The sequence below is a fragment of the Micromonospora sp. CNB394 genome (assembly GCF_000374985.1).
Taxonomy (GTDB): Bacteria; Actinomycetota; Actinomycetes; order Mycobacteriales; family Micromonosporaceae; genus Micromonospora; species Micromonospora marina.
Window position 1 is genome coordinate 1 of record NZ_KB895857.1, and the last position, 56,226, is coordinate 56,226.

General features: G+C 71.2%; 48 protein-coding genes, 2 tRNA genes and 1 pseudogene. 31 read left to right on the forward strand and 20 right to left on the reverse strand.

Annotated elements, in window-relative coordinates; all coding sequences use genetic code 11:
- Positions 1-972 (forward strand): annotated as a pseudogene (locus C569_RS0125105) (hypothetical protein); the annotation flags it as partial.
- A gap of 66 nt (positions 973-1,038) precedes the next feature.
- Here C569_RS0125105 and rplI read toward each other — a convergent pair.
- The 4 genes from rplI to rpsF form a co-directional block, all read right to left on the reverse strand.
- On the reverse strand, positions 1,039-1,485 hold the full coding sequence (gene rplI / locus C569_RS0125110; protein ID WP_018788496.1) for a 50S ribosomal protein L9: 447 nt from the start codon (positions 1,483-1,485) through the stop codon (positions 1,039-1,041).
- A gap of 14 nt (positions 1,486-1,499) precedes the next feature.
- Positions 1,500-1,739 (reverse strand): 30S ribosomal protein S18, encoded by a 240-nt coding sequence (gene rpsR, locus C569_RS0125115; protein WP_013289355.1) that lies wholly within the window; start codon positions 1,737-1,739, stop codon positions 1,500-1,502.
- 41 nt (positions 1,740-1,780) lie between these two features.
- Complete coding sequence (locus C569_RS0125120) at positions 1,781-2,308, reverse strand: single-stranded DNA-binding protein (RefSeq protein WP_018788497.1); 528 nt, start codon at positions 2,306-2,308, stop codon at positions 1,781-1,783.
- An 82-nt stretch (positions 2,309-2,390) separates the two neighbouring features.
- The gene (gene rpsF / locus C569_RS0125125) at positions 2,391-2,681 is read right to left on the reverse strand and encodes a 30S ribosomal protein S6 (RefSeq protein ID WP_013289357.1); all 291 of its coding nucleotides are present in this window, start codon (positions 2,679-2,681) and stop codon (positions 2,391-2,393) included.
- Positions 2,682-3,316: 635 nt separating this feature from the next.
- On the opposite strand from rpsF, the gene C569_RS0125130 reads away from it, so the two are divergent.
- Both C569_RS0125130 and C569_RS0125135 read left to right on the forward strand, forming a co-directional pair.
- Positions 3,317-4,099: a deoxyribonuclease IV gene (locus tag C569_RS0125130; RefSeq protein ID WP_018788499.1), complete on the forward strand. Its 783-nt coding sequence runs from the start codon at positions 3,317-3,319 to the stop codon at positions 4,097-4,099.
- Entirely contained in the window at positions 4,096-6,096 is a 2,001-nt protein-coding gene (locus C569_RS0125135; protein WP_018788500.1) for a hypothetical protein, read from the forward strand. Before C569_RS0125130 ends, C569_RS0125135 begins: the two co-directional genes overlap by 4 nt.
- A gap of 22 nt (positions 6,097-6,118) precedes the next feature.
- On the opposite strand, the gene C569_RS0125140 is transcribed toward C569_RS0125135, so the two are convergent.
- The 3 genes from C569_RS0125140 to C569_RS0125150 form a co-directional block, all read right to left on the reverse strand.
- A complete protein-coding gene (locus C569_RS0125140) occupies positions 6,119-7,675 on the reverse strand; it encodes a glycosyltransferase family 87 protein (RefSeq protein WP_018788501.1) in 1,557 nt (518 codons plus the stop codon).
- Between the two features lie 117 nt (positions 7,676-7,792).
- Positions 7,793-10,588: a transglycosylase domain-containing protein gene (locus tag C569_RS0125145; protein WP_026268620.1), complete on the reverse strand. Its 2,796-nt coding sequence runs from the start codon at positions 10,586-10,588 to the stop codon at positions 7,793-7,795.
- A gap of 194 nt (positions 10,589-10,782) precedes the next feature.
- Positions 10,783-11,229 carry a DUF5318 domain-containing protein gene (locus C569_RS0125150; RefSeq protein ID WP_026268621.1) on the reverse strand — a complete coding sequence of 149 codons (447 nt, stop codon included), beginning with the start codon at positions 11,227-11,229 and terminating at the stop codon, positions 10,783-10,785.
- A gap of 174 nt (positions 11,230-11,403) precedes the next feature.
- On the opposite strand from C569_RS0125150, the gene C569_RS0125155 reads away from it, so the two are divergent.
- Positions 11,404-12,042, forward strand: a complete 639-nt coding sequence (locus C569_RS0125155; protein WP_018788504.1) for a PadR family transcriptional regulator — start codon at positions 11,404-11,406, stop codon at positions 12,040-12,042.
- 23 nt (positions 12,043-12,065) lie between these two features.
- Positions 12,066-13,145 (forward strand): inositol-3-phosphate synthase, encoded by a 1,080-nt coding sequence (locus tag C569_RS0125160; protein ID WP_018788505.1) that lies wholly within the window; start codon positions 12,066-12,068, stop codon positions 13,143-13,145.
- 66 nt (positions 13,146-13,211) lie between these two features.
- Here the strand turns inward: C569_RS0125160 and C569_RS0125165 are convergent, their stop codons facing one another.
- Positions 13,212-13,691: a methylated-DNA--[protein]-cysteine S-methyltransferase gene (locus C569_RS0125165; protein WP_026268622.1), complete on the reverse strand. Its 480-nt coding sequence runs from the start codon at positions 13,689-13,691 to the stop codon at positions 13,212-13,214.
- A 68-nt stretch (positions 13,692-13,759) separates the two neighbouring features.
- Here C569_RS0125165 and C569_RS0125170 point away from each other — a divergent pair, with 68 nt between their 5' ends.
- From C569_RS0125170 to C569_RS0125185, 4 genes are read left to right on the forward strand one after another with little or no spacing between them, the layout of a single operon-like run.
- The gene (locus C569_RS0125170) at positions 13,760-14,269 is read left to right on the forward strand and encodes a SigE family RNA polymerase sigma factor (RefSeq protein ID WP_026268623.1); all 510 of its coding nucleotides are present in this window, start codon (positions 13,760-13,762) and stop codon (positions 14,267-14,269) included.
- Positions 14,266-15,363, forward strand: a complete 1,098-nt coding sequence (locus C569_RS0125175) for a PD40 domain-containing protein (protein ID WP_026268624.1) — start codon at positions 14,266-14,268, stop codon at positions 15,361-15,363. The genes C569_RS0125170 and C569_RS0125175 overlap by 4 nt, the downstream gene beginning before the upstream one ends.
- 48 nt (positions 15,364-15,411) lie before the next feature.
- Positions 15,412-15,954 carry an NfeD family protein gene (locus C569_RS0125180; protein ID WP_018788509.1) on the forward strand — a complete coding sequence of 181 codons (543 nt, stop codon included), beginning with the start codon at positions 15,412-15,414 and terminating at the stop codon, positions 15,952-15,954.
- A 27-nt stretch (positions 15,955-15,981) separates the two neighbouring features.
- A complete protein-coding gene (locus tag C569_RS0125185; protein ID WP_018788510.1) occupies positions 15,982-17,490 on the forward strand; it encodes a flotillin family protein in 1,509 nt (502 codons plus the stop codon).
- Between the two features lie 172 nt (positions 17,491-17,662).
- On the opposite strand, the gene C569_RS0125190 is transcribed toward C569_RS0125185, so the two are convergent.
- Positions 17,663-19,123 (reverse strand): CCA tRNA nucleotidyltransferase, encoded by a 1,461-nt coding sequence (locus C569_RS0125190; protein ID WP_018788511.1) that lies wholly within the window; start codon positions 19,121-19,123, stop codon positions 17,663-17,665.
- A gap of 130 nt (positions 19,124-19,253) precedes the next feature.
- On the opposite strand from C569_RS0125190, the gene murJ reads away from it, so the two are divergent.
- The 7 genes from murJ to C569_RS0125225 all read left to right on the forward strand — a co-directional run bounded on the left by murJ (position 19,254) and on the right by C569_RS0125225 (position 27,516).
- Positions 19,254-20,996, forward strand: a complete 1,743-nt coding sequence (gene murJ / locus C569_RS0125195) for a murein biosynthesis integral membrane protein MurJ (protein ID WP_018788512.1) — start codon at positions 19,254-19,256, stop codon at positions 20,994-20,996.
- Positions 20,997-21,403: 407 nt separating this feature from the next.
- On the forward strand, positions 21,404-23,014 hold the full coding sequence (locus tag C569_RS0125200) for a protein kinase family protein (RefSeq protein WP_026268625.1): 1,611 nt from the start codon (positions 21,404-21,406) through the stop codon (positions 23,012-23,014).
- Between the two features lie 43 nt (positions 23,015-23,057).
- Entirely contained in the window at positions 23,058-23,762 is a 705-nt protein-coding gene (gene sigM / locus C569_RS0125205; RefSeq protein WP_018788514.1) for an RNA polymerase sigma factor SigM, read from the forward strand.
- A complete protein-coding gene (locus C569_RS0125210) occupies positions 23,759-24,703 on the forward strand; it encodes a hypothetical protein (RefSeq protein ID WP_018788515.1) in 945 nt (314 codons plus the stop codon). Before sigM ends, C569_RS0125210 begins: the two co-directional genes overlap by 4 nt.
- A 176-nt stretch (positions 24,704-24,879) precedes the next feature.
- Positions 24,880-25,833, forward strand: coding sequence for a thioredoxin-disulfide reductase (trxB, locus tag C569_RS0125215; protein WP_026268626.1), 954 nt, complete (start codon positions 24,880-24,882; stop codon positions 25,831-25,833).
- Positions 25,834-25,871: 38 nt separating this feature from the next.
- On the forward strand, positions 25,872-26,195 hold the full coding sequence (gene trxA / locus C569_RS0125220) for a thioredoxin (RefSeq protein ID WP_018788517.1): 324 nt from the start codon (positions 25,872-25,874) through the stop codon (positions 26,193-26,195).
- Between the two features lie 160 nt (positions 26,196-26,355).
- Positions 26,356-27,516, forward strand: a complete 1,161-nt coding sequence (locus C569_RS0125225) for an N-acetylmuramoyl-L-alanine amidase (protein ID WP_026268627.1) — start codon at positions 26,356-26,358, stop codon at positions 27,514-27,516.
- An 8-nt stretch (positions 27,517-27,524) separates the two neighbouring features.
- Here the strand turns inward: C569_RS0125225 and C569_RS0125230 are convergent, their stop codons facing one another.
- Positions 27,525-28,190, reverse strand: coding sequence for a hypothetical protein (locus tag C569_RS0125230; protein ID WP_018788519.1), 666 nt, complete (start codon positions 28,188-28,190; stop codon positions 27,525-27,527).
- 281 nt (positions 28,191-28,471) lie between these two features.
- Between C569_RS0125230 and C569_RS0125235 the strand changes: the two genes are divergently transcribed.
- Complete coding sequence (locus tag C569_RS0125235) at positions 28,472-29,785, forward strand: PLP-dependent aminotransferase family protein (protein WP_026268628.1); 1,314 nt, start codon at positions 28,472-28,474, stop codon at positions 29,783-29,785.
- A 7-nt stretch (positions 29,786-29,792) separates the two neighbouring features.
- Positions 29,793-30,788 carry a D-alanine--D-alanine ligase gene (locus C569_RS0125240; RefSeq protein ID WP_018788521.1) on the forward strand — a complete coding sequence of 332 codons (996 nt, stop codon included), beginning with the start codon at positions 29,793-29,795 and terminating at the stop codon, positions 30,786-30,788.
- A 1-nt stretch (position 30,789) separates the two neighbouring features.
- Here C569_RS0125240 and C569_RS0125245 read toward each other — a convergent pair whose 3' ends face one another.
- The 9 genes from C569_RS0125245 to rpmH form a co-directional block, all read right to left on the reverse strand.
- On the reverse strand, positions 30,790-31,671 hold the full coding sequence (locus tag C569_RS0125245; protein WP_018788522.1) for a hypothetical protein: 882 nt from the start codon (positions 31,669-31,671) through the stop codon (positions 30,790-30,792).
- A 1,445-nt stretch (positions 31,672-33,116) separates the two neighbouring features.
- A complete protein-coding gene (locus C569_RS0125250) occupies positions 33,117-34,157 on the reverse strand; it encodes a ParB/RepB/Spo0J family partition protein (protein WP_018788523.1) in 1,041 nt (346 codons plus the stop codon).
- A gap of 27 nt (positions 34,158-34,184) precedes the next feature.
- Positions 34,185-35,519: a ParA family protein gene (locus tag C569_RS34905; RefSeq protein WP_081636020.1), complete on the reverse strand. Its 1,335-nt coding sequence runs from the start codon at positions 35,517-35,519 to the stop codon at positions 34,185-34,187.
- 248 nt (positions 35,520-35,767) lie between these two features.
- Positions 35,768-36,520, reverse strand: a complete 753-nt coding sequence (gene rsmG, locus C569_RS31000; protein ID WP_369754078.1) for a 16S rRNA (guanine(527)-N(7))-methyltransferase RsmG — start codon at positions 36,518-36,520, stop codon at positions 35,768-35,770.
- 341 nt (positions 36,521-36,861) lie between these two features.
- The gene (locus tag C569_RS0125270) at positions 36,862-37,452 is read right to left on the reverse strand and encodes a R3H domain-containing nucleic acid-binding protein (protein ID WP_036346880.1); all 591 of its coding nucleotides are present in this window, start codon (positions 37,450-37,452) and stop codon (positions 36,862-36,864) included.
- Positions 37,453-37,660: 208 nt separating this feature from the next.
- Positions 37,661-38,653 carry a membrane protein insertase YidC gene (gene yidC, locus C569_RS0125275; RefSeq protein WP_018788528.1) on the reverse strand — a complete coding sequence of 331 codons (993 nt, stop codon included), beginning with the start codon at positions 38,651-38,653 and terminating at the stop codon, positions 37,661-37,663.
- Positions 38,654-38,893: a membrane protein insertion efficiency factor YidD gene (gene yidD / locus C569_RS32635; RefSeq protein ID WP_013477538.1), complete on the reverse strand. Its 240-nt coding sequence runs from the start codon at positions 38,891-38,893 to the stop codon at positions 38,654-38,656.
- A 44-nt stretch (positions 38,894-38,937) separates the two neighbouring features.
- A complete protein-coding gene (gene rnpA, locus C569_RS0125280; protein WP_018788529.1) occupies positions 38,938-39,351 on the reverse strand; it encodes a ribonuclease P protein component in 414 nt (137 codons plus the stop codon).
- 34 nt (positions 39,352-39,385) lie between these two features.
- Positions 39,386-39,523, reverse strand: a complete 138-nt coding sequence (gene rpmH, locus C569_RS0125285; protein ID WP_018788530.1) for a 50S ribosomal protein L34 — start codon at positions 39,521-39,523, stop codon at positions 39,386-39,388.
- Positions 39,524-40,099: 576 nt separating this feature from the next.
- Here rpmH and dnaA point away from each other — a divergent pair.
- From dnaA to C569_RS0125310, 5 genes are all read left to right on the forward strand, one after another.
- On the forward strand, positions 40,100-41,944 hold the full coding sequence (gene dnaA / locus C569_RS0125290) for a chromosomal replication initiator protein DnaA (protein ID WP_018788531.1): 1,845 nt from the start codon (positions 40,100-40,102) through the stop codon (positions 41,942-41,944).
- 925 nt (positions 41,945-42,869) lie between these two features.
- Entirely contained in the window at positions 42,870-44,003 is a 1,134-nt protein-coding gene (dnaN, locus tag C569_RS0125295) for a DNA polymerase III subunit beta (protein WP_026268632.1), read from the forward strand.
- Between the two features lie 40 nt (positions 44,004-44,043).
- Positions 44,044-44,916, forward strand: coding sequence for a phosphogluconate dehydrogenase (NAD(+)-dependent, decarboxylating) (gnd, locus tag C569_RS0125300; protein ID WP_018788533.1), 873 nt, complete (start codon positions 44,044-44,046; stop codon positions 44,914-44,916).
- Between the two features lie 16 nt (positions 44,917-44,932).
- Positions 44,933-46,066, forward strand: a complete 1,134-nt coding sequence (recF, locus tag C569_RS0125305; RefSeq protein ID WP_018788534.1) for a DNA replication/repair protein RecF — start codon at positions 44,933-44,935, stop codon at positions 46,064-46,066.
- Entirely contained in the window at positions 46,056-46,661 is a 606-nt protein-coding gene (locus tag C569_RS0125310) for a DUF721 domain-containing protein (RefSeq protein WP_018788535.1), read from the forward strand. The genes recF and C569_RS0125310 overlap by 11 nt, the downstream gene beginning before the upstream one ends.
- A gap of 38 nt (positions 46,662-46,699) precedes the next feature.
- Here C569_RS0125310 and C569_RS0125315 read toward each other — a convergent pair whose 3' ends face one another.
- The gene (locus C569_RS0125315; RefSeq protein WP_018788536.1) at positions 46,700-47,254 is read right to left on the reverse strand and encodes a hypothetical protein; all 555 of its coding nucleotides are present in this window, start codon (positions 47,252-47,254) and stop codon (positions 46,700-46,702) included.
- Between the two features lie 544 nt (positions 47,255-47,798).
- Here C569_RS0125315 and gyrB point away from each other — a divergent pair.
- The 8 genes from gyrB to C569_RS0125355 all read left to right on the forward strand — a co-directional run bounded on the left by gyrB (position 47,799) and on the right by C569_RS0125355 (position 55,818).
- Positions 47,799-49,745, forward strand: a complete 1,947-nt coding sequence (gyrB, locus tag C569_RS0125320; protein WP_018788537.1) for a DNA topoisomerase (ATP-hydrolyzing) subunit B — start codon at positions 47,799-47,801, stop codon at positions 49,743-49,745.
- A gap of 262 nt (positions 49,746-50,007) precedes the next feature.
- Positions 50,008-53,652 (forward strand): intein-containing DNA gyrase subunit A, encoded by a 3,645-nt coding sequence (gene gyrA / locus C569_RS0125325; protein ID WP_369754080.1) that lies wholly within the window; start codon positions 50,008-50,010, stop codon positions 53,650-53,652.
- Positions 53,653-53,655: 3 nt separating this feature from the next.
- A complete protein-coding gene (locus C569_RS0125330) occupies positions 53,656-54,582 on the forward strand; it encodes a DUF3566 domain-containing protein (protein WP_018788539.1) in 927 nt (308 codons plus the stop codon).
- 142 nt (positions 54,583-54,724) lie between these two features.
- Positions 54,725-54,798, forward strand: a tRNA-Ile gene (locus C569_RS0125335).
- Positions 54,799-54,842: 44 nt separating this feature from the next.
- Positions 54,843-54,971 carry a DLW-39 family protein gene (locus C569_RS34540; protein WP_013283222.1) on the forward strand — a complete coding sequence of 43 codons (129 nt, stop codon included), beginning with the start codon at positions 54,843-54,845 and terminating at the stop codon, positions 54,969-54,971.
- A gap of 10 nt (positions 54,972-54,981) precedes the next feature.
- A tRNA-Ala gene (locus C569_RS0125345) sits at positions 54,982-55,054 on the forward strand.
- A gap of 111 nt (positions 55,055-55,165) precedes the next feature.
- The gene (locus tag C569_RS0125350; protein ID WP_018788540.1) at positions 55,166-55,420 is read left to right on the forward strand and encodes a hypothetical protein; all 255 of its coding nucleotides are present in this window, start codon (positions 55,166-55,168) and stop codon (positions 55,418-55,420) included.
- Positions 55,402-55,818 carry a type II toxin-antitoxin system VapC family toxin gene (locus C569_RS0125355; protein WP_018788541.1) on the forward strand — a complete coding sequence of 139 codons (417 nt, stop codon included), beginning with the start codon at positions 55,402-55,404 and terminating at the stop codon, positions 55,816-55,818. The genes C569_RS0125350 and C569_RS0125355 overlap by 19 nt, the downstream gene beginning before the upstream one ends.
- The last annotated feature ends 408 nt before the right edge of the window (positions 55,819-56,226 follow it).

Here is a 56,226-nt window from a genome sequence, read left to right on the forward strand (position 1 = left end):
CCGACCTGGGGACGGACGACGCCAACCGAGGCAGAGCCGACCTGGGGACGGACGACGCCAACCGAGGCAGAGCCGACCTGGGGACGGACGACGCCGTCGGACTCGGCGCGGTCGCGGGCGGCGGCGGATCCGTGGCAGCGCCGCCGGGGCGCCGAGCGTGAGCCGGTGGAGCCGCCCGCTGTCGATCCGTGGGAGGCGTCGGGCGTGCACGCCTGGGAGCGGCCGGTGCCCGCGAGCCGCTGGGACCGTACGGAGCACACGGGTGAGTGGGACCGGTTCACCGACACCGGTTTCCTGGAGCCGGTGCGGCACGCCGACGGCCGGTACGCGGAGCCAGATCCGTGGGGCCGTTCGGCGCCGCCGGTGCGGGAGGGCTGGGCGTCACCGGCGCGGGCCGAGGCGTTCTGGTCGGGTACCCGGCTGTCCGGTGACGACCCCCGGTGGATGGAGTCGCCGTCGACGGCTCCGCGTTCGCCTGCGGTGGCTTACTCGGCGCCGCGTGCGCGTACGGTGCCGCACCGTCGCCCGGTGGAGCCGGCGGCGTCGACGTTGCGGCGGCGGGTGGAGACGATAGGCGGCGGCTCGTGGGGCCGGCGGCTGGAGGACGACCTGCTGGACCCGGATCCGGGTGGTCCATTGCGGCCGCTGTTCTACACGGCGGCCTGCTATCTGGTTCCGGCGGTGCTGCTCGTGGTCGGTCTGTTGTTCCTGAGCGGTCAGCCTCCGGCGGGGTGTGTCACCGACATCACCGGTGGTGGGTGTGAGCCGCCGCGTGCGCATGCGCTGGATTCGTTGGTGTCGGCGGCGCCGCGGTTCGGGTTGGCGATGGTGAGCAGTCTGGTGGTGGCGGTGTTGCTGCGGCAGGTCGGGACGACGTGGCGGTCGGCGACCGTGGCGCTGGCGGCGGCGGTGGTGGGTGGTGGCCTGTCCACCGTGGTGATCAGCGCGGTGACGGGTAATCCGCTCGGTTGAGCGGCGAGGATGCGGAAAGGCCCGCACCGGCGACCGGTGCGGGCCTTTCGCGTCGTGCTTCGGGTGTCAGCCCTTGACCACGTTCAGGTCGAACTTGGCGGTCACCTCGGGGTGCAGCCGGATGCTCACCGGGTAGGAGCCGAGCGCCTTGATGTGGCCGGGCAGCTCCAGCCGGCGGCGGTCCAGGGTCGGGCCGCCGGCGGCCTTGACGGCGTCGACGATCTCGGCCGGGGTGACCGAGCCGAAGAGCCGCCCGCCGTCGCCGGCGCGGGCCTTCAGGTTGACCTTCAGACCCTCGACCTGGGTCTTGACCTCGGTGGCGTGGCCGAGGTCGCGGATCTCGCGGGCCGAGCGGGCCCGCTTGATGACCGTGACCTGCTTCTCCGCGCCCTTGGTCCAGGCGATCGCGAAGCCCTGCGGCAGCAGGTAGTTACGGCCGAAGCCGTCCTTGACCTCGACGATGTCGCCCGGAGAGCCGAGGCCGGACACCTCCTGAGTCAGGATGATCTTCATGTCCGTGCCTCCTCTCAGCGGGTCGTGGCCGTGTACGGCAGGAGCGCCATCTCGCGGGCGTTCTTGACCGCACGGGCGATCTGCCGCTGCTGCTGCGACGTGACGCCGGTCACCCGCCGAGCGCGGATCTTGCCGCGGTCGGAGATGAACTTGCGCAGCAGCGCGGTGTCCTTGTAATCGATGTAGGTGATCCCGTCCTTGTCGAGCGGGTTCACCTTCTTCTTCGGCTTGCGCAGTGCCGCAGCCTTAGCCATTGCTCGTGCTCCTGGTTTGCGATCGCGGGCGCTCGGCGCCATCAGAACGGAGGCTCCTCGTCGAAGTTTCCGCCCGAACCACCGCGGGAGGGGGCCGGGGCAGCAGAGGCCCAGGGGTCGTCGAAGTTGCCTCCGCCGCCGCCCTGGCCGCCACCACCACCGAAGCCGCCGCCACCGCCACCGGAGCGGGACATCTTCTGCACCTTCGCCGTGGCGTAGCGCAGCGACGGGCCGATCTCGTCGACCTCCAGCTCGATGACGGTGCGCTTCTCACCCTCGCGGGTCTCGTACGACCGCTGGCGCAGTCGGCCGGACACGATCACGCGAGCGCCGCGCTGCAGCGACTCGGCGACGTTCTCGGCGGCCTGGCGCCAGACCGTGCACGAGAGGAACAGCGGCTCGCCGTCCTTCCACTCGCCGGAGGCCTTGTCCATGAAGCGGGGCGTCGAAGCGACCCGGAACTTGGCGACCGCCGCACCGGAGGGGGTGAATCGCAACTCGGGGTCATCGGTCAGGTTGCCGATGACCGTGATGGTGGTGTCTCCTGCCATGACCATCTCCTCGCGCACTCATCTTTGTGCCGTTGAGGCTCTCAGAGCCGTACGACAGCGTGGATGAGGCTTGTGATCCGGACGTGCCGGGTCTAGATGCTCAGCGCATCTCCGGGCGGATGACCTTGGTGCGCAGCACCGACTCGTTGAGTCGGAGCTGACGGTCCAGCTCGCCAACGGCCTCCGGCGTCGCCTGGAGGTCGATGACGGCGTAGATGCCCTCGGCCTTCTTGTTGATCTCGTACGCGAGGCGCCGGCGGCCCCACACGTCGGTCTTCTCCACCGAGCCACCCGCGGTCCGGATCACGTTCAGGTACGTGTCGAGCGACGGGGCGACGGTGCGCTCCTCGAGGCTGGGGTCGAGGATCACCATGACTTCGTAATGACGCAAGACGTGCTCACCTCCTGTGGGCTAAGCGGCCACGGTCCTTCCGTGGCAGGAGGTCGTGCGTCGTTGCCCGCGGCCGGGTGCCGGGGGAACCCGATCGGACACACGGACAACCGGACCAGGATAGCCGGTCCGGACGATCATGGCCGGGCGGGCGGCCCCGGTGAGCCGGGTGTGGCGACAGGGGCCCACCTCCGGCGAGCCGGCAGGTGGACCCCTGTCCACGGGACCGCGGGGCGTCCCGTCCGCATTCCTTGGGTGGGACCTGGGGAGGAACGACCACACCGATGAGGTTGGATCGAAGACGCCCCGCGGAGCTTTATCGTGTTGTCACCTGGTCTGACCATACAATGGCTCTCGTCACCACTTGGGGTAAATGGAGGAATTGGTCCTACTGCCGGTCTCCCGTACCGGGTGACGAGTGGATCCCGCCCCGCAGTGCCGGGCCGCACGGCGGGGCGTCCCGTTTCCGGGGGTCCACCCTCGCCCGTCCGTGCTGTGGACCACGTGCGGGCGGAGCGTCGACCATCGATCCCACCTCGGACAACGACCGCCGGGCCGGGTGGTGACGCGTCCGACCCGCCGGGCGCCTCCCGCGAGCGCGCCGACCGTCGCAGGCGCGACGTAGGCTGCCCTGCATGCGAATCGGAGCCCACGTCGATCCGACCGACCCGCTGGCCGAGGCGACCGCCCGGCAGGCCGAGGCGGTCCAGTTCTTCCTGGCCGACCCGCAGGGCTGGAAGGCCCCGAAGCCGCGCGAGGACGCCGAGCGCCTTCGTTCCGCCGACGTCGACCTCTACGTGCACGCGCCGTACGTGATCAACGTAGCCACGCTGAACAACCGGATCCGCATCCCCAGCCGCAAGCTGCTGCTCGCCCACGCCACCGCCGCGGCCGACGTCGGGGCCAGGGGGCTGATCGTGCACGGCGGCCACGTCAACGCCGGCCACGACGTCGCCGTCGGCTTCGACAACTGGCGCAAGACCTTCGCGTACGCGGCTGACTCCGGCGGCTTCCCGCTGCCGGTGCTGATCGAGAACACCGCCGGTGGCGACAACGCCTGCGCCCGGCACCTCGACTCCCTGGCCCGGCTCTGGGACGCGCTCGGCGACCACGAGGTCGGCTTCTGCCTGGACACCTGCCACGCGTACGCGGGCGGCGAGGAACTGCTGGGCCTGGTCGACCGGGTGAAGGCGATCACCGGCCGGATCGACCTGGTCCACGCGAACAACTCCAAGGGCGCGTTCAACTCCGGTCAGGACCGGCACGACAACCTCACCGGCGGCACCATCGACCCGGAGCTGCTGGTGGCGGTGATCCGCGCGGCCGGCGCGCCGGTGATCGTGGAGACCCCCGGCGGCGTCGAGGGCCAGGCGGCCGACATCGCGTTCCTGCGCGGGCAGTTGGGCGCGACGGCGTGACGACCGACCAGTCCGGCAAGGCAGGCGACGGCAAGGCAGGCCACGGCAAGGCCGAGTCGACCGGCACGGCGGACACCGGCAAGGCGGACGCCGGTCCCGAGGCCGGCACCGCGGACGAGTCCGCCGACAAGGGTGACGCCCCGACGAAGGGCGGCGACGGCGCAGACGCCGCCGCCGAGAAGGCCGCGAGCGCAGACGAGAACACCACGGGTACGGCCGGCGACGAGCCCGCCGATCCCTGGTCCGCGTTCGGGCCCGCGCCGGAGCCGGTGCTCGGCCGGGCCCGCCGCTCCGTCCGCGCGGTCGGCCGGTTCCTGGTGCACGAGTGGACGCTCGCCGCCCTCGCCGCGCTGGCGCTGGCTGCGGCGATGACCTGGCCCACGCTGCGCTATCCGCGGCACACGCTGCCGCAGGACTACTGGGATCCGAGCCTGCAGGCGTGGCAGATGGCGTGGTCCGGGCACATCCTGCGGACCGACCCGGCGATGCTGTGGCACGCGAACTCGTTCTATCCGGAGAACTGGAGCTTCGCCTTCTCCGACACGCTCCTCGGGTACGCCCCGGCCGGCCTGATCGGGGTCGGCCCGGAGCACGCCGTGCTGCGCTACAACATCATGTTCGTGTTGGCGCACGCGCTGGCCGCGTTCGGCGCGTACGTGCTGGCCCGGCAGCTCGGCGCGGGCCGCATCGGCGGCGCGGTGGCGGGGGCGAGCTTCGCCTACGCGCCGTGGCTGCTGGCCCAGGCCGGGCACCTGCACATCCTCTCAAACGGCGGCATCCCGCTGGCGCTGGCCATGCTGGCCCGAGGTCACGGCTGGTCGTTGCGGTACGGCTACCGGCCGCGCCGCCGGCACGCGGGCTGGGCGTTCGCCGGGTGGCTGGTGGCCGCGTGGCAGCTCAGCCTGGGGTTCGGCATCGGGCTGCCGTTCGCGTACATGCTGGCCGGGACCGGCCTGGTCGCGGTGGTGCTGTGGTTCGTGCGGCGGCGCCGGGTGAAGCGACCGTTCGGCCGGCGGCTGTTCCTGGCCGACCTGTTCGGTGGGCTCGTCTTCGCCGCGGTGGGCGCGGCGCTGGCCGTGCCGTACTTCACGGTTGCCGAGCTGCACCCGAACGCGGAGCGGACGCTCGGGGACATCGGTCTCTACTCGCCGCCGGCGAGCGGGTTCTTCACCGCGCCCGCCGAGTCGCGGGTCTGGGGCGGGCTGCACGAGGGCGCCCGCGCCGTGTTGCCCTGGCACCCGGAGATGACGCTGCTGCCGGGTTTCGTGCTCTACGCGCTCGCCGCCGGTGGCCTGTTCTTCTCGGTCTGGCGGATCCGGCACCGGATCTTCCTGCTCGCCGGCGTGCTCGTGACGATGGCGCTGGCGATGGGGACGCGGTTCTTCGGCGGCCGGTTCACCTACGCACCGCTCTTCGACTACCTGCCGGGGTGGAGCGGGCTGCGCACGCCGGGCCGGATGATGCTGTGGACCACGCTGCTGCTGGGTCTGCTCGCGGCCGGCGCGGTCACCGCGTTCTGCATGCGGGTACGCGAGCTGGCCGCCGAGCGGGTGCCGCCGTGGCCGGGCCCGTGGCTGCGCCTGGCCACCCTGCTGCCGCTGGCGCTGGTCCTCGTGGAAGGGCTGAATGCCACACCGCAGCCGGTGGTGCCGCGGCAGCCGGCGGCGATGCGGACCGTGGACGGCCCGATGCTGGTGCTGCCGAGCAGCCAGAACCTCGACCAGCCGGTGATGCTCTGGTCCACCGACCGGTTCCAGCCGATGGTAAACGGCGGCAGCGGTTTCACGCCGCGTTCGCAGGCCCAAATCCGCGAGGCGACAGTCAGCTTTCCGGACTACGCGAGCGTCGACTACCTGCGGCAGATCGGCGTGAAGAACGTGGTGGTGTTGCGCGACGAGCTGGCGGGCACCCCGTGGGAGGGGATGCTCGACCGGCCGGTCGACACGCCGGGCGTGACCCGGGAGCAGGTCGGCGAGGCGGTCGTGTTCCGGCTGTAGACCGGGGAGACGACCGCCCCGGTCACACCGGGACGGGTTCGGCGGGCCGTTCGGCGGCGCGCGCCCGCCAGCGCTGGTGCCAGGGCGCGTCGGGCGCGCCGTCGAGCACGCCGCCGTCCGGGTCGTCGGCGTAGGTGTGCCGGACCGCGTCCAGTTCGGGCCGCATGATGTCCCGGATCACGAACCCGCAGAGCACCGCCACGGTGATCAGGCGCAGGCTCGACGCCAGCACGAAGACGCCCTCGGGGAAGACCGGCCGGGACATGGCCGTGCCGAGCAGTTCGCCGTAGAACGCGGCGAAGTAGCCGACCTCGGCGACCTGCCAGGCCAGGAACGCGCCCCAGCGCGGCCGGGCGAGCACCGCGAGCGGCAGCAGCCAGAGCACGAACTGCTGGGACCACACCTTGCTGAAGATGAGGAACGCGGCGACCACCAGGAAGGCGAGCTGGGCCAGCCGGGGGCGGCGCGGCGCGAGCAGCGCCAGCCCGGCCACGCCGAGGCAGGCCAGGCCGAACAGCAGGTACGACAGCCAGTTGAGGGTGGGGATGTTCGCGTTGAGCCACTCGAAGGGCCCGAGTTCACCGGGTGCGGACGGGCTGATCCGGCCGTCCAGGTAGCGGCCGATGTACCAGAGCGTGCCCCAGTCGATCGGGCGTGTGGTGTTCAGGTCGAAGAAGCGTTCCCAGTTCTCCCGGTACGGGATCGCCACCGGCAGGTTCACCGCCACGAGCGTCACCAGTGCGGTCGCCGTGGCGACGAGCCCGGCGAGCAGCTTGCCGGCGCGCAGCGCGAGGACCAGGATCGGGCCGAGGAGGAACAGCGGCCACATCTTGGCCGCGCCGCCCAGGCCGATGAGGACGCCTGCCACGCCGGGCAGCAGCAGCGCGTACCGGTCGGGCCGGGCGCGCGCCCAGGCCAGCAGGCCGAACGCGGCCAGGCTGATGGCGAGCAGGTCCCAGTTGACGGTGGCGGTGAGCACGAGCGCCGGGGACAGCGCGAACAACGCGGCGTCCCAGGGTCGTCGTCGGCGCAGGCTGAGGATCACCGCGACGGTGGCGACCGCGAGCGCGCCGAGCACCAGCGCGTTGAGGTTGTAGAACCACTGGCCCTGGTTGATGCCGGGGTTGTCGGCGCCGAGGGCGTGCACGGGCAGGCCGAGCGCGCCCATGAAGTAGCCGGTCAGCACCGGGTACTCCACCGGGTGGTCGGCGTAGGGGACCTTGCCCTCGTTGAGCCCTTCGGCGTAGTAGAGCGCCAGCACGTCGGTGTAGCACATCCGGGTGTACTGGATGTTGTTCTGCCAGGCGCCGTCCTGGCAGGGCGACTTCTGCACCCAGTGCAGGGCCAGCGTCAGGCACACCAGCGCCAGCACGATCCGGCTCGCGGTCCAGAACCGGCTCTCCCGGCCGGCGGGCCGGTCCAGGGCGACGGCGTGGTCGCCGAGCGGCCCGCCGATCAGACCGGAGGTGCCCCGGACGAACCAGTCCGAGCGGGAGGGGTGGTCCGCCGTCTCCCCGGATCGTGGCGCCGCCTCGGACGCGCCGGGCTCATCGATGCCTGCGGGCGACTGGGTGCTCATGGAGAGGCATCCTGCCGTACAGCGGGGGTCGCCGTCCCGTCGCGCGCGGAGAAATTCCGGTACGCGAAACGCGGCGGCGGCCGGACCGCTCGGGTCCGGCCGCCGCCGTGGTGTGCGTCAGTTCTGTCGTGTCGGTGGTGTGCTCGGTAGCAGCCCGCCGCCACCGCCTCCACCGGGACGTCCGCCGCCGCCGGGGTTGTCGCCCCCTTGGTCGCCGCCGCCGGGCGTGCCACCGGGGCAGAACAGGCCCAGCGGGTCGCAGTTCGGGCCGCCCGGCTGACCGGGCTCGGTCGGCGGCGGCGCGGGCGCGTCGCCGTTGCCGGTGTCGTCCTCGCCGACGTTCGCGGCCGGCGGGAACTCCTCCTTGTCCTCGCCCTTGAGCGCGTCGTTCATGAAGCGCTGGAAGATGTCACCCGGCATCCGGGCGCCGCTGATGTCCCGGCCGTCCTTGTACTTGATCGCCTTGCGGTCCTTGACGTTGCCGACCCAGACCGCGGTGGCGAGCTGTGGCGTGTAGCCGATCATCCAGGCGTCACCGTTGGCTGTCGTCTTGTCGCCGAGTTCCCAGGTGCCGGTCTTCTCGGCGACCTGCCGGCCGTCCTCGAGCTTCTTGTTGATCTGGCCCGGATACTGCTTCAGCACGGAGGTGACGTCGGCGACGATGTCCTTCTCGATCCGAGGCACCCCCTTGAGCTGCTCCCCGCCGAGCGTGTCCCACTTGCCGGTGTCCGGGTTCTGCTTCTCCACCTTCCGGACGAAGTGCGCCTTGTGGTAGACGCCCTGGTTGGCGAAGGTGGCGACGCCGTTGGCGTGGTCGAGCACGGTGATCGGGTACTGCCCGTAGCCGAGGACGTGGAAGAACGGCGACGGCGCGAGGTCCTTCGGGTCGGCCTTGGTCAGGTCGTGTGCCTTGGCCGGGTTGGTGTCGGTCTGCCACATGGTGGTGACACCGGCCTGCTTGGCCATGTCGAGCACCTTGTCCGGGCCGATCTGCTCGGTGATGTAGTAGAACGGCACGTTCAGCGACTTCAGCGTCGAGAGCTCCAGTGTGCAGGAGTTTCCGCAGGAGACCTTGTCCGCGCCGGCGTTGCTGACCTTGAACTCGGTGCCCTTCGGCGTGAACCCCTCGCCCTTCCACCGGGACTTGAGCGAGATGCCCTCCTTGAGCGCCGCGGCGAGGGTGTAGATCTTGAAGCTCGAACCCGGCGAGTGCCCGCCGCTTACCACGCCGTTGTCGACGTTCTTCCCGGCGTAGTCGGTGCCGGTGCCGTTGTCACCGCCGTAGTAGGCGAGCACCCGGCCGTTCTGCGGATCGATGGCCACCACGGCGGCCATCAGGTTCGACGGCTGGCCGGCAAGCTCGGAGCCCTTCTTGGCCCGCTGGGCCGCGGCGAGCGCCGCCTCCTGCATCTTCCGGTTGATCGTCGTGGTGATCTTGTAGCCGCCGCGGCTCAGTGCCTTGGCGCACAGCGGCTTCTTCTCGGTCGCCTCGGCCTCGTTGTCGGTGCAGAGCTTCATCTCGCGCAGTTCCTGCGAGACGTAGTTGACGATGTTGCCGTACGGGGTGTCGATGCCGAAGCCGCCGCCGCTGTTCTTCGTCGGCGGCTTGATGTTCTTCGGGTACTCGGTGGGGTGCGCCGGCGTGTTCGGCGCGTCAAGCCACTTCTCCGTGATCATTCCGTTGATCACGTAGTTCCACCGGTCCAGCGCGGCCGTCGGGTTGATCGCCGGGTCGTAACCCTGGTGGGTGGCGCTCGGCTCCGGTTGCTTGATCAGCGCGGCGAGCACCCCGGCCTCGGCCACTGTGAGGCTCTTGACGTCCTTGCCGAAGTAGGTCCGCGCCGCCGCCTGGATGCCGTACGCGCCGCGGCCGAAGTAGATGACGTTCAGGTAGTGCTGCATGATCACGCGCTTGTCGTACTTGTCGTTCAGCTTGGAGGCGAGGATCGCCTCCTTCACCTTGCGGCCGTACGTGTCCTGGTTCAGGTTCTCGAACGCGTTGCGTGCGTACTGCTGGGTGATGGTCGAGGCGCCCTGCTTGTCGCCGCCGGTGAGGTTGTTCCACGCGGCGCGGGCGATGCCCTTGTAGTCCACACCGGAGTGCTTGTAGAAGTTCCGGTCCTCCGCCGCGGCGACCGCGTGCTGGACGTGCTCCGGGATCTGGTCGATGGTGACGAGCTGGCGGTTCTGGTCGCCGATCCGGGCGATGGCGGTCTTGCCGGTCGAGTCGTAGATGGTGGTCGACAGCGGCGGGATGGTGTCCTGCGGGAGCACCACCTTGGTGGAGTACCAGGTGAAACTCACCACACCGATGCCGGCGAGCATGATGAACACGGCGAAGCCGGCGATCAGCATGTTGATCCGGCGGCGCTTCTTCGCCCGCGCCGGGTCCTCGCCGCGGCCACGCCGGCCGGGGCCGGCCGGACCACCGGGACCACCGGGGCCGCCACCGGCGGCGCCGGGCACCCGGGCGCGGCCACCGACAGCTGCCGCGCCCACGCTCGCGCGTCCACCCACGCTCGCCCGCCCGCCTACCGCCGCCGCGCCCACGCTCGCCGCGCCCACCGAGGCGCGTCCCGCCGGAGCCGCCGGGGACGCGGGCACCGACGCCCGGCCGGCGCCCGCGCGTCCGGAGGCGCCGGGTGCCGGAGAGACGGGCACCGAGGCGCGGCCGCCTGTGCCTGCCCGGCCCACCGGGGCCGAGCCGGCCGCTGCGCGCGGTACCGGAGCGGCGCCGCCGACCGAAGCCCGGCCACCCGCGCCGTACGGTGACACGGAGGCGCGCGCCGAGGCGCCGCCCTCCGCCGCGCCGGACCAACCGTTCCCACCCCAGTTCCCTTCGGAACCGGGGTCGCCGTTCGGGCCCGGGATCTGGGCCCGCCCACGCGAAGAACTGGGATCGCCGTAGTTCATTCCTCACACCCTGCCGGTCGCGGTGGGACGCGGGGGCGCCGCCACCGGGTTGCCGTGAGCTGGAACACGGGACGTTACCCGCCGGCGGTACCGGCGCGCGCCCGTCAAATCCGATCTATTCGGACTATTTACGCTTGAAAGCTGTCGATCCTGCCGCCCGGGGAATGGGCCGGCAGCGATCGGGGCAGCCGCGTTCACCGTTGCGCCTCTCGCCTTCGCCGAGGGGTGGAGCCGTTGGCCGCGACCGACTCGTCCGCGCCCTCCGCCTCGCCCGCGAGACCGTCCCGGCCGAGCAGGAACTGCTCGACGAGATGGTTCCAGTCGCAGCCGGGGCAGACCTCCACCACGAACACCTGGAACTCACGCAGCGTCATGGCCAGGACGGGCAACTCGGCCCGGGTACGCGCCTGGCCGGCCGACTGCTTGAGTTCGTCACCGTAAATGTAGTGGACGTGGATCAGGTTCTCGCTGCGGCAGATCGGGCAGCGGTGGTCGGTCGGCTCGCCGTGGAAACGAGCAGCGTTCTTCAGGTACGGCGAGGCGTCGCAGACGTCGTACGTGCCGATCCGCCCGGCGAGGAGTTCGCGCAGCACAGCCCGCTTCTGAAGCGAGTAGTCGACGACCTGGCGAGACGTACGCATGCGGCAAAGGGTACGCGCTCCCGCGGACCCAGGCGACCATGGTCACGATGCGTGATGGACGCGTCGCACAAGCAGGGGTTTGCCCCACCCTCACCTCTCCGCTAACGTGCGATGTATCGGTCCGATACATCGCGGTGGTTAGTGCTCCGCGCAGGGGGAAAGTAGGGATGGCCCGTGCTCGAACTCGCCGTCCTCGGCCTCCTGCAGGAGGCGCCGATGCACGGCTACGAGCTGCGCAAGGAGCTGACCGCCAAGCTCGGCGCCATCCGGGCGGCGATCAGCTACGGCTCGCTCTACCCGACCCTGCGCCGGCTGCAGGCGGCGGGATGGATCACCGAAGCCGCCGAGACACCCGCGACCGCCGAGGAGGTTCCCGCGCTGACCAGCCGACGCGGTCGGGTGGTCTACACCATCACCGCGGAGGGCAAGGAACGCTTCGCCCAGCTCATAGCGCAGGCTGGACCCGAGACGTACGACGACACGGGCTTCGGCGTGCACTTCGCGTTCTTCGCCCGGACCGACCAGGCCACCCGGCTCCGGATCCTGGAAGGTCGTCGTCGCAAGATCGAGGAACGTCGCGAAGGTCTTCGTGACGTGCTCGGCCGGGCAGCCGAGCGACTCGACGCGTACACCCTGGAACTGCAACGCCACGGGCTCGACGCCTGTGAGCGCGAGGTCCGCTGGCTGGAGGAGCTCATCGCCAACGAGCGCTCCGGCCGGGCCCCGGCCGACCCGCGACCCGGGACGGCCGGTGGCCGAGGAGACAACGACAGCCCGCCCACGCCTGGAACGTCCAGGACAGAGCGGCCGTGATGAAGAAGAAGGAGGCAGACGCTATGGGCTCCGTCCGCGTCGCCATCGTCGGTGTGGGTAACTGCGCCTCGTCCCTCGTACAGGGCGTGGAGTACTACCGGAACGCCGACCCGAACGACCGCGTCCCGGGTCTCATGCACGTCACCTTCGGCGACTACCACGTCTCGGACGTGAAGTTCGTCGCGGCGTTCGACGTGGACGCCAAGAAGGTGGGCATGGACCTCGCGGAGGCGATCGTCGCCAGCGAGAACAACACGATCAAGCTCTGCGACGTGCCGCCGACCGGCGTCACCGTGCAGCGCGGCCCGACCTACGACGGTCTCGGTCAGTACTACCGCGAGATCGTCGAGGAGTCGGACGCCAAGCCGGTCGACGTGGCGCAGGCGCTGCGCGACGCGCAGGTCGACGTGGTCGTCTCCTACCTCCCGGTGGGCTCCGAGGAGGCCGACAAGTTCTACGCCCAGGCCGCGATCGACGCCGGCTGCGCGTTCGTGAACGCCCTGCCGGTCTTCATCGCCTCCGACCCGGAGTGGGCGAAGAAGTTCACCGACGCCGGTCTGCCGATCGTCGGCGACGACATCAAGAGCCAGGTCGGCGCCACCATCGTGCACCGCGCCCTGGCGAAGCTCTTCGAGGACCGCGGGGTCGAGCTGCTGCGCACGTACCAGCTCAACTTCGGCGGCAACATGGACTTCATGAACATGCTGGAGCGCAACCGCCTGGTCTCGAAGAAGATCTCGAAGACCCAGTCGGTGACGTCCCAGATCCCGCACGAGATGAGCAAGAGCGACGTGCACATCGGTCCGTCCGACCACGTGCCGTGGCTGGACGACCGCAAGTGGGCGTACATCCGCCTGGAGGGCCGCTCCTTCGGTGACACCCCGCTGAACGCGGAGCTGAAGCTCGAGGTGTGGGACTCGCCGAACTCGGCCGGTGTCATCATCGACGCCGTCCGCGCCGCGAAGATCGCGCTGGACCGGAAGATCGGCGGCCCGATCCTCTCCGCCTCCTCGTACTTCATGAAGTCCCCGCCGGAGCAGTACGCCGACCACGATGCGCACGCCGCCGTCGAGGCGTTCATCGCCGGCGAGATCGAGCGCTGACGCGCCGTACCAGCACAAGGAGGAAGGCCGGGTCCGCGCGGACCCGGCCTTCCTCCTTCGCGTACGTCAGGACCAGGCTCGCCGCAGCGCCACCGACGCCTCCATCTCCAGCAGCGTCACCTTGCGCGGCAGCCCGCCACCGAAGCCGACCAGCTTGCCGCCCGCGCCGACGATCCGGTGACAGGGCACGATCACCGGCACCGGATTGCGGTTGCAGGCCACCCCGACCGCCCGCGCGCCTCCCGGGTCACCGACCGCCTTCGCCACCTCGCCGTACGTGCTCGTCTCCCCGTACGGGATGCGGGTCATCTCCCGCCACACCGCGCGCTCGAACTCCGAGCCGCGGGGCGCCGACACCGGCACCGTGAACTCGGTCAGCTCGCCGGCGAAGTACGCCCGCAGCTCCGCCACCGCCAACCGGGCCACCGCGTCGCCGGGCTCGCCGGACGCCCCGTCCACCCGGCCGAAGTGCGCGCCGCGCACCGCGTCGTCGTCGGTGCCGACGGAGAACTCCCCGATCGGTGAGTCGAGCACGGTCCAGCGCATGTCACCCATTGTGGCGCGGCGGGCAAAGATTTCCCCGCCCCGAGCGTCTGGAGATGCGGAGGTGCACGGTGGCAGAGGTCGACGGGGAGTTCACCGCGTTCGTCAACGAGCGGGGAGCGGCCCTGCTGCGGGTCGCGTACGCGCTGGCCGGCAGCCAGCACGCGGCGGAGGATCTGCTGCAGAACGCGCTGGCCAAGGCGTACGTCCGGTGGCCACGGATCCACGGCGACGCGGAGCCCTACGTGAAGCGGATCCTCTACCACGACCAGGTCTCCGGCTGGCGGCGGCGGGCGCGGCGGGCGGAGGTGCCGGTGGCCGAGCTGCCGGAGCGACCGGCCGCCGGCGACGACAGCGACCTGCGGCTGCTGGTACGCGACGCGCTACGGGCACTGCCGCCCCGCCAGCGCGCCGTGCTCACCCTGCGCTATCTGGAGGACCTGAGCGTCGAGCAGACGGCCGCGCTGCTCGGCTGCCGCCCCGGCACCGTGGCCAGCCAGAGCACCAAGGCGCTGGCCCGGCTCCGGAAGCTGGTACCGGGACTCGACGGGCTGACGAACCGGACGGAGGTGACCCGATGAGCACGTCACTGGACGAGACGCTCCGGACGGCCGTACACGATCTCGCCGACGGCGCCGCGCCCGCGCCGGACCTGGCGTCGCGCGCACTCGGCCGGGGCCGCCGGCTGCGCCGTCGCAGGCGTGCGGGCGCGGCGGCTGCCGCGCTCGTCGCAGTGGTCGCCGTGACCCTGCCGTTCGTCCTGCTCCGTCCGCGTCCCACCCCGCCGCCGACCGCGCCGGTCACCGTCGCCCCGTCGCCGGTCGTCCGGTCGGCGCCCGGACCGGACTGGGCGGACGGGCCGCTGGTGCTGCCCGGCGACTGGGTGGTCACCGGCACGCGGGCGCGGACCGGCGCCGCCGGACCGTCGTACCTGCTCGACCGGGGACGCGGCCGGTACGTCGGCAACGCCCGCTACGACGCCGTCCTGCCCGCGCCCGCCGGTTCGCTGGTGGCGGTCTGGGACGACGACCGGCCCCGGCAGGTCGGCCTGGTCGACCTGGCCCGGGGAACCACCAGCTGGCACGAGCCGGGCCGCGCGCTCGGCTCGCCGAACTGGTCGCCGGACGGCCGCCGCCTGCTATTCACCAGTCAGCGGGTCGGTCAATCCGGTTTCGTCGTGCTGAGCGCCGACGGCACCACGCGATCCCACGCCGTCGACACCACCCGCTACCCCTGCACCGACTACTGCTTCTTCCTCTGGACCCGGGACGGGCGGGAGGTGCTGCTCCAGCAGACCGACCTGAGCCGTCCCCGGTCCGAGTCGGCCCGGCACCTGCGGCGGGGCGTCCAGTTCTTCGCCGCCGACAGCGGCCGGCCCACCCGGTTCGAGCCGCTGCCGGGCGACCCGGCCGGGCCGTGGGCCTGGTCACCCGACGGGAAACTGGTGGCGGTGCAGGGGCAGACGGAGCCGCTGCTCGTGGAGGCGGCGACCGGCCGGGTGGTGAACCCGCTGCCGGTGGCCGACGTCGTCTGGGTCGGTGACGAGCGCCTGCTCTACCGGCGGCCGTACGGGTCGCGAGACTTCGTGCTCGCCGACACCACCGGCCGGGAACTCGTGCGTCAGCCGCTGCCGGAGGACTTCTCCCTCGCCGAGGTGACGATCGCGCCGCGCTGACCATCGCGCCGCGCTGACCCGCCGCTGAACGTCCGCTGGACGAAGTCGATGTTGCACGGCGTCGATACCGTGCAGGTCATGGCCACCGGGACGCTCATCTTCCTGATCATCGGCGGGGTCGGTGTCGGCGTGCTGACTCTCGCCCTGCTCGGCTCGGGAGTGCTCCACCTCGGCCAGCCGGACGTCGACGGGCCGGTGTCGCTGGAGGCGGCCGCCGGGTTCACCGGGGCGTTCGGTTTCGGCGGCGCCATCGTCAACGAGCTGCTCGGGGGTCGTACCCCGGGCATGATCGCGGCGGCGGTGGCCGGCGGCGCGCTCGCCGCCGTGCCCACCGGCTGGCTGGCGGCGCGGCTCAGCCGCGCGGCCCGCACCATGCGTACCGACGCCACACCCACCCGCGACCATCTGGCCGGTGCGATCGGCCTGGTGGTGACGCCGATCCCCAGCGGCGGCTACGGCGAGGTGCGGGTCCGCCTCGCCGGTCAGCCGGTGAAGCTCAACGCCCGCGCCGACGGGCCGATCCCGGTCGGCACCCGGATCTTCGTGGTCGAAGCGCTGAGCGAGACCAGCGTGTACGTCGAGACCTACTGACACACCACCACACAGACGGGAACGCCCATGCCCCTGCTCGTCGCCATCGGCGGCGCGGTCCTCCTCGCCGTCGTCCTCGTCCTCTTCGTGTTGTCCCGGATCAAGGTGGCCGGGCCGAACCAGGCGTTCATCGTCACCGGCCGCAAGGGCCGCACCACCCAGACCGCCGACGGCGGCCGGGCCACCGACATGTCCGGGCAGAAGGTCGTGCTCGGTGCCTCGGTGTTCGTCCTTCCGGTGGTGCAGAAGCTCCAGTCGCTCGACCTGTCCAGCCGCCGGATCGACGTCAGCATCCGCGGCGCGGTGAGCAAGCAGGGCATCCGCACCGAGCTGCACGGCGTCGCGATCGTCAAGGTCGGCGGCACCGAGGACGCGATCCGCGCCGCCGCCCAGCGCTTCCTGAACCAGCAGGAGGAGATCGACAACTTCACCCGGGAGGTACTCGCGGGCGCGCTGCGCTCGATCGTCGGCCGGCTCACCGTCGAGGAGATCATCCGGGATCGGGCGGCGTTCGCCAGCGCGGTCGCGGAGGAGGCCGAGCACTCGATGACCAACCAGGGCCTGGTGCTTGACACGTTCCAGCTCCAGGACATCCTCGCCGAGGGCTCCTACCTGCAGGATCTGGGCCGGCCGGAGGCGGCCCGGGTGCTCAAGGACGCGGCGATCGCGGAGGCGCGGGCCCGGCAGCAGGCCGAGCAGGAGCGGCTGCTCGCCGAGGAGGCGATCGCCGAGGCGAACCGGAACCTGGCGCTCAAGCAGGCAGGCATCCAGGCCGAGATCGACGCGGCGAAGGCCAAGTCGGCAGCGGCCGGTCCGCTCGCGCAGGCCGAGCGGGACCAGGCGATCCTCTCCGAGCAGCAGAAGGTGGCCGAGCGCAACGCCGAGCTGAAGCAGCGCCAGCTCGACACCGAGGTCCGTAAGCCGGCCGACGCGGCCCGGTACAAGGTCGAGCAGGAGGCCGAGGCGGCCCGCAACGCGGCGGTGCTCACCGCCGACGCGCAGCGGCAGGCCACCATCGCCGCCGCGCAGGCCTCCGCCGAACAGGCCCGCCTCACCGGCGAGGGCGAGCGGGCCCGCCGGGCCGCGCTGGCCGAGGCGAACGCGATCGAGGGCGCCAAGGAGGGTGAGGCCGAGCAGCGCCGCCGTTCCGCGATCGCCGAGGCGGTCGAGCGGGAGGGCCAGGCCGAGGCGGCGGCCATCCTCGCCAGGGGCCAGGCCGAGGCCGACGCGATGGCCCGCAAGGCCGAGGCGTTCGCCGCGTACGGCGAGGCGGCCGTGCTGGACCTGCTGGTCAAGGTGCTGCCCGAGGTGGTCGGCGCGGCGAGTGCCCCGATCGGCGCGATCGACAAGATGACAGTGATCTCCACCGACGGCGCGTCGTCGCTCACCAAGTCCGTCGCCGGCAACGTCGCCCAGGGTCTCCAGCTCGGCAGCGACCTGACCGGTATCGACCTGGCCGGACTGCTGGCGCGGCTGGGCAGCAGCGCGCAGGACAACGGCAAGACCACGGTGGACGGCAGCGCCGTCACCCGATGACGACGCCGCCCGCCGGTTCCCCTCGGGGAGCCGGCGGGCGTCGCGCTGCGGTACGGGTCAGAGCACGGCGACGACGAACTTCTCGCCGGCACCCAGGCCGAGGGTCGGGCTGTTCCAGTCGATGGTCCGGCCGGCGACGAGCTGGCTGGTGCCGGCGCTGCCGGCGCCTGTCTCAGCCGGTGATGCCTTCCTCGCGCGCCCAGCGCAGCAGCTCCGCCTCGGCCTCGTCGCGGTCCAGCGGCCCGCGCTCCAGACGCAGCTCCTTGAGGTGCTGCCAGGCGCGACCGACCACCGGTCCCGGCGGTACGCCGAGCAGCTCCATGATCGCGTTGCCGTCCAGGTCGGGCCGGACCCGGGCCAGGTCCTCCTCGGCGGCGATCCGGGCGATCCGCTCCTCCAACGCGTCGTAATCGGCCGCGAGCTGGGCCGCCTTGCGCCGGTTGCGGGTGGTGCAGTCGGATCGGGTCAGCTTGTGCAGCCGGGACAGCAGGTCACCCGCGTCGGTGACGTACCGGCGCACCGCCGAGTCGGTCCACTCGCCCCGGCCGTACCCGTAGAAGCGCAGGTGCAGCCCGACCAGCTTGACCACCTGGGAGGTGATCTCCTTGGAGTAGCGCATGGCCTTCATCCGGTTCTTGGTCAGCCGGGCACCGACCACCTCGTGGTGGTGGAAGCTGACCCGGCCGTCCGCGCCGACCGCCTTGGTGGCGGGCTTGCCGACGTCGTGCATCAGCGCGGCCATCCGCAGCACGAAGTCGCAGCCGTCGGACTCCATCGACATGGCGTTGGCGACCACCGTGAGCGTGTGCTCGTAGACGTCCTTGTGCTGGGCGTGCTCGTCGATGGTGAGCTTCAGGCCGGTCAGCTCGGGCAGGAAGCGCTCGGCCAGCCCGGTGTCGACGAGCAGGCGCAGCCCGGTGATCGGGTCGGCGCCGCAGAGGAGCTTGGTGAACTCGTCCCGGATCCGCTCGGCGGTGATCCGGTCCAGGTCGCCCGCCATGCCGGTCATCGCCGCGCGGACGTCCGGGTGGACGGCGAAGCGGAGCTGGGCGGCGAACCGGGCCGCGCGCAGCATCCGCAGCGGGTCGTCGCGGAACGACTCCTGCGGCGTCCCGGGCGTACGAATGATCTTGGCGGCCAGGTCGGCCAGCCCGCCGTACGGGTCGGTGAACCGGTGGTCGGGAAGACTGACCGCCATCGCGTTGACTGTGAAGTCGCGGCGCTTGAGGTCTTCGGTCAGGCTGGTGCCGTACTGCACCACCGGGTTGCGGCTGACCTGGTCGTAGACCTCCGCGCGGAACGTGGTGATCTCCAGGTTGAGGCCGTCGCGCTGGCAGGCGATGGTGCCGAACTCGCGTCCGGTCTCCCAGATCGACTCCGCCCAGCCGCGGATGACCTTGAGGGTCTCGTCCGGGTGGGCGTCGGTGCAGAAGTCGAGGTCGTTGCCCAGCCGCCCGAGCAGCGCGTCGCGGACGGATCCGCCCACCAGGTGCAGTTCGTGACCGGCCTGCGCGAAGCGCCGGCCCAGCTCGTCGGCGACCGGTGAGACTCGGAGGAGTTCGGCGACGGCGGTGCGCTGCGCGGCGGTCAGTTCACGGCGGTCGGCGGCGTGGGAGGCGGAGGCTTCGGACATGGGATCGCCAGCCTATCGGGCCGGAGATGGATCGACCGCGCCGGGCGCGGGTAACGGGTCCGGGTTGACTAAGGTTCCGGTTGGGCGGGGCCGGCCGGGCCCGGTCGCCACGTACCCTGGAGGCTGGCAGATGAGCGGCGGGCTCTACCGCAGCGCGAACGCGCACGGCGACGGCCTGCCGCCGGACGACGGCGCCACATTCATCTCCGCCGAGCCGCTGAACCAGCCCGGCGTCGAGGCCGTCGCGCCCCCGCAGGAGGTGGTCGCCGAGACCAGCGCCGCGGCGAACAGCGCGGTGATGGCCATCGGCAGCCTGGTCAGCCGGGGTACGGGCTTCATCCGCAACCTGATGATCGGCGCCGCGCTCGGTGGCGCGCTGGTCGGTGACGCGTTCACCACCGCGATCTTCCTGCCGAACCAGGTCTACGAGTTCCTGCTCGGCGGTGTGCTCACCAGCGTGCTGATCCCGGTGCTGGTCCGGCGGCGCAAGTCGGATCCGGACCGGGGCGAGGCGTACTCCCAGCGGCTGCTGACGCTGGCCGTGCTGGCCCTCGCCGCCGTCGCGCTGATCGCGATGATCGGCGCGCCGGTGCTGACCGCCATCTACGCCGGCGGCAAGGACCAGGACTACCGGGGCCTGGTGACCGGCCTGTCGTACCTGATGTTGCCGATGCTGTTCTTCACCGGTGTGAGCGCGCTGATCGCCGCGGTGCTGAACACGCGCGGACACTTCGCCGCGCCCATGTGGGCGCCGATCCTGAACAACGTCGTGGTGATCGGCGTCTGCGGGCTCTACATCGCGGTCTTCGGCGCCAAGATCGTCGAGCCCGGACAGATGGGCTGGGACCGCATCCTGCTCATCGGCGGCGGCACGCTGCTCGGCGTCGCGGTCCAGACCGCCGGCCTGCTGCCGGCGCTGCGCAAGGTCGGCTTCCGGTGGAAGTTGCGATTCGACTTCGGTGCGCTCGGCCTGGGCGAGCTGGCCCGGCTCGGCGGCTGGATGTTCTGCTACGTCGGCGTCAACCAGCTCGGCCTCTTCGTGGTGGTCAACCTGCTCACCCGCGCCGCCGACGGCGACAACGCCGGCCTGCTGATCTACAACAACGTGTTCCTGCTGCTGATGATGGCGCACGGCATCATCGCCGTCTCGATCATCACGGCGCTGATGCCCCGGATGAGCGCCGCCGCCGCCGAGCACCGGTTCAGCGACGTCACCGCCGACCTGTCCCGGGGCACCCGGATGGTCAGCGCCGTGCTCGCGCCCATCGCGGTCTGCTACGCGGTGCTGGCCGCCCCCATCTCGGTCGTGGTGTTCCGGTACGGCGCGTTCACCGGCGACAACGCGGTGGCCACCTCCACCGTGCTGCTGGTCGCGGCGCTGGGCCTGGTGCCGTTCGCGGTGAGCCAGCTCTTCACGTTCGCGTTCTACGCGCTGCCGGACACCCGGACCCCGGCTCTGATCAACATTCCGGTGGTGGCGCTGCGCGTCCTGCTCCAGGTGGGCCTGTTCCTGATCTTCTCGAACACGTTCGCGGCGGCCGGGATGATGCTCGGCAACGCGGTGTCGTACCTGGCGGCGGCGATCATCTCGGCGATGCTGCTGCGGCCCCGGGTGGGCCGGATCGGGCTGGGCGGGATCATGCGGACGCTCGGCCGGGTGGTCGTTGCGGCGCTCGGTGCCGCGCTCGTCGGCGTGCTCGTGGTGGCGGTGCTCCCCGGCGATCCGGCGAGCCTGAGCTGGCTCGCCGCGGCGGTGCAGCTGGTGATCGGCGGCGCGGCGATCGGCGCGACCTACCTCGGGCTCGCCATGGTGCTGCGGATCGGCGAGATCACCGAGGTGGTCGGGATGGTCCGGCGGCGCCTCGGCCGTTGACCCCCTCGGTGACCGACTGTGAACGAGGATCACCAGGCTGGGGATACGGCTGTGGATAACTTGGAATTCCGCCGTCCACCGGGCCTCCCGGCCTGTGGACAACCAACCGTACGGACGAGGGAGCGCAGGCCGGGACGGGGGAACCTCCCCGTCGCCACACCGGTACGCCCCTGTGCCGCCACGTTGCCGCCAACCTCTAGATTGACGGTGTGTGTCCGGCTTGCCCGTCGGGTGGGCGGGCGAGCCGGCCGGAGCGGCTGTGACCGGCCTTCCGGCCGGTCACAGCGGGAAGATGACATGTCGGAGAACCGGGCATCCCGGGTAAGGTCGCTCTCGACGGGTACGACCGGGATCGACGCGGGTGTCGACACCGCGGCCGTTCCACCGAAGGTAGAGCGGGAAGCCACATGCCCAGCAGCACGGGTCCATCGATCGACGCGATCACCGAGGGAGGACGGGTGACCCAGGTCGGCGAGGGTCAGGAAGCGGAGGAGACCTCTCCTACGGTCGTGACCTTCGGTGCTCCCACGGTCGGTGAGCTGCTCGCCGAGCGGTACGAGCTGGTCGAGCACATCAACAACGACAGCGCGGGCCGGCTGGTCTGGCGCGGTGTCGACGTGGTGCTCCGCCGTCCCGTCGCCGTGGTCCTCCGCTACCCGGGTGGCGACTCCGCCACCGAGATGCTTCAGGCCGCGGTCGCCGCGAGCCGCGTCATCCACCCCAACCTGGTCGGCGTCTACGACGCGATCGACGAGGACGACCGGGCCTACGTGGTCCGCGAATGGGTCGACGGGCAGTCGCTGCGCGAACTGGTCGGCGCCGACGGCCCGCTGGACCCGGCCCGGGCCACCGCGATCGGCAACGCCGTCGCCAGCGCCCTCGCCGCCGTGCACGCCACCGGCATGGTGCACGGCAATCTCCACCCCGGCACCGTCATGATCAGCGACGACGGCCGGGTGGTGCTCGCCGACGCGCGTACCGACGGCGCGGACAGCCAGGAGAACGACCTGCGCGCGGTCGGCGGGGTGCTCTACTTCGCCCTGACCGGGCACTGGCCGCACGGTGAGGCCCCGCTGCACGGCGCCACCGCCGGGCACGGCCGTGCCGCCCTGCCGGACGCCGTCCGGGACGCCGGCGGCGCCATCGCCGCGCCCCGGCAGATGCGCGCCGGGGTGCCGGCCTACCTCGACGACCTCACCATGGACCTGCTCGACCCGGAGATCCCCCCGCCTTCGTCGGATGTGCTGGCCGCCGAGTTGAGCCGGCTCGACATCCCGGCCGACGAGCAGTTCCTGGAGCAGGCCGGTCCGCTGCGTTTCACCGCCGACCCCGGCGAGGAGCCCTCCCCGCTGGCCGCGGCCGGTGGTCGCAAGGTCGCCATCGGCATCGCCGGTCTGCTGGCGGTCGCCCTGGTCGGGCTGCTCATCGGCATCAACGCACTCGGTGGTGGCGACGACGGCGACAAGGAGCCGGTCGCCCAGCCGACGAACAGCGCGCCGGCCACCGACGGCGGTGCCGAACCCGCCGCGCAGGTCCGCAAGCTCACCATCGAGGACGTACGGATCATCGACCCGGAGGGCGACCGCGCCGAGGTGCGCAACGCCGAGAAGGTCATCGACGGCGACGAGGACGACGGCTGGGAGACAAACAGCTACCGCACCAACGCCAAGTTCGGCGGCCTCAAGAAGGGCATGGGCGTCTGGATCGACCTGGGCGCCCCGCACACGGTCAAGCAGCTGGAGGCCACACTCTCGGCCACCGGCGCCACCGTCGAGCTTCGCACCGGCACCCGCGGCGACTTCCCGTCCACCTCCTCCGGCGACAAGCAGCTCCTGAACGCCTACTCGACGGTGGTCGGACCGCCGAACGAGGACGGCGGCACCAAGATGATCTTCAACGCGTTCGAACCCGATCAGAAGTACCAGTACCTGCTGTTCTGGATCACCAAGCTGCCGGCGAAGGACAGCGGCAACAGCTGGAAGCTCGGCGTCCAGGAGATCACGGTCCAGGGCTCGTGACCCGGCCGCCGTCCCCGCCGAGCCACCTCCACCGGATGTGGTGATGGTCGAACGCGACGGCGCGCAGCCCGGCCGCTCCGACCTGGAGCTGCTCCGGGCACACGCGGCAGGCGACCGGGACGCCTTCGCCGAGCTGTTCCAACGGCACCGGGACCGCCTCTGGGCGGTCGCGCTGCGCACGATCGGCGACCGCGAGGAGGCCGCCGATGCCCTCCAGGACGCCATGCTGTCGGCGCACCGCGCGGCGGCCCGGTTCCGGGGCGACTCGGCGGTCACCACCTGGCTGCACCGCATCGTGGTGAACGCCTGCCTGGACCGGATCCGGCGGCGGCAGACCCACGCCACCGTCCCGCTGCCCGACGGCGTGCACACCGACGGCGAACCGGGCCGGCACACCGGCGGCGCGGAACCGGCAGCGCCCGCCCACGACCACGACACCGCCCTCGTGGTCCGGCAGGCGCTCGCCGCGCTGCCCGCGGAGCAGCGGGCCGCGCTGGTCCTGGTCGACGTCCAGGGCTACCCGGTGGCCGAGGTCGCCGGCATGCTCGACGTCGCCGAGGGCACCGTGAAGAGCCGGTGCGCCCGGGGCCGCGCCCGCCTCGCCGTACTGCTCGGACACCTGCGGACCGGCACCGACGCACCGGCCGGTGACGTGCCGCCGCTCACCCCCGGGAACCGCAGGCGTCCCGAGGGCGTCGGATCCTCGTCGGGAGCGTCCCGGCAGGCCGTCAGCCAGGAGGAGCCGTGACTTCCCGGGAGTTCAGCAAGGTCGACCACGACCTGCTCGCCGACTACCTCGGCGGGGCGCTGGACGGCACTCCCGAGCAGGCGACCGTGGCCCGGCTGGTCGAGCAGGACCCCGCGTGGCGTGCCGCGTACGAGAATCTCGCCGACGCGGTCGACCTGGTCGGAGCCGACCTCGCCGGCTGGGCCGCAGCCCCCGCGCCGGAGATGCCGCAGGCGGTGGCCGACCGGATCACCGCCGCGCTCGCCGGGGCCGGCCCCGCGCTGCGCGACGGTACGCCGGTCGTGCCGGCGCAGTCCGGCGGCGCGAGTCGGCCACCCGGCACGCCCCCCCGCCTCGACCGGCTCAGCGGCCCCGGCCGTCGGCCCCGGCGCTGGGCCCGCATCGCCGGGCCGGTGGCCCTGGCCGCGGCCTCGGTCGCCGCGGTGGGGCTCGGTGTCGGCCGGATGGCCGATCCGGGTGACGGCAGCGTCGGTACGGCCGACCGGACGGGCGGGGAGGCGGCACCCATGGCCGCCGCGCCGTACCGGACCACCGGACCGGCCGTGCGCAGCGGCACCGACTGGACACCGGAACGCCTCGCCGCCGACCGGGTGCCCGTCGGAGCGAAGTCGATCCCGGGAGACATGGCCGGGCCGTCCGGCGCGGCGAAGGACGGCGCGGAGACGCGCCCGTACAAGAGTGAGCGCCTCGGCGCCCTCAGCAACCTGGATCGGCTGAACCGGCCGGAAACCCTCGCCGCGTGCCTCACCGCGATCGGGGCCGAGCACGGCGCCGGGCCGCTCACCGTGACCATGGTCGACTACGCCCGGTTCCAGGGCGCACCGGCGCTCGTGGTGACGTTCGCGGACGCGGGCGGCGCCCGCTGGGGATGGGTGAGCGGGCCGGAGTGCGGGGTACCCGGGTCCGGCGCGGACACGCGGTTCCGGACGCGGGTAGGGTGAAAACGCGGACCCGACGCTCGTCCCGTCACGTGACCTGACCCACCGGATGACCGGCTCGGGAATCCCCGCTTCGTACGATGACGTTCTGCAAGTCAGGCGCCGGCGCCCCTGAGCCGCCGGCACTCGGGATCGACATCGGTGCGGCCGGTGACGAACACACACATCTGGAGACGGCAGTGGACGAGGTCCGCAACCTGATCATCATCGGCTCCGGTCCGGCCGGCTACACGGCGGCGGTCTACGCCGCCCGCGCCAACCTGAAGCCCCTGGTGATCGAGGGCGTGCAGTCGGGTGGCGCGCTGATGACCACCACCGAGGTGGAGAACTTCCCCGGCTTCGCCGACGGCATCCTCGGCCCCGAGCTGATGGACAACATGCGCAAGCAGGCCGAGCGCTTCGGCGCCGAGTTCCTCACCGACGACGTGACGCGGGTCGAGCTGAAGGACACCGGCGAGATCGGCTCCGACGCCGTGAGCACCGTGTGGGTGGGCGAGACCGCCTACCGCGCCCGCGCCGTCATCCTCTCCACCGGCTCGGCCTGGCGTCCGCTGGGTGTGCCGGGCGAGCAGGAATACCTCGGCCACGGCGTGTCGTCCTGCGCCACCTGTGACGGCTTCTTCTTCCGCAACCAGCACATCGTGGTGGTCGGCGGCGGCGACTCGGCGATGGAGGAGGCCAGCTTCCTCACCCGTTTCGCCGAGTCGGTGACCATCCTCCACCGCCGCGACTCGTTCCGCGCCAGCAAGATCATGGCCGAGCGGGCACTGAGCAACGAGAAGATCAAGGTCGAGTGGAACACCGTGGTCGAGGAGATCCTCGGCGACGACGGCAAGGTCAACGGCGTACGGGTACGCAACGTGCACACCGGCGAGAGCAAGGTGCTCGACGTCACGGGCGTGTTCGTGGCGATCGGTCACGACCCGCGCAGCGAGCTGTTCCGCGGTCAGGTGGAGATGGACGACGAGGGGTACGTGCGGGTTCAGGCCCCCAGCACCCGGACCAGCGTGCCCGGTGTGTTCGCGGCGGGTGACGTCGTCGACCACACCTACCGGCAGGCCATCACGGCGGCCGGCACCGGCTGCGCCGCCGCGCTGGACGCCGAGCGCTTCATCGCCACCATTCAGGGCTGAGAGTTCCACGAGCAAGGTTCGGAGGAGGAGAGTTCATAGTGGGAACAACCAAGGCGGTCACGGACGCCAGCTTCGTCAGCGACGTGCTGCAGTCCGACAAGCCGGTGCTGGTCGACTTCTGGGCGGAGTGGTGCGGCCCCTGCCGCAAGGTCTCGCCGCTGCTGGAGGAGATCGCGGGCGAGATGAAGGACCAGGTCACCATCGTCAAGCTCAACATCGACGAGAACCCGGAGACGGCCCGCGCCTACCGGGTGATGTCGGTGCCGACGCTGACCATCTTCAAGAACGGCCAGCCGGTGCAGTCGATCGCCGGCGCCAAGCCGAAGGGCGAGCTGGTCAAGCTCATCGAGTCGGCGCTCTGAGCCGTACCGAAACTGCCGCAACCCCGTCACCACGCCCGGTGGCGGGGTTGCGGCTTTCCTGACCTGCATGAACGGGAACCCGGTGGGTATCGGCCACGGTACGCTCCGTAAGCGTCCGTCGGAGTTCCGGTCCGCCAACGTCCGTGCAGAGGGGGTCGTCGTGCGTCCGATCCGACCCGGTGACCAGGGACCGGCAGTGGCCGAGATCCGTACCGTCCTCGCCGCCCTGGAGCTTCTTCCCGCCGAGGCCGGAGGCGACGACTACGACGCCCAGACCGAACGCGCGGTACGGGCCTTCCAGCAGTCCCGCGGCCTCAGCGTCGACGGGCGGGTCGGCGCCGAGACCTGGCGGGCGCTCGACGCGGCCCGCTGGCGGTTCGGCGCCCGCGCGCTCTACCACGCCGTACCCGAGCCACTTACCGGCGAGGACGTCCGCTCGCTCCAGGAACGCCTGCTGGAGATGGGGTACGACGTGGGCCGCGCGGACGCCATCTACGGCATCCGCACCTCCCGCGCGGTGGCGCAGTTCCAGCGGGAGATGGGCCTGAAACCGGACGGCTCGTGCGGGCCGCACACCGTCAACGCGCTGCGCCGCCTCGGCCGCAAGGTGGTCGGCGGGCGCCCGCAGTGGCTGCGCGAGTCCGACGCCATCCGGCAGGCCGGGCCGACGCTCGTCGGGCGGACCGTGGTGATCGACCCGGGGCACGGGGGCACCGACCCGGGTGTGGTGGTGCCCGACGGCCCGCTGCGCTGGAGCGAGGCGGACCTCGTGCACGACCTCGCCAGCCGGCTGGAGGGGCGGCTCGCCGCGGCGGGCGTACGCGTGCAGCTCACCCGGGGCCCGTCACCCGGCGACTGTCTGCCGGACGCGGACCGGGCCCAGCTCGCCAACTCCCTCGGCGCCGACGTGTTCATCTCGCTGCACACCGACGGGCACGCCAACCCGGAGGCCGAGGGGGTGGCCACCTACCACTACGGCACCGACAACGGCGTCACGTCGGCGACCGGCGAACGCCTGGCCGGTCTCGTGCAGCGGGAGATCGTGGCCCGCACCGGGCTGCGCGACTGCCGTACCCACGCCAAGGCATGGGAACTGCTCCGGCTCACCCGGATGCCCGCGGTACGCGTCGAGGTCGGATACCTCACCTCACCGGACGACCGGGCGCGGCTCGTCGATCCGCGCTTCCGGGACCGGGTGGTCGAGGCCATCGTGGCCGGCGTGCAGCGGATGTACCTGCCGATCGAGCGGGACGTGCCGACCGGCTCGATCGACGTGAGCGAACTACGGGCGATCGTCGCCGCCGGCACCGTCGTCGACTGAGTCGCAGCTCAGCTCGTCGAGCGGGTGGCGGGCGCCGGGCGGACCGGCCGCAGCAGCGTCTCCGGGCTCATCGAGCCGAGCAGCTTCTCCAGCGCGTACTCGACGTCCGACTTCCAGCTCAGCGCCGTCCGCAACTCCAGCCGCAGCCGGGGGTAGCGCGGGTGCGGTCGGACCGTCTTGAAGCCCACCGACAGGAAGAAGTCGGCGGGCGCCACGCACGCACGCGCCGGATCGTCCGCGTCGTCGCCGAACTTGGCGTCGCCGAACGCCTCGATCGCCTTGATGCCGCGCTTGGTCAGGTCGCGGGCCACGCCCTGCACCAGCATCCGGCCCAGGCCGCCGTCGGCGAAGGCGGCCACCACGTGCGCCGTCATCAGCAGCGCCGCGTCCGCCGAGACCGGCGAGGTGGGAAACGCCATCGAGCGCGGGACGTACGCCGGCGGGGCGTACATGACGAAGCCGGCCGGCATGCCGTCGACGTAGACGAGCTTGCCGCAGGAGCCCCACTCCAGCAGCGTCTGGGAGACCCACGCCTCCTTCTCCAGGCCCGGGTCGCCTGCCGCGCAGGCCCGTTCGGCGGAGACCGGATCCAGCTCCCAGTAGACGCAGCTGCGGCAGGATCGAGGCAGGTCCTCCAGCGTGTCCAGGGTCAGGCTGACCAGACGTCGCGACATGAGCGCACCCCACCACTAGGCTCGGAGCGCCGGTGAGTCCCGCGCCCTCCTGCTCCCGACGAGCGATCGTACGCCCCTGCCCGGCAGTACGGGAGGGAACGCCCCAACCCCCGCCCGGACGGCCGACGGCGGGTCCGGGATGTGGACGTGTCCACACGGCCGGTGCCACGACCGTCACCGGGGACTACGATCGACCAACCGGCCCCGCCGCCAATGGATGCCGGTATCGCGGGTACCACACCGGGCGGCAGCCCCGCCGACACCCGATCGAGGTGATGTCCATGACCGGCACGACGCTCGACGACTACACCGACCGGTACGCCCGGCGCGTCCGCGGGATGACCGCCTCGGAGATCCGGGCGCTCTTCGCGGTGGCCAGCCGGCCGGAGGTCGTCTCGCTCGCCGGTGGGGCACCCTACATCGCGGCGCTGCCGCTGGACGCGGTCGGCGAGATGCTCGGCCGGCTCGGCTCCGAGCACGGCGCCACCACCCTCCAGTACGGCATCGGCCAGGGCACCCCGGAGCTGCGCGAGCGGATCTGCGAGGTGATGTCCCTGTCCGGAATCGACGCCTCCTGCGGCGCTTCCCCGGAGGACGTGGTGGTCACGGTCGGCGGCCAGCAGGCCCTCGACCTGGTGGCCCGACTCTTCCTGGACCCGGGTGACGTGGTGCTCGCCGAGGGCCCGACGTACGTCGGCGCGCTCGGGGTGTTCCAGGCCGCCCAGGCTCAGGTCGCCCATGTGCCGATGGACGACGAAGGGCTCATTCCGGAGGCGCTGGAGATGGCCATCGCGGACCTCGCCCGCGCCGGCCGGCGGGTGAAGTTCCTCTACACCATCCCCACCTACCAGAACCCCGCCGGCGTGACGCTGAGCGAGGAGCGGCGTGAGCGGGTGCTCGACATCTGCGAGCGCGCCGGGCTGCTCGTGGTGGAGGACGACCCGTACGGTCAGCTCGGTTTCTCCGGCGAGGCGCCCCGGCCGCTGCGGGCCCGGCGGCGCGACGGCGTCTTCTACCTGAGCACGTTCTCCAAGACCTTCGCGCCGGGCCTTCGGGTCGGCTGGATCCTGGCCCCGCACGCGGTCCGCGACAAGCTGGTCATCGCCAGCGAGGCGCAGATCCTCTGCCCGAGCGCCTACGCGCAGTCGGCCGTCTCGACGTACCTCGGCACCATGCCCTGGCGGCAGCAGCTCAAGGTCTACCGCGAGGTCTACCGCGAGCGCCGGGACGCGCTGCTCGACGCGATGACCGACCTGATGCCCGAGGGCACCACCTGGACCAAGCCGCAAGGCGGCCTGTTCGTCTGGGCGACGCTGCCCGACGGGCTCGACTCCAAGGCGATGATGCCGCGGGCCGTGGCCGCTCGCGTCGCGTACGTGCCGGGGACCGGCTTCTACGCCGACGGCACGGGCGCCGGCAACATGCGGCTCAACTTCTCCTTCCCGACGCCGGAGCGGATCCGCGAGGGCGTCCGCCGGCTCGCCGGGGTGATGGAGCAGGAGATCGCCATGCGCAAGGTCTTCGGCGCGGTCGGCGGCGCCGGTCCCCGCCGGCGCCAGGGCGGCTCGGACGCGCCCGGTCCCGACTTGGCATGATGCCCGCATGTCCGACAGCCCCGCCACACCGACTCCCGTGACCGGATCCGCCGCCGACGAGTTGCACGTACTGGTGCTCGCGGGCGGCCTCTCCTACGAGCGGGACGTCTCGCTGCGATCGGGTCGCCGGGTCCTCGACGCGCTGCGCGCCGTCGGCGTCGAGGCGGAACTGCGCGACGCCGACGTGGCGTTGCTGCCCGCCCTGACCGCCGACCCGCCGGACGCCGTGGTGATCGCCCTGCACGGCGCCACCGGCGAGGACGGGTCGCTGCGCGGCGTCCTGGACCTCTGCGACGTGCCCTACGTCGGCTGCGACGCCCGGTCGTCCCGCCTCGCGTGGGACAAGCCGTCGGCCAAGGCGGTGCTGCGCGAGTCGGGCATCCCGACGCCCGACTGGGTGGCGCTGCCGCACGACCGGTTCTCCGAGTTGGGCGCCGTGGCCGTCCTGGACCGGATCGTCGACCGCCTGGGGCTGCCGCTGATGGTCAAGCCCGCGCAGGGCGGTTCCGGACTGGGCGCCGCCGTGGTCCGGGAGGCGGCGTCGCTGCCGGCCGCGATGGTGGGTTGTTTCGCGTACGACCAGACCGCGCTCGTGGAACGCTACGTCCCCGGGATGGACGTGGCGGTCTCCGTGCTCGACCTCGGCAGGGGGCCGCAGGCCATGCCCCCGGTCGAGATCGTGCCGCGCAACGGCGTCTACGACTACGCGGCCCGCTACACCGCCGGGCGCACCACCTGGCACGCGCCCGCCCGGCTCGACGCCGCGACGACCGCCCGGGTGACCGAGGTGGCGCTCGCCGCGCACACCGCGCTCGGACTGCGCGACGTGTCCCGGGTCGACCTGATCGTCGGCGCCGACAGCGACCCGCACGTGCTGGAGGTCAACGTCTCCCCGGGCATGACCGAGACGTCGCTCCTGCCGCTGGCGATCCAGGCGGCCGGACTGGACTTCGGCCGGGTTCTCGGCACGCTCGTGACCCGGGCCGCCGCCCGCCGTCGCTGACTCAGACCTCCCGGGTACGCGCCCCGCCCGGCCGGTCCTCCGGCCCGTCCTCCCGCTCGTCCTCGTCTTCGTCGTCCGAGGCGTTGCCCGGCCCGCCGCCCGATGCGCTGCGTGACTCGCTCGCGGGCGTCTCACCGGTCTGCGCTGCCGGGTCGGGCTCCGACGGGTCCGCCGAGGGGTCTGAGAGGTCCGCTGCCGCGTCGGACTCCGGAATCTCGTCCGCAGCCTCGATCACCGACAGGGACTCCTCCTCGGGCTCCTCAGCGGCGTTCGCGGGGGAGGTCGAGGAGAGACTCGACGGTGCCTGCCACTGGATGCGCGGCGGCTCGGCCAGCGGGCGGCCACCGAACTCGGCGAGCCACGCTGCCACCAGCGCCAGGTTCTCCCGCCACTGGTCCTCGGAGATCGGCGGCAGGATCGAGTCCCACAGCGACAGGAACGTGCCCCGCAGTTGCAGCCGCCCGTACGGCCGGGCCAGGAACCACAGGTGCAGATGCGCCGAACCGTCGCCCCACCGGTTCACATGGACGCGAGCCACCCCGTCGAGCGAGCGGACGGCCCGCTCCAGGCGGACGGTCATCACGCCCAGCTCGGCGGCGAGCAGATTCGGCAGGTCGCCCAGATCCAGGTGCGATCGGGACTCCAGGATCAGAACCATTGGCAGACCGGTGGGCCGGTCCATGGCGCGGACACGCCACCGCTCACCGACCCAGATGTACGCCTCGTCGGGCGCGTTGCAGGCGGTGCACTCACGGTCCGCCTCGCCGCGGCGGGGAGGTTCGAACGGTACGGGCTCGTCGAGCTGCTTGACGCGGAGATCGCCCTCGAAGGGGAAGGACGGCCACTGGGTGAAGTCGGGAACTGAGGGAGGGGTGTCCGGCACGACGCTGACCCTAACCGAGTTGGCGACGCCTGTCCCTACCCGTTCCACTGGGCACACACCGGTTGTCCACCGGGTTGTCCACAGGCTGCCGAGATCACCAGCACAGCGCGTCATGCACTGCTCAGCAAGGGTTTCCTCGCTTCGTTTCACGTGAAACAGAGGGTGCCTGTGGAAAACTGCTGTGGATAACCAGGGGGGGCTTCCGGGTCCGTTCGTCAAACGATCCGGCGACGGATCCGCACCGGGTGTGGCCGGTTCTTCTCGTACGTGTTTCACGTGAAACAGCGGCGCGGCGCTCCGTCCCGCTCTGCGGCGCGGGCGCTTGATGTGGCTGCTTGGCGCGGCACGTCGTAGGCCGCACCCGAGGATTGCTTCTTGGGCGGTCGGCAGCCGGACCTTCGCCTTGGTGCTCCCGGCGTCGGTTGAGCACGCTCGCGGTGGCGGCCAGGGTCGGGGCAATGGGAGTGGCACCGCTGGAGAGGTGGCCGTTGACCCCGGCGGCGACGGCGTCCTTCGGGAACTGATCGCGGGTCGAGCGGACCGGCCCCCTCAGCCCTGCTGCTCATCATCACGTGCACGTGGCCGCGGCTCTGAGCCGGAAGCGGGATGCTGTTTCACGTGAAACGGATGGCCGTCTCCAGGCTCGGTCAGCTCCGACAGAGGGGTGCGCAAGTGCGATCCCCGCCAGGCGGAGCCCACGGTGCACAGGAGCCCGAGAGGCGCGGGTAGGCCGGACCCGCGGCTTGATGGATGCTGGCAGCGCTGACCGCGCCCCGCCCGGACGCCGGGATTCTTCTCCCCGGCTCGATGGTTCGAAGTCGTAGTGCGCGGCTCGGCGTCAGGATCGGCCGGGTCAATCAGGAGCGGGGGCGCCGAGCGAGGATCGAGGTTCACCGTCCGAGTGCTCCTGCCGCTCCCGACTCGGTTCCCGGCAGAGCGCAGATCGGTAGAACACCGGAACGCCTCGTCGCTGGCGATCGAGCGGTCGGCCGGAACGAGCCGGCCATCAAGGGACGGATTCCGGCAACCGTCGAAGCCGACCCGGCTGCATCGCTGAAACCAGCCGGTTCCACCGCTACCACCGCTACCGCACGATCGGCACCGACCCGCACCGCTGCCGCCCCGTCACCGACTCCCATCGGTCGCGGCTGGCCGTAACCGGCTCGTCCGGCGCGTGCCCCCGCGATCGGCGGCCTGGCGATCGTTGCCGGTGGTTTCACGTGAAACGGGGAGCTGCGGCTGAGGCTGGTGGCGCTCGCCGCGCGGGTCGCCGCGACCGCGGCTTCGGCGGCAACCGTTCGGCCGAGCGTCCGTCCCACGCGATCGGCGCCGACCCGGCCGCCTCCAGTCGGAGGGAGGTACGGCACCGAAGTCAGGCCCAGACGCAGATCCGGCCGCACTCCCTCGTCGGGCGGTGCGGCCGGATCAACAGACCGGAGAAGGGACTACGCCTCGGGCTGCGCGTCCTCACCCATGCCGATGATGCCGACGATCCGCTCCAGGTCGTCGACGGTGGCGAACTCGATCGTGATCTTGCCCTTGCTGCGGCCGATGTCGACCTTCACCCGGGTGTCGAACCGGTCCGAAAGTCGGTCCGCGAGATCAGTGAGCGCCGGGGCGTGCGGCTTCGGCCGGCGCTTGGCGGCGGCTGTCTTCGCCGGCTCATCGGCGAGCGCCAGGTGCACCAGCTCCTCGGCACCGCGGACCGTGATGCCCTCGCGGACGATCCGCTCCGCGAGGGCCTCCTGCGCCTCGGCGTTGTCCAGGCTGAGCAGTGCCCGGGCGTGGCCGGCGGAGAGGACGCCGGCAGCAACCCGGCGCTGCACGGCGGGCGGCAGGTTCATCAGTCGGATGGTGTTGGAGATCTGCGGGCGGCTGCGGCCGATCCGCCGGGCCAGCTCCTCGTGCGTGGCGCCGAACTCCTCCAGCAGTTGCTGGTACGCCGCCGCCTCTTCGAGCGGGTTGAGGTTGGCGCGATGGATGTTCTCCAGGAGCGCGTCCCGGAGCATCGCGTCGTCTTTCGTGTCCCGAACGATCGCCGGGATGGTCTCACGGCCGACCGCCTGGGCGGCACGCCAGCGCCGCTCGCCCATCACGAGTTCGAACTTCTCGGGGTCGAGCTGGCGGACCACGATCGGCTGGAGGAAGCCGACCTCCTGGATCGAGGTCTTCAGTTCCTCCAGCGCTTCCTCGTCGAAGACGTGCCGGGGCTGCTTCGGGTTGGGCACGATCGCGTCGACCGGGATCTCCGCAAAGCGGGCACCGGGCACCGGGCTCAGCTGAGGCTCGGGCTCGACGGCCGGAGGCGGGATGCTTCCGAGGCCGCCGGTGATGGCGGCGGTCGCACCAGCGGCCGGGCCCGGCGAGGGCGCGGCCGCGGCCGGCGTCTCCGGCTCGACGGCGGCCGGTTCGGCGCCCGGTACCGGTCCGGTGGGGATGAGGGCGCCGAGCCCTCGACCCAGTCCGCCGCGGGGACGGTTCTTCATGCGACGCCTCCCAGCGACATCTCCGCATTACGCATTCCGGCTCACCGGCTCCTTGACGCCTCGTTCCGCGATCTCCTGGGCGGCCTCGAAGTAACTCGTGGCTCCCCGTGAACCGGGATCGTAGGTCATCACCGACTGGCCGTAGCTCGGTGCCTCGGAGACACGCACGTTGCGGGGGATGACGGCTTGGAGCACCTTGTCGCCGAAGTGGTTCCGGACGTCCTGCTCCACCGCGTCGGCCAGCCGGGTACGCCTGTCGTACATGGTGAGCAGGATGGTGGAGACCTCGAGCTTCGGGTTGAGGTGCTGACGAACCAGGTTGATGTTGTTTATCAACTGGTTCAGGCCCTCCAGCGCGTAGTACTCGCACTGGATCGGGATCAGCACCTCCTGCGCGGCCACGAGCGCGTTGACGGTGAGCAGGCCGAGCGACGGCGGACAGTCGATGAAGACGTAGTCGAAGTGCCCCGGGTACGCGGCGATGGCCCGCGCCAGGCGCGACTCCCGGGCCACCACCGAGACCAGCTCGATCTCGGCGCCGGCCAGGTCGATCGTGGCCGGTACGCACCACAGGTTGGGGATGCCCTCGACCGCCTGGGCCACCTCCTCCAACGGCACGCTGTCGATCAGGCAGTCGTACACGTCGGGCACGCCCGTGTGGTGCGGCACGTTCAGACCGGTGGAGGCGTTCCCCTGGGGGTCAAGGTCGACCACGAGCACCCGGTTGCCGTGGAGCGCGAGCGCCACTGCGAGGTTCACGGTGGTGGTCGTCTTACCCACGCCGCCCTTCTGGTTGGCGACGCACATCACCCGGGTCCGGTCGGGGCGCGGCATGGTGACCTCGCCACTGGGATTCAGGATCTGCACGGCGCGCATCGCCTCCATAGCCAACGGTGGATCATCCTCTTCGCGCGTCGGGGTTTCACGTGAAACGTACGTGCTGGCGTCTACCTCGTCCCCGTACCCGTCTGCCTGTGGCGTGTCGGACGCCGACACGGCTTCGGGGGCGGCCTGGAACGGCACGGCCAAGACGGGCGGCTGGGGTTCGTAGCGGGTGGGCACTGCGGCGTTCGCCCGCACCGCTGACGGGCGCGGGGTCGGCGCGTTCACCGGACCGTCGGCCGGGTCGAGCGGGTCGCGGGCCGGCGGTACGTTCGTCGGCACGGACGAGACGGGGCGCACGGGCCCGCCGGCCGGCGGCTCCCGCCGCTTGGACGACTGAGCCGGGTACGGGGAGGGCGGTTCGCCGGACTCGTTCACCGTCCACTCCTGGTAGTTGGTTTCACGTGAAACGGGGTCGGTGGAGGGCTGGCCTCCGGGTCCGGTCAACCGTGGATCGTCGTACCTGCCGTCGTCATGCACCTGTCATCCCTACCCGCTCCGGATGGTCGGTCCGCACCCGTCGAAATCGCGTCCGCGCCTCGCACGGCGCAGTCGGCTCGGCGGGAACCGTCGGGTTCGGGTGCCGCCCCGGCACCGCCGTTCCACACTATCGACGCGCGGTCAGCCTACGGCCGACGGGCGCGGTGGGTCCATGTCGGGTTGCGATCGATCGCGTCACGCCCACCGGTCCAACGACCGGACGGGGGCGTGCGGAATGGCGTACCCGCTCAGCGGTCTCCGCGACGGCGACCGCCACGCGACCGCTTCGGCTTCTTCGGACGGCGCGGGTTGACCACGCGCTCCCGGACCACCTCGACCACCGTCGCCGGGGCTTCGATCACCCCTTCGCCGCATCTATGCAGTTCCGGTGTACCACCGCCGAGGCGGATCACGGCCTCGGCGTGCTCGGTGATCTCATCGGCGGCCGATGCGCCCTTGAGCGCGACGAGCCGGCCGCCGGCAGCCACGAGCGGCAGGCACCAGGAGGCGAGCCGGTCCAGCGGCGCCACCGCGCGTGCCGTCACGATGTCGGCGCTCAGCGGCTCCCGGTCACGCGAGCCGGCCGCCGCCTCCTCGGCCCGCCCACGGAACACACGGACGTCCCGGGTCAGGCCGAGACGCTGCACCGCCTCGATCAGGAAAGCGGTACGCCGGGCCAGCGGCTCCACGAGCGTCACGGTGAGGTCGGGACGCGCGATCGCCAGCACCAGACCGGGGAGCCCGGCACCGGAGCCGACGTCGATGACGCGGGCGCCCTCCGGAATCCGTTCCGCCACCACCGCGCAGTTGAGCAGGTGCCGCTCCCAGAGGCGCGGGGTCTCCCGGGGGCCGATCAGGCCACGGACCACACCGTCGGTGGCGAGCAGTTCGGCGTACGCGGCGGCGAGGTCGAGCCGGTCCCCGAACAACGAGCGGGCGGCCTCCGCCAGTTCGGGCGGCAGCGTCGCCGACGCCGGATCAGGCTCGGCGCCACTGTCCACGAGGGACGGTGTGTCCGCCGACGGCTCCGCGAAGACCGGGTCGGCCACCGCGGCGGGGTCGGCCGGCGTCACGTCCGCCGCCTGCTCACCGGAGAAGGCAGGCGTCACGTCCACCGCCGGGTCGGCGGGCTCCACCCCGGTCACCACCGCCGGTCCGCCGGAGAAGGCGGGCTCGCCCGGGTCGGTACCGGCCCTTCCCGGGTACGCCGGGTCGGCCGGCCCGTCGTCGTCGGAGAAGACCGGGTCGACAGTGTTGTCGGGGCGCACAGCCGACGGCCCGGGCGGCGTGCCACCCGGGCCGGTCACGGCTCCTGCCGTCGTCTCGTCGGAGATCACGGACCTCAGTCCGCCGCCGGCCGGACGACGATGCGGCGGTTGGGCTCGACGCCCTCGGACTCGCTCTCCACCCCGCTCATCGCGTTCACCACGTCGTGCACGCACTTGCGCTCGAACGCGGACATCGGCTCCAGGCGCACCGGCTCGCCGTGCTCCTTGACCTTCTCGACCGCGTTCTTCGCCACGGCGGCCAGCTCCTTGCGACGGGCCGCCCGGTAGCCGCTGACGTCGAGCAGCAGCCGGCTCGGGGTGCCGGTCTGACGGAACACGGCCAGCCGGGTCAGTTCCTGGAGCGCCTCGAGGGTCGCGCCGCGCTGGCCGACCAGGTTCTGGAGCCGGGCGCCGACCACCTCGACCACGGGACGGCCGCCGGAGACCAACTCGTCGATGTCGCCGTCGTAGTCGAGGATGTCCAGCAGACCCTCGACGTAGTCGGCGGCGATCTCACTCTGCCGGAACAGGTCGCTGTCGGCCGGTGCCTTCTTCTCCCGGGCCTCGCCCGCGGCGTCCTCGGTCTCGGTGGCGGCGGTGACAGGGGTCTCCTCGTCCAGGGACTGGTCGGCGCTGGGGATGCTGGTCTCGGTCACGGGTCTCATCTCCGTACTCGCTCGGCCGGACCGTCGGGGTCCGCTGGTCTCCCGGGGCCGGCGGGAGGTTCGCCGGGTGCCCTCGGGCACGTCTGTACGGGCCAGTTTCGCCCGTGTCCGCGCTCCGCGCGGCGATTCCGGCGCGGCACCGACTCCTCGGAGGCAGCACGCGGCCGGAACGGGCCACCGCCGGGATCGCAACGGTGGCCCGGCGGGCTCAGCCCTGTCGCTTGGCGGGCCTGTTGCCGCCCTTCTTCGGGTTGACCGGCTTGGCGCCCGGCTTCGGGCCGGCCACCTTCGGCGCGGCTGCCGGAGCCTTCGCGGGCGGCTGGGCCGCCTTGCGGCCGAACAGGCCACCGGCCTTGGCCGGCTGCACCGGGCCCTTACTGGGGGCGGCGCTGGTGCTCTTGGCCGTGGGCGGCGGCGGGAACTTCCGCAGCACCCACTGCTGCTGGCCGAGCGTGAAGAGGTTGTTGGTGACCCAGTAGATGATCACACCGATGGGGAAGATCGCGCCCGAGACCAGCAGGGACAGCGGGATGCCGTAGAGCATCAGCCGCTGCACCATCCGCTGCTGCGGGTCCTCGGCCCAGCCGGTCTTGAGGATCATCTGGCGGCTGGTCAGGTAGGTGGTCGCGATCATGATGATCACCAGGATGCCGGCGACCACCTTGACCGTGCCGGTGCTCGCGCCCAGCCGGCTCAGCTCCTCGGCGGTGGAGCCGAACTTGCCGGAGATCGGCGCGGTGAAGAGCGTCGCGTTGGAGGCGCTGTCGAACTGGTCGACGGTCCAGCCGTACAGGGTCTTGCCCTGGTTGTCCGGGCTGAGCCGGCGCAGCGTGTGGAACAGGCCCAGGAAGACCGGGATCTGGAGGAACATCGGAAGGCAGCCCATGAGCGGGTTGGCCTTTTCCTTCCGGTAGAGCTCCATCATCTCCTTCTGGAGCGTCTCCCGGTCACCCTTGTGCTTCTCCTGGAGCTCCTTGACCTTCGGCTGGAGCGCCTGCATGGCACGCTGCGACTTGATCTGCTTGACGAAGACCGGGAACAGGATCACCCGGACCGTCACCACCAGGAAGATGATGGCGAGGATCCAGGCCCAGTTCGTACCGATCACGGCCCCGACCGGCACTCCGATGGCGTCCCAGGCCGAGTGCCAGGCCAGCAGGATCCACGAGATCGCGTAGTAGATCCAGTCGAGACTAAACACTCAGGCTCCAGTCACGTCGGAACGGCGGCGGTCGCCCGGCTCCGGAACCGGGTCGTGTCCACCAGGGTGGAAGGGATGGCAGCGCGACAGCCGACGGACCGTCAGCCAGGCTCCCCGCAGCGCACCATGCCGGGACACCGCTTCGACGGCGTAGGCACTGCACGACGGGTAGAACCGGCAGCGGGCCGGCAGAGCCGGACTTATCCACCGACGGTACGCGATGATGGGCGCCAGCAGCAGGCGGGCACCGGTTGTGCGCGGCCGAGCCGCCGTCGTCGGACCGGTCACCGCGACCGCCGTCCCCGAGGGGCCCGCGCGGCCGCGAGGGCCGCGTCCAGGTCGGCCCCGAGCCGGGCGTACGTCGTGTCGGCGGCGGCGGGCAGTGCGCGTACCACGAGGGTGGTGCCGGCGGGCAGTTCGGCCAGCCGCTCGCGGACCAGGTGCCGGAGCCGGCGGCGGACCTTGTTGCGGACCACCGCGCCGCCGACGGCCTTGGACACGACGAAGCCGGCGCGGCTCGGTGCGGATGTCTCCGCACCGCTGCTTCGCGCCGGCTCCGGCGAGGGTGTCGCGGTCGTGCCGATCGATCCGGGGAGGGTCAGGTGGACCACGACGGCACCGCGGCCGACGCGTCGGCCACCGCGGACCGCTGCGGCGAAGTCGCTACTGCGCCGCAGTCGTTGGGCGGCGGCCAGCACGACTGCCCACGTCCCCGGACCGGACCTGTCGGCGTCAGGCCGACAGGCGGGCGCGGCCCTTGGAGCGACGGGTCGCGATGATGGCGCGGCCGGCACGGGTGCGCATGCGCAGCCGGAAGCCGTGGGTCTTCGCGCGCCGGCGGTTGTTCGGCTGGTAGGTGCGCTTGCTCACGTCAGGCTCTCCGTTGTCGTACGCCCCGCGCGGCGGATCGCCCGGGGTCGTGTGCTGGTTCAGATCACCTGTCGGTGACCTCCGATCGGCGCTGCCGTGACACGCTCCCCGGTGATGCGGGGTGACAGCCACGGACAGCAAGCATCAATCACCCTAGCAGAGGGCGAGAGAGCAGCCGCTCCAGCCTACGCAGGGGCGCAATGACCGTCAAACGTCACACTCGGGCGCCCGACCTGCGGGCAAGCGCGACCGAAGGGGCGGTTTTCACTGATGTTGCCAAGGTCGTCAGGGTGTCGCCGGTTGATGCTGTGGGGTCCGCGCTGTTAGCGTGCGCGATTGCGGTCGGCGTCGGGGGTTCGGGGTTTGTCGCCGATCGGCAAGACCGGACACGCTGTTGAATCGTTCGGCACGGTGAACCCGCTTCAACGCCTCCATGGATCGAGGGGGGCAGGTCCGACCCGCGTCCGGTGGGCGGCCACAATCGGTCGGTACACAGGCTGTGGATAACTTGTGGATGACGACCGGTCAGCCGTCCGGGCGGGCGTGAGAAGGAGCAGGCGAGGGGGTGGCACGACGGTGACCGGAGCGATCGACCTTGCCGCGGTGTGGACGGCGACCACCGACGAGCTCGCCGACGAGATCATCTCCGCGCAGCAACGGGCGTACCTCCGGCTCACCCGGCTGCGCGCGATCGTCGAGGACACCGCGCTGCTCTCGGTGCCGGACGCCTTCACCCGGGACGTGATCGAGTCCCGGCTCCGCCCGGCCATCACCGAGGCGTTGAGCCGCCGGCTCGGCCGGCCGATCCAGGTGGCGGTCACCGTACGGGTCGCCGACGGCCCGGGCGCCCGCCCGGCCGGCACCGTCTACCGCAGCGGCCCGGAGCCGCTGCCCGAGCACGACGGCACCGCCGCGCTGCCCGGTTTCGACCAGCCCGGCCCGCAGGCGTCCGCCCCGCCCTTCCCGTCGCCGCGCCCGGAATCCGGGTACGCCGATTCCCGCTCCGAGCCCGGGTACGCCGATCCGCGCCCGGAGCAGCCGCTCGACGAGCCGGCGCCGCGCCAGCGGACCGCCGACGGCGGTCGCCCGCACCTGATCCCGGCCGGCCGGGACGCGCAGGACACATTGTTCAGTGCCGCGTTCGCCGAGCCGGTGCGCACCGCGCCCGAGCGCCACGCGTTCGACGAGCGCACCCGGATCGAACCTCCGGTGCCCGACGCCGGCGGATACGAGCCCCGCTACCGGGAGCGCCCGGCTGCCGACCCCGCGCCGATGCGCGGCCTGCCCCGCGACGGCGCCACCGACAACGGCCCCGGCCGCGGTGGCGCCGACCACCACCGCCCCGGCGGCGGCCAGGCCGACCGCAGGCTCCCCGGCGGTACGGAGAGCGGCGGCAACCGGCTCAACCCGAAGTACATGTTCGAGACATTCGTCATCGGCTCGTCGAACCGGTTCGCGCACGCCGCGAGCGTGGCGGTGGCCGAGTCACCGGCGAAGGCGTACAACCCGCTTTTCATCTACGGCAGCTCCGGGCTGGGCAAGACCCACCTGCTGCACGCCATCGGGCACTACGCCACGACGCTCGGCAACGCGCGCTCGGTCCGGTACGTCTCGACCGAGGAGTTCACGAACGACTTCATCAACTCGCTGCGCGACGACAAGACGAGCGCGTTCCAGCGCCGCTACCGGGATGTGGACATCCTCCTGATCGACGACATCCAGTTCCTGGAGAACAGGGAGCGGACGCAGGAGGAGTTCTTCCACACCTTCAACACGCTGCACAACGCCAACAAGCAGATCGTGATCACGTCCGACCGCTCACCGAAGCAACTGGCGACGCTCGAAGATCGGCTGCGTACGCGCTTCGAGTGGGGCCTGCTCGCCGACATCCAGCCGCCGGACCTGGAGACGCGGATCGCGATCCTGCAGAAGAAGGCGGCGCAGGAGCGGCTGTTCGCGCCTCCGGACGTGCTGGAGTTCATCGCGTCCCGGGTCTCGAACTCGATCCGCGAACTGGAGGGGGCGCTGATCCGGGTCACCGCCTTCGCCAGCCTCACCCGGTCCTCGGTGGAGTTGTCGCTGGCCGAGGAGGTGCTGCGGGACTTCATCCCCGACGGCGCCGGCCCGGAGATCACCGCGGACCAGATCATGGTGTCCACCGCCGACTACTTCGGCGTGAGCCTGGAGGACCTGCGCGGCCACTCCCGCTCCCGGGTGCTGGTCAACGCGCGTCAGGTGGCCATGTATCTGTGCCGCGAGCTGACCGATCTGTCGCTGCCCCGGATCGGGCAGGCGTTCGGCGGCCGGGACCACACCACTGTGATGCACGCGGACCGCAAGATCCGCCAGCAGATGGCGGAGCGGCGCTCGCTCTACAACCAGATCGCCGAGCTGACCAACCGCATCAAGCAGAACACCTGACCCACCCCCCGCGCAGTCTCCCCGCCCGCTGCCTCATGGGGCCCTCCGGCGTTGATCAAGGAGTTTGTGTCGGGAAAGCCTGTCGTTCCTGCCCCAAACTCCTTGGTCAACACGACGGGGTGAACGCTCGGACGCCGCCGGAGCGGGATCGGCCGTCGGGTGCCGCCAACTTCATGATCAACGCGAGCGGGGCGGGCGACGCGTGGGTGGCGGGCTGCCGACAGCGGGGAACTGTTGACCCTCGAGCCGGTGGAGGGCCCAGGATCGGTCGTGTGCTCGTCCACAGCTCGTACCCGTTGTCCACAGCCCCTGTGTCACAGGCGGTGGACAGCCACGCTTCGCGCCCAGCCGGTTACCCACAGACTGTGGACAACTCCTGGGGACGACGCTGTGGATGCCTGGGGACGACGAGCACGTTGTCCCCAGGCGGCGGTCCGCCTGTGGGCAGGCTGTTGAAGGTTCTGGGGATGACGGCTGTGGACCCGGCCGACGTTGTCCACAGCGCTGGGGAGAAAACCGGTGGATTACCGGTGGACAACCGGTGGACAGCCGTGGAAAACCCGGCGGACGGCGAGGGCTGTGGACCGGGACACGGGTTTTACCCCTGGTTCTCCACAGCCAACCCACCGGTGGATAACGTGTGTGACCTGCGCGGACGCTGGTTCTCCACAGTTTGCACAGGTGCGATGAAGACGATGAGTTATCTCTTCTAAACAACAAAAACCAATCATCACCGTTGGACTTTCTGTGGATCGGGCCGCAGCACTGCCGTCGGCAGTCGCCCGGGCACCTGGAACCAACGGGGTCGGGCGCACAGCCGATGCCCCAGCGCCTTAAGGTGCGATGGGTACCCGCACGGTCGGGCGGGGCGGGTGGCAGCGGTCGGCATGAGAGAGTTGTCGCTGACGTCGACGCGGAGGCATTGATGAAGTTCCGAGTGGAGCGCGACGCGCTCGCCGAGGCGGTCGCGTGGACCGCCAAGAGCCTGCCCAACCGGCCCTCCGTACCGGTGCTGGCCGGAGTGATGCTCCGGGTCACCGACGGCAACCTCCAGGTCTCCGGCTTCGACTACGAGGTCTCCAGCCAGGTGACCGTCGAGGTGCAGGGCGACGCGGACGGCGCCGCCCTGGTCTCCGGTCGCCTGCTCGCCGAGATCACCAAGGCTCTGCCGGCCAAGCCGGTGGACATCGCCGCCGTCGGCGCCCACCTCGAACTGGTCTGCGGCAGTGCCCGGTTCACGCTGCCGACCATGCCGGTGGAGGACTACCCGACGCTGCCGGAGATGCCGGAGAGCGCCGGTACCGTCGACGCCGCCGCGTTCGCCTCCGCCGTGGCCCAGGTGGCGGTGGCCGCCGGCCGCGACGAGACGCTGCCGATGATGACCGGCGTCCGGATCGAGCTGAGCGGCAACACGATGGCCATGCTGGCGACCGACCGCTACCGCCTCGCGCTGCGCGAGATGGAGTGGAACCCGGACGACCCGGAGATCAGCCTCAACGCGCTGGTGCCGGCCCGTACGTTGCACGACACCGCGAAGGCGCTCGGTCCGCTCGGCGGCCACGTCACCATGGCGCTGTCCTCCGGCGGTGCCGGTGAGGGCATGATCGGTTTCTCCGGCGGCACCCGCCGGACCACCAGCAGGCTGCTCGACGGCGCCAACTACCCACCGGTGCGTTCGCTGTTCCCGGCCGACCACAACGCCGAGGCGCGGGTCGCCGTCGCCGCGCTCATCGAGGTGGTCAAGCGCGTCGCGCTGGTCGCCGAGCGCACCACCCCGGTCCTGCTCAGCTTCGGCGCCGACGGTCTGGTGGTCGAGGCGGGTGGCACCGAGGAGGCCCGGGCCAGCGAGGCCATGGAGGCCACGTTCAGCGGCGAGCCGCTGACCATCGGGTTCAACCCGCAGTACCTCATCGACGGTCTGGCCAACCTGGGCGCCCAGCACGCCCTGCTCCGGTTCGTCGACGCGTTCAAGCCCGCGGTCATCTCCCCGGCCGGCGAGGATGGCGAGGTCATCCCGGGGTACCGCTACCTCATCATGCCGATCCGCGTGTCCCGCTGATCGCAGGCAGCACGACCCTGACGTACGGAGGTAGGAGCAGATGCAGCTCGGCCTGGTAGGACTCGGCCGCATGGGCGGCAACATGCGGGAGCGGCTGCGCGCCGCCGGGCACGAGGTGGTCGGTTACGACCACAACCCGGAGATCAGCGACGCCGCGAGCCTGGCCGAGCTTGCCGAGAAGCTCCAGTCGCCCCGTGCGGTCTGGGTCATGGTTCCCGCCGGTGTCACCGACGCCACCATCGACGAACTGGCCGGTGTGCTCGGCGAGGGCGACATCGTCATCGACGGCGGCAACTCCCGGTTCAGCGACGACGCCCCGCGCGCCGAGCGGCTGAACGAGCAGGGCATCGGCTACCTCGACGTCGGCGTCTCCGGCGGCGTCTGGGGCCGGCAGAACGGGTACGCGCTGATGGTCGGCGGCGCGCAGGAGCACGTCGAGCGCCTCATGCCGATCTTCGAGGCGCTCAAGCCCGAGGGGGAGTTCGGTTTCGTGCACGCCGGCCCGGTCGGCGCGGGCCACTACGCCAAGATGGTGCACAACGGCATCGAGTACGGCCTGATGCACGCGTACGCCGAGGGCTACGAGCTGCTGGCCGCCTCGGAGCTGGTGACGAACGTCCCCGGCGTGTTCAAGTCGTGGCGTGAGGGCACCGTGGTCCGGTCGTGGCTGCTCGACCTGCTGGACCGGGCGCTCGACGAGGATCCGGAGCTGGCCGACCTGAGCGGCTACACCGAGGACACCGGCGAGGGCCGGTGGACCGTGGACGAGGCGGTCCGGCTCGCCGTTCCGCTCAACGTCATCACCGCGTCGCTCTTCGCCCGGTTCGCCTCCCGGCAGGACGACTCGCCCGCGATGAAGGCCGTCGCCGCGCTGCGCCAGCAGTTCGGCGGCCACGCCGTCCACAAGCGCTGACCGGTATCCACAGGCTGTGTACGTACGCCGGCTCGAACTGGTCGACTTCCGCTCCTACGAGCGCATCGGTGTCGACCTGGAGCCGGGTCCGAACGTGCTCGTCGGCGCCAACGGCGTCGGCAAGACCAACCTGGTCGAGGCGCTCGGCTACGTGGCGACCCTGGACTCGCACCGGGTCGCCACGGACGCCCCGCTGGTCCGGATGGGCGCCGCCTCGGCGGTGATCCGCTGCGCGGTGGTGCACGAGGGCCGGGAACTGCTGGTCGAGCTGGAGATCGTCCCGGGCAAGGCCAACCGGGCCCGGCTCGGCCGGTCCCCGGCCCGACGCGCCCGGGACGTGCTCGGCGCGTTGCGCCTGGTGCTGTTCGCGCCGGAGGACCTCGAACTGGTCCGTGGCGACCCGGCCGAACGTCGCCGCTACCTGGACGATCTGCTGGTCACCCGCCAGCCCCGCTACGCCGGGGTACGCGCCGACTACGAGCGCGTGGTCAAGCAACGCAACGCGCTGCTGCGTACGTCGTACCTCGCGCGGAAGACCGGTGGCACCCGCGGCGGCGACCTGTCGACGCTGGCCGTGTGGGACGCGCATCTGGCGCAGCACGGAGCGGACCTGCTCGCCGGCCGCCTGGAGCTGGTTGCCGCGCTCACCCCGCACGTGGCCAAGGCGTACGACGCGGTGGCCGCCGGCCGTGGCGCGGCGGGCATCGCCTACCGGCCCTCGGTGGAGCTGCCCGAGCCCGGTGCCGGCCGCGCGGCGCTGGCCGAGGCGCTCGCCGCCGCGCTGACCGGGAACCGCGCCGCCGAGATCGAGCGCGGCACCACGCTCGTCGGCCCGCACCGCGACGACCTGGCGCTCACCCTGGGACCGCTGCCCGCCAAGGGGTACGCGAGCCACGGCGAGTCCTGGTCGTACGCGCTCGCGTTGCGGCTGGCCGGGTACGACCTGCTGCGGGCCGACGGGATCGAGCCGGTGCTGGTGCTCGACGACGTCTTCGCCGAGCTGGACTCCGGTCGGCGGGAACGGCTGGCGGAGCTGGTCGGCGGCGCGAGTCAGCTTCTGGTCACCTGCGCCGTGGACGACGACGTGCCGGCGACGCTGCGCGGCACCCGGTACGCGGTGGGCGAGGGGACGGTGCGACGTGCCGGATGACGAGGTGCAGCTCCCGCCCGCACGGCTCGGGCCGGGACGCGACGCGCGTACCCCGGGGAAACCCGCGGGTGGCGAGCCGGCCGCGAACCCGCCGGAGGGCACGACCGGGCCGGAACTGGCGCGGGCGGTGCTCGACGCGGCGAAGGCCCGGCGTCAGGCGGCGGCCCCGCGCCGTCGCGGGGCGGTCCGCGGGGACGGCGAGAAGCGGCTGCGCGGCTACTCCGGCCCGGGGCCGGACCCGCGCGACCCGCAGCCGCTCGGCGCGGTGCTGGACAAGCTGATGAAGGCGCGCGGCTGGCAGCAGCCGGCGGCTGAGGCGACCGTGTTCGGCGCCTGGGAGAAGGTGGTCGGCCCGGAGGTCGCCCAGCACAGCCGCCCGGTCAAGCTGGAGGACGGCGAGCTGACGGTGGAGGCGCGTTCGACGGCCTGGGCGACGCAGTTGCGTCTGCTGGCGGGTTCGCTGCTCAAGCAGATCGCCAGCGAGGTCGGCCACAACGTGGTGCGCAAGCTGCACATCCACGGCCCGGCGGCGCCGTCGTGGTCGCGCGGTCCCCGGCGGGTACGCGGGCGCGGCCCCCGTGACACCTACGGTTGACGACACCCGGCCGTGCTCGCTCAGGCGTCGGCGCCCGGTCAGGCGTCGGCGTAGACCGCGAAACCCCGCTCCGCGCAGCGCCGGTAGAAGGCCGCCAGCACGCTCAGCTCGGCGCAGGTGAAGTTCCACTGCGGCGGATCGCCGTTCTCGTCGCGCAGCCGGTCGAGCCGGCTGTCCAGCCAGCGGAGCTGCTGCTCGGCCAGCCGCCCGTCGCCGAGCAGCGCGCGCAGCACCTCGCTCACCGACTCGAATGTGACCGCCTCGCCGGACGGCCGGTGCCGGGCGATGAACTTCTCCACGCCCTCGGCGATCCAGGAACAGCCGTCCGGATCGATCACCGGATCCTCGTCCTCGACCGCGTTCTCCGTGGCGTAGAGCACATTCTCCAGCCCCAGGATCAGGTCGACCAACTCGGTGTACGCGGTCGCGCGTACCGTGCCGGTCTTCGCGATCAGCTCGGCGAGCGCCGCGGTCGGCGCGGAGATCCGGGGCATGTCCACGATCTCGCCGAAGTCCACGAACTCAGCCGGCGCGACCGGGTCGTAGAAGCGGCCGGTCCGCGGCCAATGCACCGCGACGTTGTCCAGCCCCATCTGGCGTCACCTCTCACCAAGCGTTTTCGGACCATCTCCGACGATCGTCCCGGTTCCGGGCGCAAAAGATCAAGACCGCAACGGCGGCGCCGCAAAAGCTACGGCACGCCGGGCCCGGCCGCGACCCCCGGTCGGGGCAGCCGTCGATCACCGGTCGGACGACCGTCGCGGCTCACGGTGGCCGGTGGCGCGGCGCCGCCCTGTTGGCGTGTAGGGGGAGTCGCGGGAGGCGCGGTTCGTCCGGCTACGGCATTCTCAGCCGCCTCGGAGAGGGTGCCGAGTGGCGGTTTGGTCGGCTCCGCACAGTAAGATTGGGAGCGAGACGAAAGACCCGAGACGGAGCGACGGACAGGGGGCCTCCGAGCCCTCGATCATAGTCCCGCATCGGGTCCGAGCCGATCGCGATCCGCGGGCAACCGCGGCGCCCGGCGCACATGATCCGACCTGGCGAACCCAGGGGCGGCCATGCGCGCCGACGTCGCGTCCTGTCCGCCGAACCCGCGCCCCGCGCCCACGCGCGGCCGGTGCGAGAAAGTGGCCGAGCGTGGCAGCGGAGGACAACAAGAAGTACGGTGCCGAGTCCATCACCGTGCTCGAAGGCCTGGAAGCGGTCCGGAAGCGGCCCGGTATGTACATCGGGTCCACCGGCGAGCGCGGCCTGCACCACCTGGTGTGGGAGGTCGTCGACAACGCGGTGGACGAGGCGCTGGCCGGGCACTGCGACACCATCGACGTGGTGCTGCTGGCCGACGGCGGTGTCCGGGTGACCGACAACGGCCGAGGCTTCCCGGTCGACCTGCACCCCAAGCTGAAGAAGCCGGGTGTCGAGGTCGCCCTGACCGTGCTGCACGCGGGCGGCAAGTTCGACGGCAAGGCGTACGCCGTCTCCGGCGGCCTGCACGGCGTCGGCGTCTCCGTGGTGAACGCGCTGTCCACCCGGATGGCAGTGGAGATCCACAAGGACGGCTTCGTCTGGCGTCAGCGGTACGACCACTCCAAGCCGACGCCGCTGGAGAAGGGCGAGGAGACCGACCGCACCGGTTCGGCGGTCTCCTTCTGGCCCGACCCGGACGTCTTCGAGACCGTCGACTTCGACTTCCACACCATCTACCGGCGCCTCCAGGAGATGGCTTTCCTCACCCGGGGCCTCACCATCCACCTGCTCGACGAGCGGGTGCCGGAGGACGAGGACGGCAAGATCCGCGAGGTCACCTTCCACTACGAGGGCGGCATCGCCGACTTCGTCCGGCACCTCAACGCCTCCAAGAGCCCGATCCACAAGACGGTGGTCGAGTTCGGCGCCGAGGAGACGGGCATGTCGGTCGAGATCGCCATGCAGTGGAACGAGTCGTACGGCGAATCGGTCTACACCTTCGCCAACAACATCAACACCCACGAGGGCGGCACCCACGAGGAGGGCTTCCGGGCCGCGCTGACGAGCGTCGTCAACCGCTACGGCGCGGAGCGCAAGCTGCTCAAGGGCGACGAGCGCCTCTCGGGTGAGGACATCCGCGAGGGCCTCGCCGCGATCATCTCGGTCAAGCTCACCGACCCGCAGTTCGAGGGCCAGACCAAGACCAAGCTGGGCAACACCCCGGTCAAGGGCTTCGTGCAGCGGGTCTGCAACGAGTCGCTCGTCGACTGGTTCGACCGCAACCCGGCCGAGGCGAAGATCATCATCCAGAAGGCGTCCCAGGCGGCCCGCGCCCGGATCGCCGCCCAGCAGGCGCGCAAGCTCGCCCGGCGCAAGTCGCTGCTGGAGTCCGGCTCGATGCCCGGCAAGCTGGCCGACTGCCAGTCCACCGACCCGCGCGAGTCCGAGGTTTTCATCGTCGAGGGCGACTCGGCCGGCGGCTCGGCCAAGCAGGGCCGCGACCCGCGCGTCCAGGCGATCCTGCCGATCCGCGGGAAGATCCTCAACGTCGAGAAGGCCCGGATCGACCGGGTGCTCAAAAACGCCGAGGTGCAGGCGCTGATCACCGCGCTCGGCACCGGTATCCACGACGACTTCGACATCGAGAAGCTGCGCTACCACAAGATCGTGCTGATGGCCGACGCGGACGTCGACGGCCAGCACATCCAGACGCTGCTGCTCACCCTGCTGTTCCGCTTCATGCGGCCGTTGGTCGAGCTGGGCCACGTCTACCTGGCCGCCCCGCCGCTCTACAAGATCAAGTGGAACAAGAAGGGTGACGACGCCCAGTACGCGTACTCGGACCGCGAGCGCGACGGACTGATCGCCCTGCGCCAGCAGAAGAAGCCCAACGCCCGCCCGGACGACATCCAGCGGTTCAAGGGTCTCGGCGAGATGAACTACCCCGAGCTGTGGGAAACCACGATGAACCCGGCCACGCGTACGCTGCGCCAGGTCACGCTCGACGACGCCGCCACCGCGGACGAGCTGTTCAGCGTCCTGATGGGCGAGGACGTCGAGGCCCGCCGGTCGTTCATCCAACGCAACGCCAAGGACGTGCGGTTCCTGGACATCTGACGGACGCGACCGGGCCGGCCGGCATCCACCGGCCGGCCCGGCAGTCCACAGAGTTATCCACAGCCTGAACGCTTTCCACAGCCGTTATCCACAGCGAGACCACGACTGAAGAGTCTGATAAGGGTTAACAGTGACCGATACACCCGAGTCCACCCCGAACGAGCCGGAGACCCCTGAGGCACTGGCCGCGGTCGTCCAGCACGACCGGATCGAGCCGGTCGGCCTCGAGGTCGAGATGCAGCGCTCGTACCTCGACTACGCGATGAGCGTCATCGTCGGGCGGGCCCTGCCGGACGTCCGAGACGGGCTCAAGCCGGTCCACCGCAAGATCCTCTACGCCATGTTCGACTCCGGCTACCGGCCGGACCGCGGGTACGTGAAGTGCTCCCGCGTCGTCGGCGACGTGATGGGCCAGTTCCACCCGCACGGCGACTCGGCCATCTACGACGCGCTGGTCCGGATGGCGCAGCCGTGGTCGCTGCGCTACCCGCTTGTCGACGGCAACGGCAACTTCGGCTCGCCGGGAAATGATCCGGCTGCCGCCATGAGATATTGTCTTGTCGCAGATGTCCGGGTTCGTGCCGTCGACGGCACCGTGCGGATCGGCGACATCGTGCCGGACGCCGCGCCGAGCAGCGAGACCGACGTCGAGCTGAAGGTCCGCGACCGCAACGGCGACCTGGTCCGCGCCTCCAAGTTCTTCCACTCCGGCGAGCACCCGACGCTGCGGTTGCGCACCCGCGAGGGGTACGAGCTGACCGGCACGCACAACCACCCGGTGCTCTGTCTGGTAGACGCGGCCGGCGTGCCGACCCTGCTGTGGAAGCTGCTCGCCGAGATCTCCCCCGGCGACCGGGTGGTCCTCCAGCGCAGCGTGCCGGACGAGATCGGCTACCCGATGCCGGAGCACGTCGAGGCAGCCGTGCTCGCGGGCGCACTCGTTAGCGAAGGCTGGATCTCCGGCGAGTGGGTCGAGTTCGCTGACGCGGACCGGGAGTTCTTCACCCGGGTTGTCGCGGCTTTCGACCTTTCCGTTGGTGGCAAGCGCTGGTTCGGCGAAGAGATCATGCCTTCGGGTAAAACCCTGCACCGGATGCGGGCGAGCGTCCGGCAGCTCGCCACCACGGCGCTCGGCGAGCTGGTTGGCGCGCGGAGTGCCGACAAGTTCGTGCCGGAGTTCGTCTGGCGCGGACCGGCCGCGGTCAAGCGGGCCTTCCTCCAGGCGCTGTTCGAGGGCGACGGCTCGTCGTCGCTTCTGCCCCGCCACACGATCCAGGTCTCGTACTCGACCCGTAGTGAGCGGCTGGCCCGCGAGGTGCAGCAGTTGCTTCTGGAGTGCGGCGTGGTCAGCCGGCAGTGCCGGTACGACGACGGCGAGATCAAGGTCGTCGTGACCAACCGGCGGGACGCCCGGATCTTTGCCGCCCACGTCGGCTTCCTCGGCCGCAAGCAGGCCAAGCTGGAGTCCGAGCTGGCCCAGGTTCCGGCGAGCAGCACCGCGCTCTCGGGCGACCACGTGCCGTTCGTCGGTGACTTCGTCCGCGAGCACGGCGCGAGCCGTTGGACCGAGCGTGACTGGCTGCGCCGGCACAACGTGGACCGGATCGAGCGCTGGGAGCGGGACCGCGACGAGATCGCCTCCCGGATCACCGAGCCGGGGATCCTCGACGTGGTCGAACCGCTTGTCGACGGGCGCTTCTACTACGCCGAGGTGACCGACGTCACCGACGCGGGAGTGCAGCCCGTCTACAGCATCCGGGTGGACACAGAGGACCACTCCTTCGTCTCCGACGGGTTCGTCAGCCACAACACCGAGTGCAAGCTCGACCCGCTGGCGATGGAGATGCTGCGGGACATCGACGAGGACACCGTCGACCTGCAGGACAACTACGACGGCCGGGCCAAGGAGCCCACCATCCTGCCGTCGCGCATCCCGAACCTGCTGATCAACGGTTCCGAGGGCATCGCGGTCGGCATGGCCACCAAGATCCCGCCGCACAACCTGCGCGAGATCGGCGCGGCCGTGCAGTGGTGCCTGGAGAACCCGGAGGCCGACGAGGCCACCACGCTGGAAGCCCTGCTGGAGATCGTCAAGGGCCCGGACTTCCCGACCCACGGCCTGATCGTCGGCCAGGCGGCCATCCAGGACGCGTACCGGACCGGGCGCGGCTCGATCCGGATGCGCGCCGTGGTCGAGGTCGAGGAGGACAAGCGGGGCCGGCCGGCGCTCGTGGTCAGCGAGCTGCCGTACCAGGTCAACCCGGACAACCTCGCCGAGCGCATCGCCGAGCTGATCAAGGAGGGCAAGCTCGGCGGCATCGCCGACATCCGGGACGAGTCCTCCGGGCGTACCGGCATGCGGATCGTGCTCGTGCTCAAGCGAGACGCGGTCGCCAAGGTGGTGCTGAACAACCTCTACAAACACACCCAGCTCCAGGAGACGTTCGGCGCCAACATGCTGGCGCTGGTCGACGGCGTGCCGCGCACGCTCAACCTGGCCCAGTTCATCCGCTACTACGTCGAGCACCAGATCGAGGTGATCCGGCGGCGGACCGCGTTCCGTCTGCGCAAGGCCGAGGAGCGGGCGCACATCCTGCGCGGTCTGTCCAAGGCGCTGGACGCGCTCGACGAGGTGATCGCCCTGATCCGGCGTTCGCCCACGGTGGAGGACGCCCGGCAGGGCCTGATCCGGCTGCTGGACATCGACGAGGTCCAGGCGACCGCGATCCTGGACATGCAGCTGCGCCGGCTGGCCGCCCTGGAGCGGCAGCGGATCCTGGACGACCTGGCGAAGCTCGAGGTGGAGATCGCCGACCTCAAGGACATCCTGGCCAAGCCGGAGCGGCAGCGGCGGATCGTCTCGGAGGAACTGGGCGAGATCGTCGCGAAGTGGGGCGACGACCGGCGTACGAAGATCGTCCCGTTCGACGGCGAGGTCTCGATGGAGGACCTCATCGCCCGCGAGGACGTAGTGGTGACGATCACCCGCACCGGGTACGCGAAGCGCACCAAGGTCGATCTCTACCGGTCACAGCGGCGCGGCGGGAAGGGCGTCAGCGGGGCGACGCTCCGTCAGGACGACATCGTCAGCCACTTCTTCGTATGCTCTACCCACGACTGGATCCTGTTCTTCACGAACAAGGGTCGGGTCTACCGGGCGAAGGCGTACGAGCTTCCCGAGGCCAGTAGGGTGGCCAAGGGCCAGCACGTGGCCAACCTGCTCGCGTTCCAGCCCGACGAGCAGATCGCGCAGATCATTGAAATCCCGAACTACCAGGTGACGCCCTACCTGGTACTGGCCACGAAGAACGGCCTGGTGAAGAAGACGCGGCTCGAGGAGTTCGACTCCAACCGTTCCGGCGGCATCATCGCGATCAACCTGCGCGATGAGGACGAGCTGGTCGGTGCGGTCCTGGCCGCTCCGGAGGACGACCTGTTGCTGGTGTCGAAGAACGCCCAGGCGATCCGCTTCAACGCCACCGACGAGGCACTGCGGCCGATGGGCCGGGCCACTTCCGGGGTGATCGGCATGCGCTTCAGCGGCGAGGACGAGTTGCTCGCCGTCGAGGTCGTCCGGGAGGGGCTCGACGTTCTGGTGGCGACGAACGGGGGTTACGCGAAACGTACCCCGATCGAGGAATACCCGGTCCAGGGCCGGGGAGGTAAGGGCGTGCTGACCGCGAAGATCACCGAGCGACGCGGTGGCCTGGTCGGTGCGGTCGTGATCGACCCGGAGGACGAGCTGTTCGCCATCACGAGCAACGGCGGCGTCATCCGGACTCCGGTGAAGCCTGTACGCCGTACGCGTGACCGGAACACAATGGGGGTCAAGCTGATGGACCTCCCGGACGGCGTGACTATCGTGGCGATTGCTCGCAATGCCGACGAGCCTGACGAACAGGACTAGTTGATGACGGAGACACAGGCGAAGTCGGGGAACAAGGGGACCTCGGCCACTCCGGTCGACGAGGAGGCCGCACAGGGCGGCACACCAGCGACCGGCCGCGCGGCTGTGGGCCGGGCCACGGTTCCCGCCGACGCGCCTGCCCCGAAGTTCACCCGGGCTCCCGGCATGGCCCCGCCTCCGGACAAGCCGGCCGAGGACTCCGGTTCCCGGGACTCGGCCGAAACCAAGGTCGACGCGCCGACGTCGGCCGACAGGCTGGCCGCTCCGGCCGCCAAGCCCGCGAACGCCACGAGCACCCAGCCGATCAAGACCCCGTCGGCCGCCGGCCGGGCCTCCACCGGGACGACCGGCATGCAGCCGCGGATCGGCGCCGGCCTGGGCACCGCCCCGAAGGCGTCGCCCGACGGCTCGCGCCCGAGCGGCGCCGCGAGCGCCCAGTCCCGGCCCGCCAACGGCGGCGGCCTGCCGCCGGGCATCGGCGGCGCGGCGGCCGTCGGCGCCGCGCGCGTGGGTGAGGCGGTACGCGCCGCGCGTACCTCGGTCAGCTCGGCCGCCTCGCGCGGACCGCGACGGGCCCGGCTGAACCTGAAGCGGATCGACCCGTGGTCGGTGATGAAGTTCGCGTTCGCGGTGTCCGTGGTGCTCTTCATCGTGGTCGTCGTGGCGACGTCGGTGCTGTACCTGGCACTTGACGCCATGGGCGTGTTCACGAGCGTGAACGACAGCCTGACCGACCTGGTGAACGCCGGCGGCGCCCAGGGCAGCGGCGGCTTCCGGATCACCGCCAAGGGCGTGATCCTGACGTCGGCGCTGGTCGGCCTGGTGAATGTCGTGCTGTTCACCGCGCTGGCCACGCTCAGCGCGTTCGTCTACAACGTCTGCGCCGACCTGGTCGGCGGGATCGAGCTGACGCTCGCCGAGCGGGACTGATCGACCGGCGCCGGGGCACCGCGTAAAGCGGTCGCCCCGGCGCCGTGCGTCCGGGTAGGTTCGAAGTGGCGCGGGTGCCTCCACCACACACCCCGATTTGGGCCCGGTGGAGGCGATGGGTTAACCTAGCTCGTCGCTACGCGGGGCTATAGCTCAGTCGGTTAGAGCGCAGAGCTGATAACTCTGAGGTCGCTGGTTCGATTCCAGCTAGCCCCACCGCACATCGTCCGACGACAGTCGAGCGCGAGGGGTCAAAGCACATGTTCAAGAAGCTCCTGATCCTTGCCGGCATCGTCGGTGTGGCCGCCGTCGTGGCCAAGAAGGTAAAGGCATCGAACGACGAGCGTGCCCTGTGGCACGAGGCGACCACGGCGCCCGACCTGCGCTGAACGCCGTCACGGGGCCCTAGCTCAACTGGCAGAGCACTGCCTTTGCAAGGCAGGGGTTAGGGGTTCGAGTCCCCTGGGCTCCACACACTTCTCTCACCTGGGACTCTTGGCTGTACCGCAGTCGTCGCGAACCAGTTGATCGAGGGTGCGAGTCTTTCCTGGCGAGCGAGCGATGGTGCATGCATAATGAATGCATGGTTGCTCTCCAGATTCGGGACGTGCCGGAAGAAGTGCGAGACGCCCTGGCGGCCCAGGCCAGGGCGCGCGGGCAGTCCCTCCAGGCATACCTGCTGGAACTGGTGGAGACGCAGGCTCGACGGCTGCGCAACACGGCGGCCCTTGATCGCTTCGCCGGCCGATCCGACGGTGCTCGCTCTCTGCCGGGGGAGAGCGCCGCAGAGTTGAACGACCAGCGGGAGCAGCGCGGATCGTGGGGAAGCGCCGCGTGATCGTCGTGGATGCGTCGGTTCTGGCCGACGCTCTGGTCGATGATGGGTCGGTCGGGGACGCGGCGCGGGCGGAACTGACCGGAGATCCGCACTGGGCCGCGCCGAGTCATCTTCTGGTCGAGGTCATGTCTGTGATCAGAGGCAAGGTCCTCGGCGGGAAGCTCGGCCTTGCCCGGGCTCAGGAGGCGATCGATACCCTGCCTTCGTTGGTCATCGACGAGGTTGGCGTCGCGATGCTGGTTGACCGGATGTGGCAGATGCGGGGCAATGTTACGGCGTACGACGCGGCTTACGTCGCGGCGGCGGAGTTGATGGCCTGCCCACTCGTGACCGGTGATGGTCGGCTCGCCAAGGCCAGCGGTATCCGCTGCAAGATCCGACTGCTCGCCGCGTCCTGACGGCGGCCGCCCGAGGATCATCGGCCTGACGCCCTTGGACCGGCCATCCTGAGTGGAAGCGGCTCACCGGCGATCGTGGCGGTGTGGTTCGCATGGTGGTACCTCCGGCCCACCAGGCCATTCCCCTGGTCGATAGTGCTGTCGGGGAGACCCGGACGTGCCGCGTCGACGTCCGGACCGACGCCTCTCCGTCCGCCCCGGGTTCGCAGCAGCGCGGTCGGGTGCCCGGCCGAGGCCGGCGGGTAGACTCCCCCGCCGGGTCGTCACCAGCCCGGCGGGGGAGAGCCTGGTCAACGACGCGTCCGGCACCGGCGTGGCAGGGTGCGAGACCACCTCCTTAAGCTGTCCTGATCGATGCCTGTCAACCCGCAGGAAGGCTGTTGTCGGCGGTAGAAGGGCTGGCGTGGG

Bases quoted from the DNA above. Each gene is read 5' to 3' on its own strand.
- C569_RS0125140 (WP_018788501.1), bottom strand. From the start codon at position 7,675: ATGAGCACCCAGTCGCCCGCAGGCATCGATGAGCCCGGCGCGTCCGAG.
- C569_RS0125150 (WP_026268621.1), bottom strand. From the start codon at position 11,229: ATGCGTACGTCTCGCCAGGTCGTCGACTACTCGCTTCAGAAGCGGGCT.
- C569_RS0125180 (WP_018788509.1), top strand. From the start codon at position 15,412: ATGTTGCACGGCGTCGATACCGTGCAGGTCATGGCCACCGGGACGCTC.
- C569_RS0125235 (WP_026268628.1), top strand. From the start codon at position 28,472: ATGACCGGCACGACGCTCGACGACTACACCGACCGGTACGCCCGGCGC.
- C569_RS0125200 (WP_026268625.1), top strand. From the start codon at position 21,404: ATGCCCAGCAGCACGGGTCCATCGATCGACGCGATCACCGAGGGAGGA.
- C569_RS0125230 (WP_018788519.1), bottom strand. From the start codon at position 28,190: ATGTCGCGACGTCTGGTCAGCCTGACCCTGGACACGCTGGAGGACCTG.
- gnd (WP_018788533.1), top strand. From the start codon at position 44,044: ATGCAGCTCGGCCTGGTAGGACTCGGCCGCATGGGCGGCAACATGCGG.
- C569_RS0125315 (WP_018788536.1), bottom strand. From the start codon at position 47,254: ATGGGGCTGGACAACGTCGCGGTGCATTGGCCGCGGACCGGCCGCTTC.
- C569_RS0125330 (WP_018788539.1), top strand. From the start codon at position 53,656: ATGACGGAGACACAGGCGAAGTCGGGGAACAAGGGGACCTCGGCCACT.
- dnaN (WP_026268632.1), top strand. From the start codon at position 42,870: ATGAAGTTCCGAGTGGAGCGCGACGCGCTCGCCGAGGCGGTCGCGTGG.
- C569_RS0125130 (WP_018788499.1), top strand. From the start codon at position 3,317: ATGCGAATCGGAGCCCACGTCGATCCGACCGACCCGCTGGCCGAGGCG.
- gyrA (WP_369754080.1), top strand. From the start codon at position 50,008: ATGAGCGTCATCGTCGGGCGGGCCCTGCCGGACGTCCGAGACGGGCTC.
- C569_RS0125270 (WP_036346880.1), bottom strand. From the start codon at position 37,452: ATGAGACCCGTGACCGAGACCAGCATCCCCAGCGCCGACCAGTCCCTG.
- C569_RS0125190 (WP_018788511.1), bottom strand. From the start codon at position 19,123: ATGTCCGAAGCCTCCGCCTCCCACGCCGCCGACCGCCGTGAACTGACC.
- C569_RS0125250 (WP_018788523.1), bottom strand. From the start codon at position 34,157: ATGAAGAACCGTCCCCGCGGCGGACTGGGTCGAGGGCTCGGCGCCCTC.
- murJ (WP_018788512.1), top strand. From the start codon at position 19,254: ATGAGCGGCGGGCTCTACCGCAGCGCGAACGCGCACGGCGACGGCCTG.
- C569_RS0125160 (WP_018788505.1), top strand. From the start codon at position 12,066: ATGGGCTCCGTCCGCGTCGCCATCGTCGGTGTGGGTAACTGCGCCTCG.
- rpsR (WP_013289355.1), bottom strand. From the start codon at position 1,739: ATGGCTAAGGCTGCGGCACTGCGCAAGCCGAAGAAGAAGGTGAACCCG.
- sigM (WP_018788514.1), top strand. From the start codon at position 23,058: ATGGTCGAACGCGACGGCGCGCAGCCCGGCCGCTCCGACCTGGAGCTG.
- C569_RS0125350 (WP_018788540.1), top strand. From the start codon at position 55,166: ATGGTTGCTCTCCAGATTCGGGACGTGCCGGAAGAAGTGCGAGACGCC.
- C569_RS34540 (WP_013283222.1), top strand. From the start codon at position 54,843: ATGTTCAAGAAGCTCCTGATCCTTGCCGGCATCGTCGGTGTGGCCGCC.
- C569_RS0125175 (WP_026268624.1), top strand. From the start codon at position 14,266: ATGAGCACGTCACTGGACGAGACGCTCCGGACGGCCGTACACGATCTC.
- C569_RS0125145 (WP_026268620.1), bottom strand. From the start codon at position 10,588: ATGAACTACGGCGATCCCAGTTCTTCGCGTGGGCGGGCCCAGATCCCG.
- C569_RS0125165 (WP_026268622.1), bottom strand. From the start codon at position 13,691: ATGCGCTGGACCGTGCTCGACTCACCGATCGGGGAGTTCTCCGTCGGC.
- rplI (WP_018788496.1), bottom strand. From the start codon at position 1,485: ATGAAGATCATCCTGACTCAGGAGGTGTCCGGCCTCGGCTCTCCGGGC.
- C569_RS0125240 (WP_018788521.1), top strand. From the start codon at position 29,793: ATGTCCGACAGCCCCGCCACACCGACTCCCGTGACCGGATCCGCCGCC.
- C569_RS0125185 (WP_018788510.1), top strand. From the start codon at position 15,982: ATGCCCCTGCTCGTCGCCATCGGCGGCGCGGTCCTCCTCGCCGTCGTC.